Genomic DNA, 57,671 nt, shown 5'->3' on the forward strand with positions numbered 1-57,671 from the left:
AGAAATCGAGCCAAGGAGAGATTATCTCCCAGCCTAAGGTGACTACATCTGATAAAGAAAAAGCCACAATTATGAAAGGGCAAGAGGTGCCTTATCAAGAAGCAACTTCAAGTGGTGCTACATCTACTTCTTTCAAAAAAGCTGTACTATCTCTTGAAGTAACACCGCAAATTACACCCGATAATCAGGTGATGATGGAAGTTAAAGTAAATAAAGACTCTGTCGACTATTCAAGGTCAGTAGCTGGTGTTCCACCTATTGATACTAACGAAGTAACAGCAAAAGTTTTAGTAGGTGATGGGGAAACAATAGTCTTAGGTGGTGTTTTTCAAAATACACAATCTAAAACGGTTGAAAAAGTACCTTATCTTGGAGATCTTCCTGTGATGGGGCGCTTATTCCGACGTGATACAGTGGATAATAATAAACAAGAGTTGTTAATTTTTATTACTCCTCGTATTATTGATAATAAGGCATTTGCTGTATCGAGATAATATATTGAAAGGTATCACCCTAGTAGGCCCAATGGGAGCAGGTAAAACCACCATTGGGCGTTTACTTTCTAAAGAATTAGATTTCCTATTTATTGATTCTGACCGAGAAATAGAATCAAGAACGGGAGCTGCTATATCTTGGATTTTTGATGTAGAGGGTGAGGTAGGGTTTAGAGATCGAGAACAAGCTATTATTGAGGATATTTGCCAAACCAATACTAATGGCTTTGTTCTTGCTACAGGTGGCGGTGCTATTTTGAGAGAGCAGACACGCCGCATTTTGTCAGAAAAAACAACGGTGATTTATTTACATGCCTCTGTTGAGCAACAAATTGCTCGTACGGCTAAAGATAGGCATAGGCCGTTATTACAAGTTGATAATCCTGAAAAAGTTTTGCGAGAACTTATTGCAATCAGAGAACCGTTCTATCGAGAAGTAGCACATATAGAAGTGGTCACTGATGAACGACCACCGCGATTTTTAATACAATATATTTTAGAATTGCTTTCTTTATAGTAAAGTATTACTTTATTTCAATTGGAATCTACCATGCATAGGCTACAAGTTGAGTTAGGTGAACGTAGTTACCCTATTTTGATGGGCGAGTCATTATTTCAAAAAAACCTTATTACACCTTATATAAAAGGCAAACAAGTCGCTATTGTTACTAATGAAACAGTCGCTCCTCTCTATTTAGAGCAGTTACAAGCACAACTTACAGATTATCAAGTCCAGCCTATTGTGTTACCCGATGGTGAGCAATATAAAAACTGGCAAACATTACAACTTATTTTTGATGGATTGTTAAAAGCAGAATATAGCCGCAAAGTCACTATCATTGCATTAGGAGGTGGTGTTATTGGCGATATGGCAGGTTTTGCCGCAGCTTGTTATCAGCGGGGCGTTAATTTTATACAGGTACCTACGACGTTATTATCACAGGTTGACTCTTCGGTAGGTGGGAAAACGGGCATTAATCATATATTAGGTAAAAATATGATTGGTGCATTTTATCAACCGCAAGCCGTTGTGATTGATGTATCGACATTAAAGACATTACCCAAAAGGGAGTTGTCAGCAGGTCTGGCAGAAGTCATTAAGTACGGATTAATTGCCGACAGTGATTTTTTTACATGGCTAGAAGAAAACATTGAAGCGTTAAAAATACTTGATACGGCGGTATTAATTAAAGCGATAGATTGGTCATGTCGCATTAAAGCCCATGTTGTTGCATTAGACGAAACGGAAGAGGGCATTCGAGCAACTTTAAACCTAGGTCATACGTTTGGTCATGCTATAGAGTCACACCAAGGTTATGGCAATTGGCTACATGGCGAAGCGGTGGCAGTTGGTAGTGTTATGGCTATAGAAATGTCAATGCGTTTAGGGTGGATTACAGAACAAGATCGCAACCGTGCTATTCGCTTATTTATACGGGCTGGGCTTCCTGTCGCTCCACCTGAAAAGATGAGCGCAAATGACTTTTTAAAATATATGCGGGTGGATAAAAAAATAATTGATGGACAAATTCGCTTAGTGCTTTTAAGCAAGTTAGGCGAAGCAATCGTGACAAGTGATTTCTCTACCGAATTATTGAATGCTATACTATCAACCAACTATGAACAATTGCTTGACTCTTTTTGATGGATTAACTAAATGAATACTTCCCAGTTGGATGAACAATTTTTAAGCTATTACCAACTTAGTCATGACCCTTTTGCGGCGAGAGTGCCAAATTTTAAGTTTTTTTCTGCACAGCGCAAAACGATTTTAGGCCAAATGCACCATTTAGCCAGGCATAGCCAATTGATGCTGATGATTACAGGGCCAAAAGATTCAGGCAAAACACTATTAAGACAAGCGCTGATTGCAAGCTTTAATAAAGATATCGTTAAGATTGTTAATGTTTCAGCTAAAGACTGTACAAGTCCATCACAAATAATTACGATATTAGCCGATGAGTTAAAGTTAGCAGAAGCTACACCTGAAATGATAATTGGAGAGCTTAATAAATTAGCTGAAAAAGATATCAACCTCTACTTGATGATTGATGATGCTGAAGCGTTGTCAGAAGATACTTTACAACTGCTTTTAAATCTTACCAGTGAGCAGTTAAAAAGCTTCCATATATTTCTTTTTGCTAGACCCGCTTTGCTTGAAAAGTTAGAGGATTCATCACTGGGTAAAGAGGTTACATTTAATCTGCCGCTGACACCTTATACGCTTGAAGAAACTAAAGAATATTTAGCATTGCGCTTAGAGGGTGCGGGACAAAGTTTAGCACTCTTTTCTGATGAACAGTTGTTCGATATTTATACTCAATCAGGCGGGTGGCCTGGAGTTATCAACCAAGTAGCTAAAGAGCTTTTGTTGTCTAATATGGAAGATCAAGCTCAGGAACAAGAACAGCCTTTACACCCGCAACAGCAAAGCAAGTCGGAGAATATCATGAGTTTTGACGATAATAAAAAAGATGATGAACCTAGCATCGGCAGCTTATTTACAGATAAAGAAGACGATCAGCCAGATAGTTTTTTTGCGATAGATGATGAAAAGACTAAGAAAAAAGCTAAATCTAGTGGTTTTATTCCCAAGAAACACCTCGTTATTGCTGCGATTGTTGCCATTGTATTATTGGGTATTATCTTTTTTTCAGGATCATCGAAAAAAACCACTGATGATAAAGATAATAATGTACTTGCAGATCACTATGCAACACTTGCAGACAATGAGACGCAAACAACTGATCTCCCTTTAACAACAGGTACAGAAGCATTGCCAACAGGTACTACCAATGGTGCCTCTAGTTTACCGTTGACTACCAATAATGATACTGTTCCTACAACCGATATCCCTGTTGTTACGAATACGGAGCAAAACACTACGTTATCAACACCTCCGCAAAATAATAACGTAACAACGACCACTCCAGTGACTGAACCTACGGCTACTGTCACGACAGCGCCTACAGAGCAACCAGTTCAAACAAAGCCAGCAACGGTTACTAAGCCTGCTGCAGAGCCTGTTAAAACCCAAAAAACAACTCAAAGTGCAGTATTAGGTACTGCATGGTATAAAAAGCAAGCTGGCTCAAACTATACAATACAAGTGAGTGTGGCGAGTAATGAGAAGTCAGCACAAGACTTTATTAAGCGACAAGCCGCGGGTGATTATCATTACTACAAGCGTTCTCGTTCTGGGAAGGTAGATTACGTGATTACTTATGGTAGCTATTCTGGACGTACATTGGCACAAAGCGCAGTTAAGAAATTGCCTCAGTCCGTTCAGAGTAGTAAACCTTGGGTGCGTACCTTTACAAGTATCAAAGCAGAGTTAACGAAGTAATGATACAACATCCTGCTGAGCAATCACCTTTAGGTAAGGTTAACCAATATATTGACCAATACCAGCCCAGTTTACTTTTCCCAATACCAAGACAGGTGAAGTGGGAAGAGTTAGGCTTAACTGCAAATACCTTACCTTACCATGGGGTTGATATTTGGAATGGTTATGAGCTGTCATGGTTAACGCCTTCAGGTAAACCTGTTGTTAGAGTCGCACAGTTTGCTATTCCAGCAGATTCACCTGCGATTATAGAATCTAAATCATTTAAACTGTATTTAAACAGCTTTAATCAAACGATATTTGAATCAGAAACTGTTGTTAATGCATTTTTAGAAAAAGATCTATCTAAAGCAGCAGGTAAGCCTGTACGAGTCAAATTATATACGCTAGATCAAATAGCCCAAAAGGGTATTATAGAGCCACAAGGGCAGTGTATTGATGAGCTAGATATTGTAATTAATCAATATGATCATCCAACTGCTGATTTGCTTAAGGCATTACCGAAGTCCACAGAAGAGAAAATTTATAGCCATTTACTGAAGTCGAACTGTCCTGTTACGGGGCAACCTGACTGGGCTACAATAACCGTATCATACAAAGCAGATAAACAACTTGATCATGCAAGCTTTTTGGCTTACTTGGTCAGTTTTCGCCAACATGCAGATTTTCATGAACAATGCATTGAGCGCATATTTATCGATCTGAATAATTTATTAGCTGCTCAGTCATTAGTAGTGGATGGACGTTATATACGCCGCGGTGGGTTAGATATTAATCCTTGCCGTAGTTTGAATGAAATACATTATACTAATTACAGATTGGCAAGGCAGTAATTATTTACTGCCTTATGGTTAAATGCCAATATTGTGAAATGTAAGCAGAATGCTTTTTAGTGTAGCAGCTAATCGAGGATGATCTTGTTCAAACTCTCCAACAGCAAGTCCAAGCTCTTCCACCATGCTCATGTCTGGCTCGTGAGCTATTTCATCTAGTTTAAGTTGGTTATGAATGGTATCTGCCAATGCTTCAATATGTGCTTTATCTGCTTCTTTATTGTTTCTAGCATGTTTTAGCTGATATTGTAAGTCGATCAGGTTTTCATGAACTGTTTTAGACATAAGGAATTGACCTTGTATAAATGAAAGTATAACGTTCTAATTGTGCATTTACTATAATACGACAATATCGGTATGATAGGCAGTAAAAATCTTATCAATTTATAATTAATTAACAATTAAGTGAATTTTTACTTGACTCCCTTTTGTTAGTGCTGTAATATTGCCCCACTTTGACGCGGGGTGGAGCAGCTTGGTAGCTCGTCGGGCTCATAACCCGAAGGTCGTTGGTTCAAATCCAGCCCCCGCAACCAAATTTTAAAAACCCCATTATTGGGGTTTTTTATTAGCTACAAATTTAAAATTAATGATAAGAATGGGCTATATGCCCATTTTTTATTGGAGGCGTAAAGTGTCTACTAGAATAGAACAATTACAGACGCTGTTAGCTCCAATTATTGAGTCTTTAGGTTATCAATGTTGGGGTGTTGAGTTTATTTCACAGGGCAAGCATTCCTTGTTGCGCGTATTTATTGACCGTCAAAATCATGAGTGCACTGTTGATGAAAAAAGTGCAGATATTGATCATGATGATGGTACTGAGTTCATTGAGCGTGAAAGTGGCATTGGAATAGAAGACTGTCAGAAAGTTACTGAGCAGATCAGTGCTGTATTAGATGTAGAAGACCCTATTCCTTATGAGTATACGTTAGAGGTTTCTTCTCCAGGTTTGGATCGCCCTTTATATACGCTAGAACAGTTTGAACAGTTTAAAGACAACTATGTAAAAATTAAATTACGTGCTCCTTTTGAAGGTAAGCGTAATTTTACAGGACTCTTACAGGGCATTGAAGACCAACACATTGTTTTACGGGTAGATAAAGAAGAGTATTTATTACCTATAGAACTTATAGATAAGGCAAATGTTGAGCCCACATTTGACTAATTAAAGAATCGATGGTTTAAGGATAATGGTAGACGTATGAGCAAAGAAATATTATTAGTAGTTGAATCCGTATCAAATGAAAAAGGCGTACCTCCTGGTGTGATTTTTGAGGCTTTAGAAATTGCATTGGCTACAGTGACTAAAAAAAATTATGAAATGGACATTAACATTAGAGTCACTATTGATCAACGTACCGGTAATTATGAAACTTATCGCCAGTGGACAGTGGTTGATGAAATAGATCAAGTAAATCCTGATGCAGAGCTAACAGAAGAAGAGGCTCATGAGAAGGATCCTAAAGCGAAAATTGGCGATGTAGTTGAAGAAAAAATTGAGTCAATAGAGTTTGGACGTATTGCTGCGCAAACTGCAAAGCAAGTGATTGTACAAAAAGTTCGTGAAGCAGAGCGTGCTCAAATGATTGATGCTTATCGCGAATACTTAGGCACAATCATTTCTGGTATTGTCAAAAAAGTTACCAGAGAAAGTATTATTCTTGATTTAGGCAATAATGCAGAAGCGTTATTACCTCGTGATCAGGTAATGCCACGTGAGATTTTCCGTGTAGGTATGAGAGTTCGTGCATTGCTTAAAGAAATCCGCACGGAGCACAGGGGGCCTCAATTAATTCTTTCACGTACTGCACCTGAAATGATTATTGAGTTATTCCGTATTGAAGTCCCTGAGATTTCTGAAGGACTTATTGAAGTCATGGGTGCTTCTCGTGATCCTGGTTCACGTGCTAAGTTAGCCGTACGATCAAAAGATAAACGTATTGATCCGCAGGGTGCTTGTATTGGTATGCGAGGCTCAAGAGTTCAAGCAGTATCAGGTGAGTTAAATGGTGAACGTGTTGATATCGTATTATGGAACGAAAACCCTGCGCAATTCGTAATTAATGCAATGGCCCCTGCAGAAGTAGTAACGATTATTGTTGATGAAGATACTCATACAATGGATGTTGCTGTAGCGGAAGAGAGTTTAGCACAAGCGATAGGTCGCGGCGGTCAAAACGTGCGTTTAGCGACACAACTAACCGGTTGGACGCTAAATGTAATGACGGATGAGCAAATTCAAGAGAAACAACAAGCTGAAACAGGTGATATCCTACAAGCTTTTATCGATGAACTTGATGTGGATGAAGAGTTGGCCCAGCTTTTAGTAGAAGAAGGATTTACGACCTTAGAAGAGGTTGCTTATGTTCCTATGGAAGAAATGCTGAGTATTGATGGATTTGATGAAGATATCGTCAATGAGTTAAGAACACGCGCGAAAGACCGTCTCTTAACTCGAGCTATTGCTAAGGAAGAGCAATTGGCAGCTGCAAAACCTGCTGATGACCTATTGGCATTGGACGGAATGAGTGAAGAGTTGGCTAAACAGTTAGCCGTTAATGGCATTGTAACTCGTGAAGATCTTGCTGAGCAAAGTATAGATGATTTGGTTGGCGTAACAAGAATGAGTGAAGAACATGCCGGGGAATTAATCATGAAGGCGCGTGCTCATTGGTTTGAGTAGTAGCACTGAACGATTAATAAGCCTTAGGAGAAAAAGATGACACAAGCCACAGTAAAAGAATTAGCTAAAAGCGTGAATACCACAGTTGATCGACTACTTCAGCAAATGAAAGAAGCCGGGCTACCTCATAACAGTGCTGACCAAAAAGTATCTGAAGAGGAAAAACAAAAGCTATATGATCATTTAAGTCGTGATAAAGTTGAGGTGAAAGCACCTAAAAAAATTACCTTAAAACGAACCACAACTGAGAAGATCAAAACAGCAGGTAATAAAACGGTAGAGGTCAAACAACGGAAAAAGAAAACCTTTGTTAAGCGTGATCTTGCGGTAGAGGAGAGTCTAGCAGAAGATACTCTCGTAAAGGAAGAGAATGAAGCTATTGATACAAACATCAAAAAAGACAAGCCTATTCATAAAAAAACCGAATCTGCTGAAAAAGTAGAAAAAGTGGTAGAAAATGTACCTGGACAGGTAAAAGCAAAAGAAACTGTACAAGTTAAGCCAGATGAAAAAGCAAAAGAGTCTACACCTGCTGTTGATGTACCTAAAAGAAAAGAACCGATTGAAAAAGTGAAAGTAGAACCTGTTAATAGAATTCCAACAACCAATAAAGTAGCGGTTGAAGTACGACGCAAAGGTGATAGCACTCCAGTGGAACCTGAGATCACCGAAAAAGTTGAAGTGCAAGAAGTTGTAAGTGCACCTAAAGCAGTTGAAGCGAACGATGCAGACAGTGCTCCAAAAGCTAAGGCTAAAAAAGATAAACCAGTTATTCGTGAAGAACCTCGTCGTGCGTCGCGTAGTCGTGATGAGGAAGAGGAGCGTCGTGAACGTAAAGCCGCTGCTGCAAAGCCATCAAAAACAGCAGCGCCACGTAATATTCATGCTATCGTAGATGAAGAGGAAGAGGGTTATAGTAGCCGTCGTGGTGGTAGTCGTAACAGCAAATATAAACAGCAAAAGAAACGTGCGGTAGAAAATCAGCATGGTTTCCAAGCACCAGTGGGGCCTGTTGTGAGAGAAGTTAGTATTGGGGAAACGATTACCGTTGCTGAACTAGCTCAACAAATGAGTATTAAAGGTGCCGAAGTTGTTAAGCTCATGTTTAAAATGGGTACTCCAGTAACCATTAACCAAGTGCTTGATCGTGATACAGCACAAATTATTGTAGAAGACTTAGGTCATACCGTTAAGTTAATTAATGACAATGCGTTAGAAGATCAATTGGCTGAATCATTAAAATTTGAAGGTGAAGCAATTCATCGTGCACCTGTTGTAACGGTAATGGGACATGTTGACCATGGTAAAACTTCATTGCTTGACTACATCCGTCGTACCAAGGTAGCGACAGGTGAAGCCGGTGGTATTACACAGCATATTGGTGCATACCATGTTCAAACTGATAGAGGAATGATTACCTTTTTAGATACACCAGGACATGCCGCATTTACTGCGATGCGTGCGCGCGGAGCACAAGCAACGGATATCGTAATCCTCGTGGTAGCGGCTGATGATGGTGTGATGCCACAAACAGAAGAAGCTGTTCAACATGCTAAAGCGGCAGGCGTTCCTCTTGTTGTAGCTATTAATAAGATCGATAAGCCAGAAGCAGACATTGATCGGATAAAAAATGAGTTAGCAGGCCGAGATGTTATCCCAGAAGATTGGGGCGGTGATACACAATTTATACCTGTATCTGCTAAGCAAGGAACCAATGTTGATACCTTATTAGAAGCTGTGTTACTACAAGCTGAGTTGTTAGAGTTAACTGCTGTTCCAACAGCACCCGCACAAGGTATCGTGATTGAATCTCGCCTTGATAAAGGCCGCGGCCCTGTTGCGACGATACTTGTTCAGAACGGAACATTACATCAAGGTGATATGCTACTTGTCGGTGTTAACTACGGTCGTGTTCGCGCCATGTTAGATGAATCAGGTAAACCTATTAAAGAGGCGGGGCCATCTATCCCTGTTGAAGTCCTTGGACTCGATGGGACGCCAAATGCGGGTGATGATGTCAATGTAGTTGCTGATGAGAAAAAAGCGCGTGAAGTTGCTCTATTCCGTCAAGGCAAGTTCCGTGAAGTTAAACTTGCTCGCCAACAATCAACGAAGTTAGAAAATATCTTCGATAACATGGCTCAAAGTGAGAAGAAAACGCTTAATATCGTTATTAAAGCTGATGTACGTGGTTCGCTTGAAGCATTACAATCATCCTTATCTGATTTAGGTAATGATGAAGTACAAGTATGTGTTGTCGGAACTGGAGTAGGGGGAATCACCGAGAGTGATGCAAACCTTGCACTAGCTTCTCATGCGGTGATCTTTGGTTTCAACGTACGTGCTGATGCAGGTGCTCGTAAAATTATCGAGACAGAGGGCATTGACTTACGTTACTACAATGTTATTTATGACATTATTGAAGATGTGAAGAAAGCCTTATCCGGTATGTTAGGTAACGATGTTCGTGAAACGATTATCGGTATTGCCGAAGTACGTGATGTATTTCGCTCACCTAAATTTGGTGCAATTGCTGGTTGTATGGTGGTTGAGGGTATTGTTCACCGTAATCGTCCAATTCGTGTATTACGTGACGATGTTGTTATTTTTGAAGGTGAGTTAGAATCACTACGCCGTTTCAAAGATGACGTTGCTGAGGTGCGTGCTAACATGGAATGTGGTATCGGTGTGAAGAGTTATAATGATGTAAAAGTAGGCGATAAGATTGAAGTGTTCGAGAAAGTGCAAGTTGCCCGCACACTTTAATAAAATACGCTTTATTTGATGAGTTCTCCATAACTTCTCGGTTATGGAGAACTTATTTATTAAAAAATATTGAAAATGATTAGGTTAAATAAATACTATGGCTAAAGAGTATAGTCGTACCCAACGCGTAGGTGATCAAATGCAACGTGAGTTAGCACAGCTAATACAGCGTGAAATTAAAGACCCACGTCTAGGGATTGTGACCGTTACCGCCGTTGATGTGGCGCGTGATTTAGCATATGCTAAAGTGTTTATCACCGTGATGGGGAAAGATGGTCAAAAGGAAATTGAACAGTCTTTAGAGATTTTAACTAATGCAGCGGGTTATTTACGCAGTTTATTAGGAAAATCAATGAAGATAAGAACAATACCACAGTTAAAATTTATGTATGATGAAAGTATTGTTCGTGGTAGTACAATGTCTGCCTTGATTGATAAGGCATTGGCAGCAGACCGTAAACTTCACCATGGAGAAGATAACGAGTGACTCAAGTAAAGCGCAAACGTAGAAATGTTGATGGTATTCTTATTTTAAATAAACCTTTAACATTTAGTTCTAATGGCGCACTACAAAAAGTTCGCTGGTTATTTAACGCCAATAAAGCAGGACATACAGGCAGTTTAGACCCTTTAGCAACGGGGGTGTTGCCGATTTGTTTTGGTGAGGCAACGAAGTTCTCACAATACTTGCTTAATGCTGATAAGTGCTATGAAGCGGTGATGCAGTTAGGGATCATTACGACTACGGGTGATGCAGAAGGGGAAGTACTAGAGCAAAAGGCTGTTAATTGTACAGAAGCAGATCTTTTAGCCGTATTACCCCGTTTTAGAGGCGAAATCAGCCAAGTTCCTCCCATGTATTCCGCCATTAAGAAAGATGGGCAGCCACTTTATAAATTAGCAAGAGCAGGTGCGGTGGTAGAAAGAGAAGCGCGCCAAATCATGATTGATGAATTATCACTTCTTTCTTTTGAGGGTGATAAAGCACGTATTTCTGTTGCCTGCAGTAAGGGTACTTACATTCGTACGTTGGTTGAAGATATAGGGGCTGCATTAGGTTGTGGAGCCCATGTGGCTAAGCTATGCAGAACAGAGGCTGGTCCCTTTCATTTAGAGCAAGCCATTGACCTTGAAACATTGATCCAATTACATGAGCAATCCGGCTGCGAGGCATTGAATCAATTTTTGTTACCAATTGATGCAGGTTTATTGCATTGGCCCGCGATACAACTAACAGAACATACCAGTTACTATTGGCTCCATGGTCAGCCAGTGCGTGCACCAGATGCTCCTTTGGATACCTATATTCGCGTGAAGGATCATCAAAACCGATTTATTGGTGTTGGCGAGGTCGCCAGTGATGGTCGCTTAGCACCAAAACGATTAATACAAAATGCAGAATAACTGTTATAATAGTAAAGTAATATAAGGTTTTAAGAATAGGCATTAATACATTAATGTCTTAGGAGGATAGCTGTTAGCAGACACGGTTATACCTCTTTTTTTACAACACAGGGTTTCCCTGGTCTGCTTTTTTGAAAAGGTATTTAAAATGGCACTAACAGTTGAAGAAAAGGCTCAAATCATCAAGCAATATGCACGTGGTAAAGATGATACTGGTTCACCAGAAGTTCAAATTGCATTATTAACTGCTAATATTAATAAATTGAGCGGTCACTTTAAAAGCAATGCGAAAGATCATCACTCACGTCGTGGTTTAATCCGTATGGTTAACCAACGTCGTAAGCTTCAAGAATACTTAAGAAACAAAGATTCTGAACGCTATGCAGCATTAATTGCAAGTCTGGGGCTTCGTCGCTAAGCTGTACTAAGCTGGAAACCAGGTCATGCTGCTTCCAGCTTTTATTTTAACGTGCCGTAATACTATTATGTCTGATTAAGTAGGGTCCAATACCCCATTAATCAATCCATTTAGAGTCGATAGATAAGAAGGAAAATACCGTGCTAAATCCGGTTACAAAACAATTTCAATTTGGTCAGTCAACAGTTACCTTAGAAACAGGGCGTATTGCTCGCCAAGCTAATGGTGCTGTATTAGTCACAGTAGATAATGATGTCAGTGTGTTGGTAACAGTGGTTGCTGCTAAAACAGCAACGGAAGGGCAAGACTTCTTCCCATTGTCAGTTCATTACCAAGAAAAAACCTATGCGGCAGGTCGCATTCCTGGTGGTTTTACTAAGCGTGAAGGTCGCCCTTCAGAAAAAGAAACATTAACCTCTCGTTTAATCGATCGTCCGATTCGTCCTTTATTTCCCGAAGGTTTCTACAATGAAGTACAAGTAATTTGTACCGTACTTTCTACTAGCAAGAAAACAGACCCAGATGTTGCTGCGATGATTGGTACTTCAGCTGCTCTTGCTATTTCAGGGATCCCTTTCGAAGGGCCTATTGGTGCAGCACGTGTTGGTTTCCATATTGAATCAGGTTATTTATTAAACCCAACCTATGAGCAGCTAGAGGCTTCACACCTTGATATGGTGGTAGCAGGTACTGAGACAGCTGTATTAATGGTTGAGTCTGAAGCTAAAGAGCTAACAGAAGACCAAATGTTAGGTGGTGTACTTTATGCACACCAAGAATTCCAATCTGTTATTAAGGCTATCAAAGAATTTGCTGCCCAAGTAAATACGTCTAGTTTTGAATGGCAAGCAGCTCCTGAAAATACAGCACTAATTAATGAGATTAAATCAGAGTTTGGCGCTATGATTTCCCAAGCCTATACCATTACTAAAAAACAAGAGCGTTATACCACCTTAGATAACTTGCGTAATGATGCTATTGCAAGAATTGTTGGTGAAAAAGGTGAGTATTCTGAACAAGAAGTTAAAAATGCTTTTGGTTTATTAGAGTACCGTATTGTTCGTGAAAACATAGTTAATGGTAAACCTCGTATTGATGGTCGTGATACACGTACAGTGCGTCCTCTTAATATCCAAACAGGTGTGTTGAATAAAACCCATGGTTCAGCATTGTTTACCCGTGGTGAAACACAGGCTCTTGTTGTGACTACACTAGGCACCGCTCGTGATTCTCAACTGCTTGACGCACTTGAGGGAGAAAGACGTGATGCCTTCATGCTGCATTATAACTTCCCTCCATTTTCTGTTGGTGAGTGTGGACGTATGGGGAGTGTAGGGCGTCGTGAAATTGGTCATGGTCGTCTTGCTCGCCGTGGTGTACAAGCTGTATTACCAAATGAGGCAGAATTCCCTTATACCATCCGTGTGGTTTCTGAAATTACAGAATCAAATGGTTCTAGTTCTATGGCCTCTGTGTGCGGTGCCTCATTATCATTAATGGATGCCGGTGTTCCTTTACGTGCTCCTGTTGCAGGTATTGCTATGGGCTTGGTTAAAGAAGGTGAGAAATTCGCTGTATTAACCGATATTTTAGGTGACGAAGACCATTTAGGTGATATGGACTTTAAAGTAGCGGGTACTGCTCAAGGTGTGACCGCGTTACAAATGGACATCAAGATTAATGGTATTACCGAAGAGATTATGGAAATTGCGCTAAACCAAGCATTAGAAGCACGTTTACATATCCTTAAGCAAATGAATGCTGTGCTTGATAAGCCACGTGCACTATCTGCTAATGCTCCTACGATGCTAACTTTTAAGATTGATCCTGATAAGATTCGTGATGTAATTGGTAAAGGTGGTGCCGTTATTCGTGGTATCTGTGAAGAAACTAAAGCCTCTATCGATATTGATGATAATGGCGTACTTAAAATCTTTGGTGAAACTAAAGAGGCAGCAGAGCTTGCACAAAATCGTGTTTTAGCCATTACAGCAGAAGCTGAAGTAGGCAAGATCTACGAAGGTAAGGTTGAGCGCATTGTTGATTTTGGTGCCTTTGTTAATATTTTACCAGGTAAAGATGGTTTAGTTCATATTTCTCAAATCAGCGATCAACGTGTTGAAAAAGTGACTGACGTATTAAAAGAAGGTCAAATGGTGCGTGTGATGGTGGTTGATGTTGATAACCGTGGACGTATCAAGCTTTCTATTAAAGACGCAGTAGCTGCCGATGCCGCAGCAACAGGTGCTCCTGTAGTGACTTCTGTACAAGAGTAGTCTTTGTTGTTGTTAAAAAGCCCTGCTTATGCAGGGCTTTTTTTATGGCAGTTAATGTAACTTTTTAGAAAGGATGTCATTGAGTTCTTCATCTGTCATAAATTCATCACAAATTAAATCCTGTCCTGCAATGGCATGTTCTTCGGCTGCCCATGCGCCTAGATCAATTAATTTACAGCGCTCGCTACAAAATGGTCGAAAGGGATTTTTACTGCTAAACAGCACTTCTTTTTGGCATGTAGGGCATTTGATTAGTTTGTGGTTATTCATGGTATTTTTGTTGCGATAAAGTTAGGTAATGTTGATGTAAACGATCAACCTCTGTTACCAAGTTGTTGACTGAACCATCATTATAAATGATATCTTGAGCATACTGTAATCTTTCATTGCGAGGGAGTTGTGTTTGCATAATTGCTTTAACTTGCTCCTCAGTGCAATGGTCCCGCGCTATGCTTCGTTCAACTTGCAATGTTTCAGGAGCATCAATAACTAAGATATGATTCACTAGTTGGATTTGATTTGTTTCTATTAGCAAAGGAGAAACTAAAATAGCATAGGGAGAAGATACATTATTAAGGAAATTAACGATTTCTTGGCGAATCAGTGGGTGCAGTAGTTGTTCTAACCATTGACGTTGTCCTGGTGTATTGAAAATTATTTTACGAAGTGCTGCTCGGTCTAAATTGCCGTCAGGTAGTAGTATTTTAGCACCAAAGTGATCATGAATTTGATCTAATGCTGGTTTCCCTTTAGATACAACTAGACGAGCCGCAAAGTCTGCATCAATCGCTCCAATTCCTCTATTAGTGAATAGGCGTACAATAGTGCTTTTACCACTGCCAATGCCACCAGTAATGCCTAGAACCCACTTTTTCACAAAATAAGATCTCTGATGTTAAAAATAGAATTAATTAAAGTTAAACTCAGCTTATTGAATCCCTGAGAACTCAAGATAAGCGGTAACAATTTGTTGTCCCCATAAGAGGGCAATCCAGCCAGCAATAGCTAAATAGGGACCATAAGGTATTTTATTATTACCTTTAAAACATAACATGCTAATAATACCAATAATAGCACCAGCAGCGGCAGAGAAGAGGATAACAACTGGAATTATTTGGTAGCCAGCCCATGCACCGAATAAGGCTAATAGTTTAAAGTCTCCATGTCCAATGCCATCCATGCCACGAATGAGTTTAAATAAAGCATTAACGATCCATAAAGTTAGATAACCTATGACCGCACCGAGTATAGATTCAGTCAGTGTAATGTTTGGAAAATAGTCAAAAACATGTGCAAGAATGCCTAACCACAATAAAGGTAAAACAAGGCTGTCGGGTAAGAGTTGATGATCAATATCGATCATACTCATGGCGATAAGTCCCCACGTAAGGAAAATCAATAATAGTGCTTCAATCGAAAAACCTAGTTGCCAAGCAATCCAGCCTGATAATAAACACGAAAGTAGTTCGATTAAAGGATAGCGAATACTGATTGGTGACTTACAACCTCTACAACGTCCTTTTAAAAAAAGATAACTTAAAATAGGAATATTTTCTAAAGCACTGATTTTATGTCCACAGTGTGGGCAGGTTGAAGCGGGGAGGATAAGGTTAAAACGTACAGGATTTTCTGTAGGTTTAGGAATCTCTAATATTTCTCTCGCTTCTTTACGCCAACTATTCATCATCATCACAGGAAGACGATAAATCACAACATTGAGGAAACTCCCTACTAATAAACCAATAAGCAGGGAAGCAAAGATAAAAAATGCAGGATAATCAATAAATACAGACATCTAATTAAACAACTTGCCCCATTTGGAAGATAGGTAAGTACATCGCAATAATAAGCGTACCAATAATAACCCCTAATACCACCATGATAACGGGTTCCATTAATGCTGATAAGCTATCCACGATGGTATCAACAACTTCCTCATAGAAGTCTGCTGCTTTTCCAAGCATCCCATCGAGAGAACCTGACTCTTCACCAATAGCGGTTAACTGAATGGCCAGAGAGGGGAATACACCACTACTACGCATTGCAAAATTAAGTTGGCGACCTGTGGATACATCTTGTTTAATTTTTAGTACTGCATTTTTATAAACAATATTACCCGTTGCACCGGCAACTGATTCTAATGCTTCAACTAAAGGAACTCCAGCAGCAAAAGTAGTAGATAGCGTACGTGTGAAACGAGCAATAGAAGAGTTATGGATGACGGCGCCGATTACAGGGACACGCAATAACCCCCTATCAACAATATTACGAAATGACATTGATCGTTTATAAGTTTCTTTAAAAGCAAACCCAATGACGATGATAGCTATAATTACTTTCCATCCATCCGATTGAAGGTATTCAGAAGCATCCACTACTTGTTGAGTTAACCATGGTAGATCAGCACCAAAACTGGTAAAAACTTGAGCAAACTGAGGAACGACCTTGACTAATAGAATAGCTGACACAATAGCCGCTACTACAAGAATAGCAATAGGATAGATCATGGCCTTTTTGATTTTTTTCTTTAGAGACTCGCTTTTTTCTTTATAGCCTGCAACACGATCTAATAAGGTTTCTAACGTACCTGATTTTTCCCCTGACTCAATCAAACTACAATATAGTTCGTCAAAATAAAGTGGCCGTTTCCTTAATGCTGAAGTAAAACTATTACCTGAAGCAACCTCTATCTTAATATTATCTAACAGTTCCCTTATTTTTGGCTTTTCTGCCCCTTCAGCAATAATTTCTAATGCTTGAATCATAGGGACACCTGCTTTAATCATAGTGGCAAGCTGGCGGGTAATAATAGCAATATCGAGAGGTTTTATTTTACCACCAATACCTAGCTCTAGCTTACGGCTAATTTGTTTTGCGGTAATACCTTGTTTACGAAGGATTGCCTTAATAACCGTAGGGTCTGTTGCATTAAGCTCACCCTTAAGTTTTGCGCCTGACTTATCGACACCTTTCCACAAATAAGTACGCGTTTTTGCTGCTTGTGCCATGGACACCTCTATTTACCAATATTTCGTAACACGTTTTAAGTGTACTTTATTCCATTAATTTAAGGTTAAACTCATCATTATATCAAACTTATCCATCATAACTAAAAGTCTAATATTTTTCACCATCAAGGTGTGATAAGTATCAAAAAAAATTAATCTGATGTCACTCGATTGACTTCCTCAAGACTCGTTAAGCCTGCCATAACTTTTTTGAGTCCTGATGTGCGTAAGTCATCAAACCCTTCTTTTCTTGCTTCATCGGCAATCTCGATAGAGTTGCCCTCTGCCATAATAATACGTTGTAATGCAGGTGTTATTTTAACGACCTCATAAATACCTACACGACCCTTATAGCCATTATTACAGCGATCGCAGCCTTTGGGGCCGAACACGCTAAAAGTACCTATTTTCTCAGGAGGAAATCCTGCTTTTATTAATACTTCTTTAGGGAGCTCTAACTCTTCTTTACAATGACCACACAGTCTTCTAGCTAACCGCTGAGCAATGATAAGGTTTACAGACGTTGCTAAGTTAAAGGCTGCGACCCCCATATTCATTAAACGTGTTAATGTTTCAGGAGCACTGTTGGTATGCAGCGTAGACATTACCATATGACCTGTTTGTGCTGCTTTAATAGCAATTTCTGCTGTTTCAAGGTCACGAATTTCCCCCACCATGATAATGTCAGGGTCTTGACGTAAGAATGCCCGGAGTGCTGAGGAGAAGTCTAAACCCTGTCGAGGATTAACGTTAACTTGGTTGATCCCTTCAAGGTTGATTTCTACAGGGTCTTCAGCGGTTGAAATATTGATATCAGGAGTATTTAAAATATTAAGACCTGTATAAAGAGATACCGTTTTACCTGATCCTGTGGGGCCAGTTACTAGAATCATTCCTTGAGGATGACCTAAAGCATCCAAATAAAGTTGTTTTTGATCAGGTTCATAACCAAGCTGATCAATTCCTAATTGGGCACTGGAAGAGTCTAAAATACGTAATACAATCTTTTCACCCCATAGGGTAGGGCATGAGTTAACCCGAAAATCGATAGATTTTCTTTCTGAAACTTTTAATTTAATACGTCCATCTTGAGGTTTTCTACGCTCAGAAATATCCATATTTGACATGACCTTTAGGCGCGCAGAAATACGTGAAGCAAGTTCTAAAGGTGGACGTGATTTTATTTGTAAAATACCATCTGTACGAAAACGGACTCGATAACTTTTTTCATAGGGCTCGAAATGTAAGTCAGACGCGCCTGAACGAATAGCCATAAGAAGCATTTGATTGACGAAGTTAACAATTGATTCATCTTCTTTTTCCTCATCACCTGCCGCCATCGTTTTTGTTAAGTTGGTGGTAGTAACTTGCTCGGCACCCTCATCAAAAAAACGATCAAGCAACGAGGTCAGTTTGTCGTCTTCAATTAAAATTGCATCGAGAGGTAATCCAGTATTAAACTGAATATCTTTGAGACCTTGTTGATTGGCAGGGTCTGAAATACCAATGAATAGGTTATTGCCTCGTCTCCATAAAGGGATAACACGGTGTTTTCTGGCTAGCTTCTCTGTAATAATTGTTCTTAAAGCTGTATCAATGGATAGGCTTGATAAGTCAAAAAGAGGTAAACCAAACCGTTCAGAAATAATTGCGGCTAACGCTTTTGCGCTCGCTTTTTTGTTTTGAACGAGATAATTAACCAGCGATAAATGTTCTACTTTTGCTTGCTCCACAGCTTTATGGAGATCGCTTTCTGATAAAAGATTGCTGTCAGCAAATATTTTTGCAAGCCCAGTGAGGGCTTGAGGAGATGCATTCATACGATTAATATAATCCCTAAAACTAAGCTATGATTTATAAATTAATAAAAAATTATTAACTGCAAGTATACTCATTCTCTTATAAGTAATAAAGTATTTTACCGCGTCATTGTAGATAAAACTATGATTTTCATTAAGAACTAACAAAAAGGCTTCATGAAGAAGCCTTTTTTAAGTTATTTATGATGAATTTTTTCAACGATTTTTTCATGCCATAACTGAGGGCCTGTTGTATGTACAGAAATCCCTGTGCTATCGACAGCAACAGTGACTGGCATATCCTCTACATCAAACTCATAAATAGCTTCCATTCCAAGCTCGGGGAATGCAAGTACTTTTGATTTCTTAATAGCTTGTGCTACAAGATAAGCTGCACCACCTACAGCCATAAGGTAGACAGCTTTGTTATCTTTGATAGCTTCAATGGCGACAGGGCCGCGTTCAGACTTACCAATCATCCCTAATAAGCCTGTTTGTTCAAGGATTTGACGGGTAAATTTATCCATACGTGTTGCCGTTGTAGGGCCAGCTGGGCCAACTACTTCATCGCGTACAGGGTCGACAGGGCCAACATAGTAAATAAAGCGACCTTTTAAATCTACAGGAAGTTTTTCACCTTTATTAAGCATGTCGACCATGCGTTTATGGGCAGCATCACGACCCGTTAACATTTTACCGTTTAATAATAAAGTTTCACCTGACTTCCAAGTTAATACATCTTCTGGTTTTAATGTATCAAGATTTACGCGGCGTGCTGTATTTGCACCAGATTCTGTTATTTCAGGATAAGCAGATAAAGGTGGTGCTTTAAGTTCAGCAGGGCCAGAACCATCAAGCACAAAGTGTGCATGGCGGGTTGCAGCGCAGTTAGGAATCATGCAAACAGGCAAAGAGGCTGCATGCGTAGGGTAGTCTTTGATTTTGACATCAAGAACAGTGGTTAGTCCGCCCAAACCTTGTGCACCAATACCTAATTCATTTACTTTTTCAAAGAGTTCTAAGCGTAATTCTTCAGTACGGTTTTTAGCGCCACGTGCTTTTAGTTCGTGGATATCGATGTGTTCCATGAGCGATTCTTTTGCCATGAGGGCCGCTTTTTCAGCCGTACCACCAATACCAATACCTAACATGCCAGGAGGACACCAGCCTGCACCCATCGTAGGTACGGTTTTTAATACCCAGTCTACAACGGAGTCAGAAGGATTTAACATTGCCATTTTGCTCTTATTTTCAGAACCACCGCCTTTAGCAGCAATATCTATTTCGACAGTATTACCAGGTACGACAGAGTAATGAATAACTGCAGGAGTATTATCTTTAGTGTTTTTGCGTGCACCAGCAGGATCAGCTAATATTGAAGCACGTAAGACATTATCTGGACAAGTATAAGCACGGCGAACGCCTTCATTAATCATTTCGTCAAGGCTCATGGTTGTACCATTCCATTGCACATCCATACCAACTTTAACGAACACAGTTACAATCCCTGTATCTTGGCAGATAGGGCGATGCCCAGTGGCACACATTTTAGAGTTAACGAGGATTTGAGCAATGGCATCTTTTGCAGCCGGTGACTCTTCACGGTCATAAGCTTCTTTCATTGCTTCAATAAAATCAAGCGGATGATAATAAGAAATATATTGCAGTGCATCAGCTACACTTTGAATAACATCATCTTGTTTAATCACGGTCATATTATTTCTCTATTTTAGTTAGTTTATGCTAATTATTTTAAAATTATAGCGTATATTGCGTGAAGTGGGGTTAAGAAATTAGATAAAAGCATGCAAATATAGTTAACTCGTTGACTCAAGGCATAATGTTATTTTGCAAGTGCGCGAGTTAGGTGATAATAATTAATAAATGTTGATATGAAGCTATTGTTAGGTAGGGGTAAGCTAACTTTGACAGGGTGCGTTGATACTGAAGGATTAAAGGTCAAGCCGTAGTTGAATTTGAGGTGTATTATTTGGAGTTGAATAGAAAACATAGTGTCGTTTCAATGCAAATGATAGTTAATATCATTTGCATTTATGAGCAGTTGAAAATTAGAATATGCAAATTTTAACTATATTGCTATTCAAGGGTGTTTTAATGTATCAGCCAGTATCATCAACCGATTGTAAAAAAATAGGCTTAACCAAAGCAATGCTGGTTGCATTATTGACACCTTGTTTTTTGTGGGGGCAATCGATTAATGCAGAAGAAAAACAACGCGATACCCCTTCGGTTTCAGAAGTTGATCCATTACAGTTAGAAACGTTTGATATCAGTGCAGATGCTTCTGCTAATGGGCTTAGTGAAGCTTATAGTGGTGGGCAAGTGGCACGCGGGGCTCGTATTGGTATCTTGGGTAATCAAGATATGATGGATTCTTCGTTTGTCAGCACTGCTTATACCTCTAAAATGATTCAAGATACCCAAGCGCAAAGTGTTTCGGATGTTGTGCGTAATGACCCCAGTGTCCAAGTTGCTCGTGGCTTTGGAAATTTTCAAGAAGTTTATGTGATTCGTGGCTTTCCTATTTACTCGGATGATATGATGTACAACGGGTTGTACGGTATTTTACCTCGTCAATATGTGTCGACTGAGTTTTTAGAACGAGTTGAGGTTTTTCGGGGCGCTAATTCTTTTTTAAATGGAGCGGCGCCAGGTGGGAGTGGTATTGGAGGAGCAATTAATTTATTGCCAAAAAGAGCAGGTAGTGAGCCACTTACAAGGCTATCGACAGGTGTCCAGTCTGGAGGTGAATGGTATACGGCCACAGATCTCGCGCGTCGCTTTGGTGATGAGCAACAGTTTGGCGTTCGTTTGAATGCAGCACGTCATAAAGGCGATACAGCAATAAAGCGTGAGCATAGAAAGCTTGATATGTTGTCATTAGGTTTAGATTATCACACCGATACCGTGAGGTTGTCGAGTGACTTGGGGTATCAAGATCAGCGGCTTGATCAGCCTCGTCCTAGTGTTACACCTTCAGGGTCAGGCGTTCTAAGTGTTCCTAATGCTAAAGAAAATTATGGGCAACCATGGACCTACTCTATGGAGCGTCAAACTTTTGGAACATTTAGAGGTGAGTGGGATATTTTAGACAATGTAACAGGCTGGGCAGCCTTGGGTATGCGTAAAGGAACGGAGCACAGTATTCTATCAGGGCCAACAGCACAGGATGATGGTTCTTTTAAAGCAAGACGTTCTACGGTGGCAAGAGAAGATACTGTCCTTTCGGGTGATATGGGGTTCATGGGGAACTTCATGACAGGGCCTATTTCTCATCAATGGGCAATTTCCCATAACTTATATAATTTACGCTCACGTAATGCTTATGCATGGTCTGCTAACTCTATTACAGGCAATATTTACTATCCTAATTACTCACTGATGCCGACTGATAATTCACTGGTGGGTGGAGATTTGTCAGCCCCTCATGTGACGGATCGAACACAAATGCACAGTACAGCCATTGTTGATACTGTAGGCTTATTTGAAGATACCTTACTTTTAACGGCGGGGCTTCGTCGACAAAATTTGAATGTTAAGAGTTATAACTATAATACAGGTAATCGAGCCTCATCATATAATAAAGGTGTCACAACACCTATGTATGGTTTAGTTTATAAATTTAACCCTGAGTTTTCATTTTATGCCAATCATATAGAAGGGCTTGCTAAAGGGGATATAGCGCCTTCAGTGAGTGGTGGTACTCCTGTAGTCAATGCAGGTGAGGCTCTAACACCTTATCGTTCAAGGCAAACAGAGTTTGGGTTGAAGTACGATGGTGAAAATATAGGCGGTAGTTTGTCTTACTTTACCACTAAAAAACCCTTTAGTACTGTTAAAAATGGCTATTTTTCTGCTGGCGGTAAGCAACGTAATCAAGGCGTTGAGCTTATGTTCTTTGGCGAACCTGTCGAAACTGTCAGATTATTAGGTGGTATAACTTATATTCACGCGAAGCAAATTAAAGTCGCTGATCAAGCAACAAAAGATAAGTATGTAATTGGTGTTCCTAAATATCGTGCTAATTTAAATGCTGAATGGGATATTCCTTTTATAGAAAACTTAGCAGTAAATACCCAAGTGATGTATACGGCTAAGCAATATGTTAATGCTACGAATACATTGCAGGTTCCCTCATGGACGAGAGTAGATTTAGGCGCACGCTACTTGATCCATGTTGGTAAACAAAAAGTCACACTTCGAGCTAAAGTAGAAAATGTAGCCAATAGAAAGTATTGGGCATCGGTTGGAGGATATGCAGGCGCTAACTACCTAACCATGGGAGACCCAAGAACTTACTTGTTCTCCATGGACGTTGATTTCTAAGAAATGAAACCATTACAAGGACAAACCATGTTGAAGTATCGATTAGCAGTGGCTATTCGCTGCTTAATCGCCAGTGCAGGAGGTTATACGTTGTCGGTGGCGTGTAATCTCTTTCTAGCCTTTTATCTTCCTTTACCTAAAGCCGAGGCAGTGATTGCGGCTAACCTACTGTCTATTATTATTTTTTGCTGCGTGGTCTGTTGGGTGTTTAGTGTTGCTAGTAATACAAAAGCTTTTATCATAACGTTTATTCTGAGTGTATTACTTTTTTTATTGGTTTATATACACTCATGAGGCAAAACATGCACGAGGGATTTAGGCAATCACAGGCATGGTTGCATTCATGGGCAGGGCTGGTGATAAGTTGGCTCTTATACTTGATTTTTGTAACAGGCACATTGAGTGTTTTTCGGGGTGAAATCGATTATTGGATGCAGCCAGAGCTGCATGCAATAGGTAAAGTTCGCCAAGATCAGAAGATAGATACGCTGGAGACTGTTTTTAACAGCTTCAATACTGACAATCAAAAAATAGCATTTGCTTCTATTTCTTTAGGGGCTAGCTATCAACCAACCATCAGTGTCCGAAAATTTGTGGATGGTAAGCGGCAACATGAAACCTATGATCCGCGCACAGAGCGAAAAATAAACTTATCACGCACGGTGGGCGGAAATTTCTTTTATCGAATGCATTATCAGTTATGGTATCTTTCGCCTTGGACGGGGAGAGTGATAGTTGCGTTAATCACAGCAATGATGTTAGTCACAATCATCACTGGGATTATTACGCATAAAAAAATATTGACTGACTTTTTTGTTTTTCGTCCGTATAAAGGATTACGTTCTTGGCTTGATGGTCATATCATTTCTGGTGTAATTATCTTACCTTTTTTGGTGATGATTGCTTTTAGCGGTTTGGTTATTTTAATCGGTTTTTTTATGCCTTGGGGGGCAAAGGCTGTTTACGGCAATCAGCAAGGCAATTTATATCAACAGGCTTTTAATTTTCCAAATTTTAATGAGTCTGCTAGCGATATAAAGCAGAATATGCCATCCGCCAATCATTTGATTGAACAGTTTCATTCGTTATACCCCCATAAAAAAATCAGCGCAATCACCCTTTATAACCCTAGTCGTGAAAACACTAAGATAGTGGTGAGTGCAGAGGATGAAAACAGTGTTAATGCGGTGGGTGTGGTTTTTAATAGCCAAGGTGATGTGGTGAGTGAGATAGGCGCTACTAATACGGCAGCGGCTATTCAGGAATCACTTAATTCATTGCACCGAGCCCATTATGCTAATTATGCTCTTCGTTGGTTATATTTTTTAGCAGGTCTTGCAGGCTGTTTTATGATCGCTAGTGGCTTGATCTTATGGTCTAAAAAGCGCATTGTAAAAAATAAAAAGCAGACAACGCCAATGCAGCGTATTGTACAGACTCTTAATATTACTTGTATCGCTGGGCTTTGTGTAGCTGTGCCTAGCTTGTTGATTATTAATAAATTGATAGCTGGAAAGGTTAGTCAACAACCTGCATGGGAAGTGGCTGGATTTTTTATTGTTTGGGCTTTAACTTTTTTTTATAGCATTATTCGTTTGTCTTCTAAAGCATGGTATGAAATATTTTTTATGGCTGCTTTAATGTGTGTCGGTATTTTTATCGTTAATCTTTTTTATCCCTACAGTAATATGTTTTATGCGGCCATGCATGATGACTGGATATTAGCTAGCGTTGATATGCTTGCCATCGCTTTTTCTTTTATTTTCTTTTTTATAGGCTATAAGATACGTTCATCCTATAAAAAAATAGTTTAGGTTAGTCATCATGCTTTTAATTTTATTTATTGGATTATTTTTAGGCTTAAGCTACATTGCTCTTGGTATGAAAAAGCACCAAGCTACCATTGTCTCCCCTAAAGTGTTAGCTAAAAGCAATAGGCTAGCTTTTGTATTAGGGACAGGCTTATTAATGATTTGCCTTATCTATACGCTGTATACTGCGGGGGTTGGTATAGGGTTGGTTTATTATTTAGGTGTATTTACGCTTATGCACCTCTTAGTCATTTTGTTTGTGCATTATGCACCTAAGAGACTAGCTTATATGACAGGGTTTTATTTTTTGTTAGTCAAGTAGTGCATTGAAAAGCTACATCGACGGCTTATTGATCTTAGTCTTAAATGAAAGATGACTACAGTAAGAAACTGATTGTATAATAATCTCACTAATATCAATTATTCGCCTCATGCATGAGTTTATTATTTAAGGGGTGAGTATCACTAATATTTTACGTTAAGGGTAATTAAAAGTTATGTCTAACTTACAGACAGCCGTTGTGCGGAGTTTTCGAATAGAAGCAATCAATATTGTCAGTATTGAATTGGAACCTGTTAAGGGAGAACACTTTGAATCATTCACAGCAGGTTCTCATATCGATTTACACCTCCCTAATGGATTAGTACGCAGTTATTCATTAATGAACTCCCCTGAGCAGAAAGATGTTTATAAATTAGGTATTTTACTTGACCCTAATAGTCAAGGCGGTTCTGCTTATATTCATCATGAGTTAAGCGTAGGCCAAACACTTACTATTTCAAAACCGCGCAATAACTTCCCACTTGATGAGGGACAACATCACAGTGTTTTAGTTGCAGGTGGTATTGGTATTACCCCTATTTACTGTATGTTGATACGTCTATTAGCCTTAGGTCATTCTGTTGAGTTAATTTATTGTGCTCGTAGCCGTATAGAGGCAGCGTATATTCCTGAGTTAGAAGCATTAAATGTAAAAATCACATGGCATTTTGACGAAGAAGATAATGGAATGCCTAATCTAGCGTCATATCTAGCAGGGTTAGATAAAACAGCTCATTTTTACTGCTGTGGCCCCTCTAGTATGTTAGAAAGTTTTGAAGCAACCTGCCAAAAACTAGGCTATGTTAATCATCATGTCGAGTATTTTCAGGCTAAACAATCAATTACGCCAGCAGCGCAACATGAATATGTAGTGGAGCTTGCTAAGTCGGGGCTGACTTTAGATGTTCCAGCCGATACTTCATTACTTGCTGTTATTGAAAATGCCGGCGTGTTAGTGAATACTGCATGTCGTGAAGGCATCTGTGGTGCTTGTACCACAAAAGTGTTGGAGGGGATTCCAGATCATCAAGACTCGGTATTAAGTCCGAAGCAACAGGCGAAAAATGATGTGATGATGGTGTGTGTGTCTGGGTGTAAAAGTAAAAAATTAGTGCTTGATTTATAGCCAATAAAAAAGCGACCGATAAGGTCGCTTTTTTATTGTAGAAGAAGATTACTTATTAGACTCTTCTTCACTACTTGCAGGAATATCTTGTAGATTAGTTAAATTACTGGCATCAATCACAACGTTATTAGGGTCAATATTATCACCATAAAAAGGTTTTACTGTTTTATCATAAGCTTTATGGAAGAATTCTTCATTTTGTAATTTAGTAATTTCATCATCTAACCATGTTGCTAATTCTTGATTACCTTGTTTAACTGCTGGCGCAATAACATCTGCGCCTCCTACTTGGTGTAGTGCAACATCAAAGTCAGGGTTGTTTTTAGTCCATGCATAAAGCAGCGTATTGTCATGAGCTAAACCTACACCGCGACCATCTTTTAATGCTGCAAATGCTTCAGAGTTATGGTCGTATTTTTGTAACGTTACATTAGGGTAGTTTTTAGCAAAGTAAGTTTCAGCCGTTGTTCCTTTATTAACAATAAGGACCTTGCCCTCTAATTGGGATACATCTGTAATCGGTGCTCCTTTGGGGGAAACAACACCAATAGCCGTTTTCATGTAAGGTTTTGCAAAAATAACTTGGCTAGCACGCTCAGGTGTGACAGTAAAGTTAGCCAATGTAATATCAACTTTATTAGCGTTTAATACATTAATACGGTTTTGAGCTTCAGTTAATACAAACTTAGCGCGATTTTCGTCTCCTAATAAATCTTTGGCTAAGCGTTTCGCTAGCTCAATGTCATAACCTTGGCTTTTACCACTTTTATCTATATAGCCAAAAGGTGGTTTATCACTAAAAACAGCCACACGTAATTCACCACGGTCTTTAATAGCTTGTAGGCTAGAGGCAGAAGGTGCTTGTTTTTGTTCCACTTCAGGCTTATCGTTATTGCCACAGCCTGATAAAGCGAAACAAAGAATGCCTGTAACGAGTAGTCCTGTTTTTTTATTAAATAGCTTCATTGTAGTGGTCCTTTAAAAATCAAATACAGTTAAAAATTGTTTGGCGCGCTCTGTTTGTGGTGCATTAAAAAATTGTTCTGGTTCTGCGGTTTCAATTATTTTACCCTGATCCATAAAAACGATCTGATCAGCGACACGACGCGCAAAATTAAGCTCATGGGTAACAAGAATCATTGTCATCCCTTGTTTGGCTAAATCTTGAATTACTTCTAAAACTTCCCTTACCATCTCAGGATCAAGAGAAGCGGTTACTTCATCAAACAGCATAATATCAGGATTCATGCATAATGCACGCACAATTGCGATACGCTGTTTTTGTCCACCAGATAATTGTCTTGGAAAGGCTTGTTTACGATCTAATAAACCCACGCGATTCAGTAATTCATCGGCCTCTTTCATTACCTCGTCTTTATTACGCTTTTGTACCTTTAGAGGGCCTAATAAAATGTTATCAATCACATTCATATTAGGGAATAAATCATAACTTTGAAAGACCATGCCAATTTTTTGGCGAATACAAATCCACGAGGTAGAGGGGCTATTTAATTCAAATCCTTCGAAAAGGATAGAACCTTGCTGAATTGGCTCAAGGCCATTTAAACAGCGTAAAAAAGTTGATTTGCCACAGCCAGAGGGGCCTAAAATAGCAATAACCTCACCTTTGTGAACGGATAAATCAATACCTTTTAAAATTTCCCGATCACCAAAGCGCTTGTGAAGATCCGTTACTTGTAATAATACTTCTGAATTCTCTATCATATAAAACCTAACGTTACTCCTTAGACTTTGCGAGGCGCTGCGATAATTTGGAAAGGGGATAGCAAATGATAAAAAAGAGTAATAAAATAAAACCATAAATCCAAAACCGTGCCATATCATTCCCCATCATTTCAGCATACTCAATAATCTCTTTGCCAACTTTAATTAAATCTTGCACACCAATTAAGACCAATAAAGAGGTTGTCATAATAATCCGTGCGGCTAAATTAATAGCAGGGGCAAGTGCTAACTTTAACGCTTGAGGCAGTAGCACATAACGATACATTTGTACTTTATTAAGTCCAATCGCTAATGCCGATTCTTTTTGGTGTTTAGGGAGTGAAATAATCGCACTACGAATAATATCGCTCATCTCAGCCGATCCCCAAAAGCTAAATGCTAAAATACCCACTAAGCGACCATCGAGATTTAGATTTAAAACGTTGGGTAAAATATAATATAAAATATAAAGTAAAACTAACGTAGGTAATACGCGCACAACTTCTAAATAGGTACGAAAAATAAAGCGAATGGCTTTGTTGTTAGAGGTACGAATAATGCCAAATACAGTACCTAAAATAGTACTAATAAAAATAGCAATAAACGAAACCTCTAGGGTAAAGTAAAGGCCTTCTAATAATCGCTTGATTGTTATCCAGTCAAAGAGGACATCAATTCCCAAATTCTGCACGGCGTACCCTCTTTTCAACATAAGACAAAATGAAAATGAATGGCACAATGACCACTAAGTAAGACAACACAAGCAATAATAAATTATCATTGGTTGGGCCGCCATTATTGATAAAGTTAATGGCAATAGTTGTGACATCTGTTCCCGCAATAGCCGTAAAAACTGATGTTTCTTTAAATAAGAAAATACAGTTAGCCCCGAGCGCAGGCACACAATAAGAAATGGCCTGAGGTAAGATAATGTAACGTACCATTTGCCAACGGTTTAAACCAATGGCTTGTCCAGATTCAAACTGTGACTTCGCCACGGCCTCAATACCACTACGAAAAGCTTCCGCCATATAGGCACCGCCTAATAGTGATAGGCCGAGTAGGGCGGTTGTTTCAAAGCTTAAGGTAATATTAAGAGCACGAGGTAAACCATAATAAATAAAGAATAAATGCAGTAAAAGTGGTGTATTTCTAAAAAAAGCCACATAGCCTTTTGCGATTTGTGAAAAAACAGCAATTCGATAAAAAATAACAACACTGCATAATGCACCAATTAATATTGCAGCTCCAATACCGACAGCCGATATTTTTAGCGTTAGCCATAAGGCCTGCTCAAAGCTTGGTAATACTTGTTGAATATATGACCAGCTAAACACTTAAACCCCTTAGGTTATTAAATCAATCACTTAAAGGTAGCAATTAAACCGCGGTTAGCTAAAACAGTCAAACAACTTTTCTCTATATCAATATAACCGAACTTAAAATTGCTTATAATGGGTTAAGTGAAAAATAAATATTTGCTAAACTGTTAGTTATAGACTAATCACAGGAGTGTATTATGATGAAGAAGTTGGATGGTTATTTAGCAGAATGCTACCAACAATTAACCAAGCATTGTTATCATAATAATGGCGCTCCTATTTTCGACCAACAAAAAATAAATAAAGCAGTGCTTGCTTGTCAATTTGATCTGTTAGTTTTACTTAAAAATGAGTTTTCATCCCTTGAAAAAATAGCCATGCTCACAGCAAAAGAGTATTGGTTACACGAGGCGTTAGAATTAACCCCTGTTATACAACTATTGGCGCAAAAATTATCTGATGGTTTAGCCTTTAAAGCACCCGCAATAAGGGCGAAAAGAAAATGTTTATTAGCATTATTGTCTCAAGATGAAAACGATAATCTTTTTACAGGGCTTGACGACTTTTTTGAAAGCTTTGCAGTATTGGATCTTCCTTTGGTGATGGTTAAACCATTACTGGATAATCACTTTGAAGGCGCACTAAAAAAAGTAGATTACAAAACAGCGGAAAGCAGTAATAGTAGCAGTTTTTCATTTAAAATAATGGAGTAAGCTTAAGAATTATTGTGGATGGTCTTTTTTAAAACACTAGCTTCATAATAGACTCGCCCATAAAAAATTGATGTGCTCATCATGAAGATGACAAAAAAATCGTTATGGTTAGCAAGACATTTGTCAATGCTAAATCTAAACTCCATTCTAGAATAGATTTAAATGCAGTATAAGGCACTACTAATAAACGCATATTAAGGAGTCTAATCATGCACCAAGAAGCATTGGGATTAATTGAAACCAAAGGTTTGGTTGCCGCCATTGAAGCGGCTGATGCAATGGTCAAATCAGCAAACGTTACCATCGTTGGCTATGAAAAAATTGGCTCAGCATTAGTAACCGTTATGGTGCGAGGTGATGTGGGTGCAGTTAAGGCTGCGACTGATGCCGGTGCAGCAGCTGCACAAAGGTTAGGTGAGATACTTGCTGTGCATGTTATTCCACGCCCGCATTCAGACATTGAGACGCTTTTATCGCAATTATCCACTAAATAGGGCCAAGGGGTTGAGTGATGAGTACTGATCTTGTTGAAAAAGTCATGGCTGAAGTGCTTCAAAGAATAGAGACCAAAAAGCCAAAGGTTGACTCGAATCATGATCAAGGGGCTGCTACGTTACAAAAGCTATCCTCTTGTGGCCTGACAGAGTTTGTCGGAACAGCGAGAGGACACACCATAGGTTTAGTCATTGCTAATGTAGACCCTCAACTCCATGAAATGATGAAGCTAGATAAAAAGTTTCGCGCCATCGGTGTTATTGGTTCAAGAACAGGGGCGGGCCCACAAATATTTGCTGCCGATGAAGCGGTGAAAGCCACCAATACAGAAGCGTTACGTATTGAATTGCCTCGAGACACCGAGGGTGGTGCAGGGCATGGTTGCTTAATTATATTAGGTTCTGAAGATGTGTCAGATGCACGACGGGCAGTAGAAGTTACCTTGAAAGAAATAGAACGTACCATGGGCGATGTTTATGGCTCACCCGCAGGGCATCTAGAGTTTGAATATACCGCACGTGCCAGTGGTGTTATACATAAAGCCTTTGGGGCACCTTTAAACCAAGCATTTGGCATGGTAATAGGCGCGCCCGCGGCGATAGGCGTGGTACTTGCTGATGTGGCGGCTAAAGCTGCAACAATAACGCCTGTAGGGTATGCATCACCTGCTTCTGGTACTAGTTTTAGTAATGAGGTTATCTACAGTTTTACAGGTGACTCTGGCGCTGTAAGGCAAGCAGTGATTGCTGCCCGCGAAGTAGGGCTACAATTATTATCAACACTAGACCCAGCTCCTCTTGTGTCTAACACTACGCCCTATATTTGAGTATTAACGCGTTATAAACGGTAGAAATAGAAAAGAGGCTAAAGTGTTTTTAAGGTGTAAGGCACTGCGTGGAGAATGGAGTTAGCAATAAGCCACCTCATTTGCTGTTGCCTTTATTCTAAAATAATCATCTGGCTAGGTATTACTACGTTTAAGAACGATAAAGATACTCTGATTACTCAAGGGAAATAGGTAGTGAACATACTAAGTATTTTCCTTTTTTGTATATGTTATTCATGTCTAACATCAAGGTTATGACTGATAAATTTAACAATCACGGGGTTGTGTTGACTTTATGTTACGCTTGATTTTATATTAAGACGTGTAAGGATTTTATAGCGGTATTTTCTAGGAAACACCCTTGATAAAATGAGTGTTTCTCAAAAGATGTCTCCATTAACCTGTTGCAGATTGATCTATGATGAACACACTTTTCCACATGGATGATCTTTTAAGCGTAGATAGATTACAAAAGTTACAGGATAACTTTAGTGATGCTACAGGGCTTGCTTTAGTCGCGGTTAATGAACGTGGAGAACCTATCACAAAGCCTAGCGGCTTTTCATCGTTCTGTTTACTGTATCGTTCTTCTGAAAAAGGGCGGGCAAAATGTTCTGAGTGCGATAATGTCGGTGGTCGAAAGGCAATGCAAGCGGGCGAACCCATTATTTATCGCTGTGGCTGTGGGCTTGCTGAGTTTGCTGTACCTATAGAAGTTGAGGGGCATTACTTAGGTGCCATGCTTTCTGGGCAGGTGAAGCTAAGCGAACAAGAAGCGAAATCATTTGACTATATTATGGATGAGGATACTTCTTGGAAGGGCGATGAAAAACTAGTTCATTTGCATCGTGAAGTGCAGACAATTGCATTTAAAAAATTTAAAGCAGCGGCTTATTCACTCTACCATTTGACACATTATTTGGTGGAGCAAGGCTATACCAATATCATTCAATCGAAGCTCCATAAACAAACGTTAGAGTTACTCAATCATTCTAAGCATCGAGCCGAGTTAGAAAAATCATTACAAGAGGCAGAGCTACAGGCACTAACCTACCAAATTAACCCACATTTTTTATTTAATGTCTTGAGTACTATTGGTCGTTTAGCCTTATTAGAAAACGCAGAAAAAACAGAAGCGATGGTATATGGCTTCTCTGACATGATGCGCTATATACTCAGAAAAAATAACAATAAATTAATCACTATTCAAAGCGAAATTGAGCATGTGACGAACTACCTTTCACTACAAAAAGTGCGTATGGGTGATAAGTTTTCGCTAAACTTGTCGATTCCTGAAAAATATTACCATATTCCGTGCCCTTTTATGGTTATCCAGCCCCTTGTTGAAAATAGTTTTAACTATGCGATTGAACCGCGTGGTGATTTCGCCCATTTGTCGATTATCGGCTTTGATAATGGGCGTGATGTCATTATTGAAGTAACAGATGATGGCGATGGCATGACGCAAGAAATGATAACCTCTGCATTAGAAGGTAACTTAAACAACACGAAGCGAAAAGGGCTTGGTATTTTTAATGTGAGTAATCGGCTAAAGCTAAATTTTGGGGATAGTTATGGGCTTGAAATAGAAAGTGCGGGGCGTAAAGGCTTGGGAACAAAAGTACGTATTCGTTGCCCCATTGTACAATCAACGCATTAAATAGGTGCATAAAAAAATGTTTACCATTGTGATTGTTGAAGATGAAACAGTTGAGCGAGAAGCCCTAAAAGTTATTATTAATAAAGGGTTTGATCATGGTGTTGAGCTATTAGAGGCTGCTAATGGATCAGACGCTATTCAACTGATCAACAGTGAGCCCATTGACTTAATGCTGCTGGATATTAATATCCCATACCCCAATGGGGTTGATGTTTTAAAGCATTTGCGCTCAGTTAACACCACTACAAAAGTTATTGTCACAACCGCGGTGGATGATTTTGAGATTGCGCGTAATATGATCGGGTTAAAAGTTGATGAGTACTTACTTAAACCTGTGAGACCACAAGTTTTAATTAGTCATATCAAATCTTTTCTTAGTTTTGATGCAGAAAAATACCAACAAACAAAGTTAATTGCTGAGCAATTAATGACGATGTTAGATAATAATCTTTATACAAAGTGGATACAGACGGTAAGGGCGTATGTTGATTGGATTTACTCTCAACCAAATGATCCACCCCAAGAAAGTATTAATGAGTTGGCGAGGATTATTAAACAAGTAGCCGAGCGTAGGGGAAAGTATTTAGAGTTACTAAAAAAACAGATAGAACAATTAAAGAGCCTTAGTTTCTCACAGCAAAACTATTATAAAGTGCTCAGTATGGTGCTTACTGTATCAAATACCTTATTTGATGAAGCACAGCGCCAAATAGGCCAAACACATGCCCCTATGCAAAAGGCTTTTAATTATATTGAGCGTAATTTGGGTAAGAACTTATCTCTTGAAGAAGTAGCTGAAAAAGCTCATGTGACCCCCTCTTACCTAAGTAGGCTTTTCAAAAAAGACGCAGGTATTAATTTTGTTTCTTATGTGAAAAAAAGAAGAATAGACATTGCTAAAAGCCTTTTAGATCATAGTGATATGTCAATAACCAGTGTTGCCATGGAGCTTTCTTATAATGATCCTAACTATTTTGGTAGAACATTTAAAGAAGAAACAGGGTTAACCCCATCTGAATATAAAATACGATCAAAGGCTTAAATTTACTTTGATTAACTCCGTGTAACATCTTTTTATCTATACAGTCCTCAGTATTGTCCAAAGATTATTAAAGTAGGAATTTTTTGACGTGAAGTGTGTTAACGAGTCAAAAAAATCGTCCTTTCTTGCAAGATTTTTTTTCTGAGAAACTCTATATTTGTTTAAAGATAAACGGATAAAGCGCTTATAAACAAAGGTAAGCAGCAACGTTAAGTTTTTGATACTGGAATAAAGTGGTCAATCAAAATACCCATAGTTCTTTGTCTATTAAATGATGCGGATACTGGGTAGATGGTGTGTTTGTGTTGAACCTAGAAATTCAAAGGTGGTGGCTTAGATGTAATTATGGCAACGGCAATAATCACAACAAAGTTGAAGACTATTTGTGAGTTATTCTGTTTCACCAAAACCTCATACCTGCTTGATTGGATGATGATAGCGGATAAAGTTTATTGATGAAAGGACGTGAGTATGAGATCTTCTTTAATATTAGTGATTAATTGTGGTTCATCCTCTATAAAGTTTGCAGTCATGCAACCTTGTCAAGATTCCCCCGTTCTTTCTGGGCTAGCTGAGTGCATTGGTTTGCAAGATGCACGAATTACCTTTAAATCGCCTCAAACAGATAAAAAAACAGTTGCACTCACCACCGGTGATCATAAAGATGCGCTAAATGCTCTTGTGCAAGAACTTCGTGATAGAGCGTTGATTGATTCGATTGGGGCGATAGGCCATAGAGTTGCACAGGGTGGCAGTGTTTTCGCAGAGTCGGCCTTAATTACCCCCACAACCATTGCCAAAATTGAAGAGCTTGCTACGCTGGCGCCTTTGCATAACCCTGCTAATCTACAAGGAATACATTGTGCTTTAGAGGTTTTTCCAACACTACTACAAGTGGCTGTTTTTGACACCTCGTTCCATCAAACATTAACGCCAGCGGCTTATACCTATGCCGTACCTCATAAATATTTAAGAGAGCATCAGGTGAGACGTTTTGGTTTTCATGGCACCTCCCATAAATACGTCGCTAATGAAGCTGTGAAAATGTTAGGGCTTAATCCTGATGATCATGGGCTAGTAGTTGCCCATTTAGGCAATGGTTCATCGGTGTGCGCCGTTAAAAATGGTATCAGTGTTGACACCTCGATGGGAATGACCCCGTTAGAGGGATTAGTCATGGGTACTCGAAGTGGTGATATTGATTTCGCTGCTGTGGCTTACATAGGTAAAGTGACTAATAAATCAATGGCTGATTTAGAACAGATGCTCAACAAAGAGTCTGGTTTGTTGGGTATTTCCGAGTTGTCTAGTGATTGTCGTACGCTAGGAGAGGCTCGAAAAGCAGGGCATGCAGGTGCAAGCCTTGCTATTGATGTATTCGTTCATCGGCTAGCTCGCCATATTGGTGCCCATGCAATGTCATTGGATCGTTTAGATGCCATTATCTTTACAGGGGGAATTGGTGAAAACTCTACCCTAATTCGAGAGCTGACGATTAACCACCTAAAAGTATTGGGTATTGAGCTTGATTCAGATCAAAACAACCAACTTTATGGGGGGCGGTCAGGGGTTGTAAGTCGTGGTGAAGGCCCTGTTGCCGTGGTGATAAACACCAATGAAGAGAAGATGATTGCATTAGATACCGATCGAATTGTAAAAAGGGCCAAGACAGCGTAAAGTATAAGCTAATAGCTCAGCGCTTTATATTTATGCAGTAATGTTTTACAAGAATCATCGAGTAGTAAAGGAAAACCAGATTTTAGTAAATTAAATGTTGATCGGCTAGAACGAGAGGCATTATTTAAAAACATTAGTAAGCTTAAAGGATAACAACTATGAAGTCCAAGCGTTTTGAAGTGCTTGCCAACCGTCCTGTTAATCAAGATGGCTTTGTCAAGGAATGGCCAGAAGTAGGCATGATTGCCATGAATGGCCCTAACGACCCCAAACCTAGCATTCGTATTGAAAATGGCCAAGTTGTTGAGTTAGACGGCAAGCAACGCAAAGATTTCGATTTTAATGATCGCTTTATTGCTGAATATGCTATTAATTTAACGCACACTGAAGAAGCTATGGCGATTCCTTCGCAAAAGTTTGCTGGCATGCTTTGCGATATAAACGTCCCACGCTCAAAACTTATCCCCTTAACTACGTCCATGACGCCTGCCAAAATTTGCGAAATATTGGGGTATATGAATGTAGTTGAAATGATGATGGCGCTACAAAAAATGCGCGCTCGTAAAACCCCATCAAACCAGTGCCATGTTACTAATCTAAAAGATAACCCTGTACAAATTGCAGCAGACGCCGCTGAAGCTGCGTTACGTGGTTTTGATGAAGAAGAAACCACGGTTGCAATCGTACGCTATGCGCCTTTTAATGCATTAGCCTTGCTAATAGGTTCACAAACAGGGCGCGGCGGGATTTTAACGCAATGCTCTGTGGAAGAGGCCAGTGAGTTACTCTTTGGGATGCGCGGTTTAACCTCTTATGCTGAAACGGTTTCTGTATACGGTACAGAACAAGTGTTTATTGATGGTGACGATACCCCATGGTCAAAAAGCTTCCTCGCTTCTGCCTATGCTTCACGTGGTTTAAAAATGCGCTTTACTTCGGGTACGGGCTCAGAAGTACAAATGGGCTATGCTGAAGGAAAGTCCATGCTTTACTTAGAAGCACGCTGTATCTTTATTACTAAAGGTGCTGGTGTACAAGGCTTACAAAATGGTTCAATCAGTTGTATTGGTATTCCCGGTGCAGTGCCTTCTGGTATTCGTGCGGTGTTAGCTGAGAACTTAATTACCACCATGTTAGACCTTGAAGTGGCATCAGGTAATGACCAAACCTTCTCGCATTCTGATATGCGCCGTACCGCGCGTGCTTTAATGCAAATATTACCGGGTACAGACTTTATTTTCTCAGGCTACAGTTCAACCCCTAACTATGACAATATGTTTGCAGGTTCGAACTTCGATGCAGAAGATTTTGACGATTACAATATTCTACAGCGTGATTTACGTGTTGATGGAGGTTTACGCCCCGTTCAAGAACAAGAAGTTGTCAAAATTCGTAATAAAGCCGCACGTGTTATACAAGCAGTGTTTAAAGAGTTAGGTCTCCCACCTGTCACTGATGCAGAAGTCGAAGCGGCAACTTATGCGCATGGTAGTAAAGACATGCCTGATCGTAACTTAGTAGAAGACATGAAGGCCGCCGAAGACATGATGAAACGTGCGATTACCGGTGTGGATGTTGTAAAGGCACTGTCTAAAGCTGGTTTTGATGATGTGGCACAAAGTGTTTTCAATATGCTCAAGCAACGTGTTGTAGGCGACTACTTACATACATCAGCGATTATTGATAAGGACTGGCATGTACGCAGTGCTGTGAATGATCTTAATGATTATCAAGGCCCTGGTACTGGTTATCAAATGTCGGCAGAGCGTTGGGAAGAAATTAAAAATATTCCAAATGCCCGTAATCCCGAAGACTTCATATAATCATGGTGGGAGAATAGAAAATGCAAGTAAATGAACAAGAACTACGCAGGATTATTGAAGACGTTATCAAAAACTTAGGGGCTAACGCTAATCAACAAACACCTGCTACTCCAACAGCAAGATCCAACTCTTCCCCCTCAACGGTTACGATTCGTGAAGTGGGTAATGCAACAGCTGGCAAGCAACGTGATGAAGTGGTGATTGGTTTAGCGCCCGCTTTCATGACAAAACAAACACAAACCATTTGTGGTATTCCACACGATAAAGTACTTCGTGAGCTGATTGCTGGTATTGAAGAAGAAGGCATTCGTTACCGTGTAGTGAAGGTCTATAACACCTCGGATGTATCATTTATTGGTCTTATTGCCGCAAAACTAAGTGGGTCAGGAATTGGCATTGGAATACAGTCCAAGGGTACGACCATGATCCACCAAAAAGACTTATTCCCGCTGAGTAACCTAGAACTGTTTCCACAAGCACCATTATTGGATTTAAAAACCTATCGGGAGATCGGTAAAAACGCTGCGAAATATGCTAAAGGCGAAGCTCCCAATCCTGTGCCAACACGTAATGACCAAATGGCTAGGCCAAAATACCAAGCGCTTGCAGCGATACTTCATATCAGAGAAACTGAACTGGTCGATCGCAACAAAAAAACTGTGGCAGTTGAAGTAGACCTACTGGGTTAACGAGGAGATAGATCAATGAGTCAACCATTAGAAATCGATAAAATCGTACAAAGTGTTATTAATGCACTTGGCAATAAAGACAACAGTACGCCTTCTTCAACTCAAACCACAACCGGTAAGGTAGGCGTTAAAGATTATCCCCTTAGCTCTAAGCGTCAAGATCTCGTAAGAACACCAACGGGTAAAAAACTTGGTGATCTAACCTTAAAAGGGGTGATTGATGGCAGTGTAAAAGCAGAAGATTTACGGATTGCTCCAGAAACATTAGAGCTACAAGCACAAATAGCTGAAGATGCAGGGCGTGCACCTTTTGCACGCAATTTGCGCCGTGCCGCAGAGCTTATTGCGATCCCCGATGAGCGCGTATTAGAGATTTATAATGCACTACGCCCCAACCGGTCAACGCGGGAAGAGTTGATAGTGATAGCCGATGAGTTGCAAAATAAATACGGTGCAACCATTAACAGTGCTTTTGTTAGAGAAGCCGCTGAGGTTTATGCGGAGCGCGGAATTTTGCGTAAAGACTAATGACAGAGGTAACATAGGGGATTGTAATGAAATTAATCGTCGGCGTAGATATTGGTAATGCGACTACAGAAACCGCTATCGCTAGATTGGCTGATGACAACTCATTACAATTCGTTGCTGATGGTATAGTGAATACCACAGGAATTAAAGGAACACGGCAAAATATTCACGGTATTTTAGGCTCTATAAAACAAGCCCTAGATAAGGTCAATGCAACCTATCAAGACATTCAACTGATAGCTATTAACGAAGCCGCCCCAGTAATTGGTGATGTGGCGATGGAAACTATCACCGAAACTATCATCACTGAATCCACCATGATCGGCCATAATCCCGAAACTCCTGGTGGGCTGGGCTTGGGGATTGGGGAAACTGTAGGGTTTGGGCAGCTAGACTATGTGGTGTCTGGTACGGCTTATATTGTGGTTGTCCCTGCACGTTATGATTTTGCAGAAGTGGCTATTGCACTTAATCGAGCGATGGATCGCCAAGTAGATATTCAAGCTGCTATTTTACAGAATGATGATGGTGTCTTGGTTAATAATCGACTCAATAAAGTTATCCCCATTGTGGATGAAGTTGGGTTGATCGAAAAGGTCCCTTTAGGGGTAAAAGCTGCTGTTGAAGTAGCCTCACCGGGTAGAGTGGTTGAACAACTCGCTAACCCCTATGGCATTGCCACTGCCTTTGGCCTAACGCCCGATGAAACAAAAATGATCGTCCCTATTGCCCGTGCTTTGATTGGTACACGTTCAGCCGTTGTACTAAAGACCAGAGCAGGCGATGTACAAGAAAAAGTGATTCCTGCGGGAAGTATTACCTTTATAGGGGAAAGTTACACGCGTAGTGTTAACATAGATGCGGGTGCTGAAAAAATAATGGAAACCCTAGAGGTTTGTAAGCCTTTGCAAGATATCAAAGGGGAGTCAGGTTCTCATGCAGGGGGGATGCTCGAACGCGTTCGCCAAGTGATGGCTAATTTAACAGAAGCTAACCCCAACAACATTAAAATACAAGACTTACTAGCGGTTGATACTTCAGTTCCTCAAAAAGTAAAAGGGGGCTTAGCGGGTGAGTTTTCTATGGAAAATGCGGTAGGTATTGCAGCCATGGTACAGGCTGACCGCTTGCAAATGCAAAGCATAGCTGATGAACTCTCAAAAGAGCTTAATGTGCAAGTAGTCGTGGGTGGTATTGAGGCTGATATGGCGATTCAAGGAGCTCTCACCACCCCCGGTACTCAAACCCCCATTGCGATTATTGATATGGGGGCAGGTTCGACCGATGCCTCCATTATGGATAGCGCCACTAACATCCATTCAGTACACCTTGCTGGCGCGGGCAATATGGTGACTCTGATTATCGATACAGAGCTAGGTTTAGATAATTTAAGCCTTTCTGAGGATATAAAAAAATACCCTTTGGCTAAGGTGGAAAGTCTATTCCATATTCGCCATGAAGATGGAACAGTTCAATTTTTTAATAAATCATTACCCCCAGAGCTTTTTTCACGTGTCATCATTTTGCGTGAGGAGGATATGATACCTGTTCAAAGTAAACATGCCCTTGATGTGATTCGCCAAGTACGCCGTGATGCTAAACGTAAAGTGTTTGTCGTTAATGCCTTGCGTGCCCTGCGCGCAGTTAGCCCAACAGGCCAAGTACGTGGCATTGATCATGTGGTGCTTGTAGGCGGGTCAGCACTGGATTTTGAAATTCCGCAACTGGTGACAGATGCACTCTCTCATTATGGTGTAGTTGCAGGGCAAGGAAATATACGCGGCTCTAAAGGGCCTAGAAATGCGGTGGCGACGGGGTTGGTCTTAACACAGGCGCGTAAAGTATGAGTGAACTGCATAAGCCACAGATAGAAGTTTATTGGAGCAATTTGCTTGTCACTCTCGAGTTGCTGGACTACGTGTTGCAAGGTATAGAGGAAGAGGGCGTGCCTTACCATACAGTTCAACAAGAACTACCATCCGATGCTACACAGCTCTCGGCTAAGGCCGCATTGGAGTCGTCACTAGAAGTCGGTATTGGTTGGGATAACCAAGGTAATTTAGCGTTGCATCATCGCCGTTTACCTGATAATGAGTCTTTGTTTCGAGCCGATTGGCCACATACGCCTGAATCCTTAAGACTATTCGGTAGCCATGCGGCTAGACTAGTGAAAGGGCTTCCTTTTAAATTTCAGCAACCGTAGGAAATAAATAATGGCTGAATTAACAATAAAAGCGACTGATCTATTAAGCGACACAGCCATACGCTATTTACGGGTCTTATTACTTTGTGCAAAAAATACCTCAGCTTGTGCAGAGGTAAGGGCAAGGCTAGCCAGTTTTGATCTTTTTATACAAGGACAATGTAGTTTGCAACAAGCACTGCTTAAAGTCCCAGAAGATCATACGCCCACAAACTATTTAAATAGCACATTAGCCGTTGCTTTTTTGAAAGGGGCGATTAACTATCTTCAAGCACAAAGCACTCAAGTAACCCCCTTAGCTAGCTATCTCAGTAGTTTACTAGAAATAGAAAGAGCTTCTGACATGATGACAACAGATAATACAGGCTTTACCCGAAATATTACCAGCATTACCTTGGCGTGCGCACAAAAACTTGCTCAGCAGGCTGAGATTAAAGCAAGGCAGATCAATGTGCCTGTGACGGTTGCAGTGATGGATGCAAGTTGTAATTTAGTACTCCACCAACGCATGGAAGATGCTCTGCAAACCAGTATTCATGTGGCTTTAAATAAAGCCTATTCAGCCGTTTCTTTTAAAGTACCAACTTATCAATTAGCAGAGCTTGTTCAACCGGGAGCCGAGCTTTATGGCATACAACACAATGACCCTCGGTTGGTTGTTTTTGGCGGCGGTTTCCCAATATGGCTTGATGGTAAGCTAGTAGGAGGGCTAGGTGTGGCTGGTGGAACGGTTGCACAAGATATGCAAGTGGCTCGTTTTGCTTTAAAACAAGTATTGTCTATTGAGATTTAGTACTTAGAAATAACACAATAAAAAATACTAGGGTACTTGTTTAGGGTATCTCCTTAAAAAAGCTAACCGCCATAACGGAATTAGGAACAGATAACAGGCGAAGGCTATCGACATCATGGGGGCTCCTACTGTAACGAGAGGAATTGCACAAGAGATCGACCATGGAATCAGCGGTGAAACAACAACCGCAGTATCTTCTAAATCAATAGCAAGTTCTTGCTCATCAGTGGTTAAATCTTTACAAAGCATATAGGTAAGAATGATCGAAAGTGTTTGATTACATGCAATGATTGACGTACAAAATGAAACAAGCAAAATACTGCCATAAACACTGAAATAATTAGATGAAACCGCAATGGATTTTTTTAAACGCTCTAAAATACCTGTTCCACTAAATATGCCAGAGTATGAAGCAGAAATACAAATAATAGCGATAACTTTAACCATTGAAAGTATGCCCCCGCCATTAAATATACCTGCAAGTTCAGTATTATCAATATGATAGCCCCATAGCATGATATACAGTAGATTATTGATAGTGATGTGTTGAATAAAAACACACAGAACACAACTGACAGCAACACTGATCGACATTAGCCAAAGTACTTTAAGCCTAAAAAGAGCTAAAAAGATAATAAGTGCAGGGGGGAGTAACAGTATCCAATGAAGTTGGAAGTAGTGAGGGATAATATCAAATATTTCTAATGTTTTTGGTTTTGCAGAGGTGATAAAACCAACAACCAAATAAATAGCACAAGTCACTATAAAAGGCACAACACTGGTTCGTACCATGTGTCTGATATTTTGGTAGATATTGTTTTTTGTTAATGTACTAATCAGCAGCGCACTAGTGGAAACGGGGGAGCAACGATCACCAACATAAATACCTGACAAAATAGCACCACCGACCAGTACGCCATTAATGCCCATTATATTGCCAAGACTCATACAAATAATGCCCATGGTTGCTGCTGTGCCAACAGAAGTACCTGTCAGGATAGAAATAACGCAATTAAGTAAAAAGACAATGAAAATAAAAATACTGGGAATAATTAAATGTGACGAAGTATAAGTAATATAAGCAATAGTACCCGATGCTCGCCAAGTGGCGGTTATCATCCCAATAAGAACGAGCACAATTAAAATGACTTTTATTTGATAAATACCTTGTACTGAGAGTCGAAGTAACTCCTTAACCCCATGCTTTGTGATTAACCCATAGCAGAAAAAAAGGACGTACCCAATCAATAAAGCATATAAAATAGAAAGGTTAGCTAAAAGACAAAATAATAAGCTAAGACCAAAGAGGCCAATGATGATGAGTTCCATAGTATATCTTCAATCCAATCATTAAATATTAAGTTGCTTTATCATCGCTAGTAAAGAGATTGTAGACTGCATTCTAATAAAACTATTAATAAAACGAGTCCCTAGTCTATTAGAAAAGAATAGTAGCCCTCAGGAAAAATTAAAACAAGTAAGCTTGAGTATTTAAAGCCAGAAAAGCTCTTTATTTTGCTTTTGTTTAGCTTAAAACTAATAAAAACTATATGAGTAGTTTAAGTATTTGGAGTTTACCTGAAGAGGGAAGAAACAATACTTTTAGTAAAGATATTAAACACTCTTTTTAAATTGTCATTTCTCATGACACAATATTGGTAATTTATTAGTTACTTTTTAAGGTTAGATTGTAATTTTTTTGTATTAGGTGTTTATAAAAGATTATTTTTTATGTTAAGAAATTCCTTTTTAATAGGTATATTTTTTATTTAATGCACTGATTATTATGGATATATTATTATAAATAATGCTTTAGTCTATATTGATGTATTTTTGATGTAACAGTATCATTTAAAAGCTTTGTGGAATTTGTTACAAAGCATTTATCATCAATTATGGAGATTTACGATGAAAAAAACTATTATTGCTGCTGCAATTGCAGTATGTGGAGTTATGTCAGTTCCTGCGCAAGCTCAACAAGTAGATTTATCTAATCAACCTTGGCATCTTGTTGGAATGACTTTAGCACCTACAGGACATATATTTAACCCTCTAATGAAGATTTGCTATTGGAAAAGAGGTATTTATTCAGCAGGTGTTTTCACTTCTGAAACAACAGTTACTTATGGTCCTTTAATCGGTTACTGTCCAGCTCCAACTAACGGACCTAGCATAAACTAATAGCTAGAGAGTTATCTTTGCCGTATTGCTTAGGATAAGATGTATTGGCAATAAAGATGGCTCTAAATTTTTAGAAAAGATTTTTATTGTTTTGTAAAAAATGTATTATTTACAAAATGAACCAGTGTTATAAATACAGGGAAATTTAGTGAAAAAAGGAATAAAATTAATCTTTTTCCTCTTATTATTGTTTGTACTGGTTTACTGGTGTTATTTTGCTTTTTTTTCTGTAAGTTATCAGACATTCTATATTTCAGAGCCTGTTCGTTTTGGTAATATAAAAAGAACAGTTAATGCCTCTGGTGAGATTGGTGCAGCACAGTTGGTGACGGTGGGTGCTCAAGTCTCTGGTCAAATCACAAAGTTATATGTCAAATTAGGTCAGCATGTCAAAAAAGGCGATAAAATTGCAGACATTGACTCCGTTCCTCAAATAAATGCACTTAATATAAGTAAGGCAAAGTTAGAAACTTATAAGGCGCAGTTGGTTTCAAAAGAAGTGTCTTTGCACGTGGCAAGAAAAAAATATATTAGAGAGAGAAACTTAAGAAAATATAATGCCACATCAATTGAAAACTTTGAAACAGCAGAAGATACTTTAGCGACTGCCCAAGCAAGTGTTTCTGATATGAAGTCGCAGATTATTCAAACAGAAATAGAAGTGAATAATGCTGAAACAGATTTGAGTTACACTAAAATTATTGCACCGCTAGATGGAACAGTTGTTTCGACCCCCATTGAGGCAGGGCAAACAGTTAACTCAAATCAAACAACACCGACGATTGTAAAGATTGCTGATTTATCAAAAATGGAAATAAAAATGCAGATTTCCGAGGGTGATATAACAAAAATAAAGCCCGATATGGATGTCAGTTACTATATCCTATCAGAGCCACAAGTGGTTTATCATGCTAAATTGCAGAGTATTGATCCTGGGCTTTTGTCACTTACTAAGGGTGACTATAATGGAACAGGTGACACAAGTTCGGCTGTTTATTATTACGCAAATTTAATTGTACCCAATAAAAATAACAAATTTCGTATTGGAATGACGACTCAAAATACCATTACCATTGCTAGTGCCGATAATGTTTTAATTGTGCCTAAGGTTGCGTTAAAAGAAGGATTCGATGGTGTTTATGTTGATGTATTAAATACCGATGGTTTAACGGTAACCCCTAAAAAGATAACCATAGGACTAACAGATAATATTAATGCAGAAGTTCTGTCTGGTCTACAAGAGGGGGAGCGTGTTGTGACGATGATGATGGCTCCTCCTACAATGCAAACCAATGCTTTGCCTGAGTAGTTGAGATTAACGCCATGCCGATGATAGAGGTGTCTAATCTAACCAAATATTTTGGGGAGGCGGCTAATCGCGTTGCTGTTTTAAACGAAGTTAATTTATCTATCGAGTCTGGAGAGTTTATCGCGATTATTGGACAATCAGGCTCAGGAAAAACAACCTTAATGAATACATTAGGTTGTTTAGATACGCCTTCATCAGGTTCTTATAAGATTGATGGACGAGAAGTCAGTTCTCTATCTTCTAATGAATTAGCAAAAATAAGGGGCGAGAAGTTTGGTTTTATTTTTCAGCGCTATAACTTATTATCGAGTTTATCTGCTCTAGATAATGTCGCATTGCCTGCTATCTATTTAGGTATTGGCCACGCCCAGCGTGTGAGTAGGGCTAAAAAATTACTGACAGATTTAGGCCTAGGCGATAAGCTAAAAAATAAACCTCATGAGTTATCAGGTGGACAACAACAACGGGTAAGTATTGCTCGAGCCCTGATGAACGGTGGTCAGATTATTTTAGCAGATGAACCGACAGGGGCTTTAGATTCTCAAAGTGGTAAGATGGTCATGCAGGTTTTAACAGAGCTACATCGGTTAAACCATACCATTATTTTAGTGACACATGACCCGCAAATTGCTAAGTATGCACATCGTGTAATAGAAATAAAAGACGGTAATATCATCTCAGATATAAGAAAGCATCCTTTAGAAGAAAACAATGTAAAAGAAAAACCAGCCAAACGAAAATATAACTCCTTTATTTTTTACAAAGATCAGTTAGTCGAGTCATTTAAAATGTCTATTCAAGCCATTTTAGCGCATAAACTACGTTCTATACTGACAATGCTTGGTATTATTATTGGTATTGCCTCTGTTGTTTCAGTTGTGGCTTTAGGGCGAGGGTCCCAAGAAAAAATACTTGCAGATATTAGCTCGTTAGGCACGGATACGATTACGATTTACCCAGGTAGTGGCGCTGGGGATATTTATTCAGGTAAAGTAACTTCCTTGAGCGTTGATGATGCGCAAGAGCTTGCAAAGCTAAATTACTTAGGGGGCGTAAGCCCAACTGCTTCAGCCTCTGGCGTTTTAGTGTTTAATAATGTCTCTGTTAATGCACAGGTAGCCGGTGTTAATGAACAATATGCAAATATCAAGGGGCTGAAAATAGCCACAGGGCGTTTTTTTAATAAAGAAGATGTTATCAACAATAATGCGGTTGTAGTGATCGATAATAATACAAAAAAACGCCTATTTCCGTCATCTAATGCCATAGGTAAAGTGGTTTTGTTTAATAAACAACCGCTAGAGATTATTGGAGTTACCGCACCTAGTTCTGGCTTTATGGCGGGAAGTAATAATTTAGAGTTGTGGATTCCATATACGACTGTAATGACTAGGGTTTCAGGGAATCAGAATATTACTTCGATCATAGTAAAAGTTAAAGAGAGTTTAAGTGCGCAAATAGCCGATCAAGGCCTTAAAAAGTTTTTGGCCGTTAAACATGGGACAGAAGATTTTTATACAGCAAGTATGGATTCGATAAAACAGACAATACAGAGTACGACAAATACTATGACCTTGCTCATATCTTGTATTGCTTTGATCTCTCTAGTGGTGGGTGGGATTGGTGTAATGAATATCATGCTAGTATCTGTCACGGAGAGAACTAAAGAAATTGGTGTAAGAATGGCTATCGGGGCTAGAGAGTATAGTATCTTAGAGCAATTCTTAATTGAGGCCGTTTTAATTTGTTTAATCGGTGGTGGTTTAGGTATTGGTCTTTCTTATTTGATTGGCTTTATCTTTAGCTACTTACTCGAGGGTTTCCCCTTTTTATTTTCATTAGACTCCATTATTGTAGCGCTTTGTTGTTCTAGCGTAATTGGCATTGTTTTCGGTTTTATGCCCGCACGTAATGCCTCAAGATTAAATCCCATCGTTGCTCTTTCTCGAGAGTAAGCTTTGCTATCGTTTAACTTATGACTTTAAGGAAATTAACGGCTTAATTGTATGGAGAACAATAATTTTTCCTAAAAGAATTACGTTAAGTAAATTTAACGCAATCAATAAGGGTAAGTAAGAACTCGATTAAACACACATAAGAACTGAGAGTTAGATGACACTAAATCTAATTTATTGTTTGATAAATATCATTGTAAGGCTGATTTTACCAAGCTATCATACGGCAGTTTAATTTAAACGGTTATACAATAATACACAGTAAGCTACATCGTGAGTTTACTGATATTTTTTTAAGAAGTTTGTAATCAAAGGGGTTGGTTGTTACATGAGTTGGTTTAGTAATTTGTTTAAGTCATCCTCTGCAACAGAGGCGACGGATAGTCAGAAGGATAACCTTCCTCCTATTTTAAAAAAACTACGAATAAAAAATACTGTTTCAATTACTGCTTCCTGTGAAGCTGAGTTGAAAGGTTTTCGTGAGTTTACTTATAGCCCGCTGCCACAGCGTATTTTTAGTATCGGTAGTCTTTCAATTGCACAACAAACAGTGTACCGCTATTACTTGTGGGATGACGAGACGTGGTTACAAGTCAGCTATGATAAAAATGCTCCAGAAAAATCAATAGAAATTATTTTATTTTATTGGCTTAGATCAAAAACATTGACATCCAGTGAATTAACGGATGAAGTAAAGCTACCACTGTCTAAACAGCAATGGGAACATCAAGGCAAAGTCTTTGAGCGATGCTGGAATACGGCTATAAAAAATGATATTCCTACCGTAGAACATGTTGTAAATAAAGACGAGTCATACAGTGTACATTTTGAGCAAATGATTTTTAGTCGCAAGTTAACACCAGCGAGAAAAGAGTACTGGTTTTACTCTTTAGAGAAGGGTGAAACAGATAATACGTATTTACAAATGATTGCTCAAGGTTTTTCGTTAGATCTTGCAGAGCTTTGTGTTAATTGAATTAAGGAAAATTATGAAACGCAGTAAAGCAGTCCAATTACTTTTAATCAGTGCAACTCCTTTTTATTTAACAGCCTGTAATCAGCAAGAACATAACCTTAAAACCGTAACTGAGGTTAAAAACTATAAAGATTTACAAGACTGTTTAGATGATAAACAAAATCCTTTAGTTTGCTCAAAAGCGTATACAGCTGTTAAAGATCTAGAGAAGAAAAATCCATTAATTTACGATAGTAAAGAAAATTGTCTGAAAGATTTTGATGATGATTTATGTGTTGATGATACGAACTCTACATCCTCCGGTTCAACAACGCATAGAACCTATGCTCGCTCCTCTGGTTTCCAACTCTCCAGCACCCGAGAAATTGTTGTGGATAAGCAAGGTAATACCATTGACCCAGTGGTGGATGACTATGCTCGCTCAATTGCTCAAAAAGAATCGCAATATATAGTAGAACCGCTCTATAAACCGAGAGAAGGGCGTAGTCCTACTAACCTGAGTGCAGCAACAGAAAGTAGTGGGATTCACGCTTCATCAACAGGCTCAACCTCACATGTCGTTGGCGCTGCTGTCACAGGGGCTGCTGCTGGCTATATGGCCAACAAAATGATGGCTAATAAAGACAGCTCCTTTTCTTTTACAGAAAGGGCACAAAACCAGCCAAGTGTTAAGCGTTATGGTTCTGGTGGAGCTTATAAGAACTCAAGCTCTTCTTCAAAAACTTATCGTAGTAGCTCATCAAGTTATCGTAGTGGCTTTTCAAGGTCATACAGCCGTAGTTACTTTGGGGGCTAAATGAAGCGAGTTATAAGTTCACCGAGAGAAAATTGGCAAGGTATTGCTGAGTCATTAGGTTTTTCTTTTCACAGTATTGGCGGTGCACCTTATTGGGATGAAACAGCCTACTACCAATTTACACTTCAGCAAATTGAGCAGGATTTAGAGAAGCCTACTGAAGAGCTTCATGAAATGTGCATGAGCTTGGTGGCTGATGCTGTTAAAGATGAGCTGTTATTAAAACGCTTAGCTATTCCCGAGGATTATTGGCAATATATTGCGGATACTTGGAAAAATGGAAGCCCACATCTTTATGGGCGTATGGACTTTTCGTATGATGGACGCTCTGCTGCTAAATTGTTAGAGCTAAATTATGATACGCCAACCTCGTTATATGAAAGTGCTTTTTTTCAACTGGTTTGGTTAGAGCAGCAAATTGCTGCGGATCAACTACCCCACCATTCAGATCAGTTTAATTCGATCCAGGAAAAGTTGACGTTAGCTTTTCAATTAAATAACTTTGCACAACCATTTTATTTCTCCGCAGTAGGCGATTCAGAAGAGGATCAAGGCACTATTGCCTATTTTAGAGACATTGCTGAGGGGGTAGGATTAGTTACCCGTAATATCAATGTTGAAGATATTGGGTTGAACAAGCAGGGGCTTTTTGTTGACTTAGACGATGAACCAATAAAAACATTGTTCAAACTATATCCTTGGGAGTTTATGTTTGAAGATGATTTTGGTAAAGCCATTATGAGTAGTCAAACTTGTTTTGTTGAGCCTGCGTGGAAAGCGATTTTATCTAATAAAGGTATTCTCGCATTGTTATGGGAGAAGTTTCCTAATCATCCTAATTTACTCCCTTGTTTTATGGATCAAGATCCTACCTCAAAGCTTCCGTCTGGTTGGGTTCGTAAACCCTTTTTATCAAGAGAGGGAGCTAATGTAGAAATTTGCACTCATGATGCGCAACGTATTGAGGAAGATGGGCCTTATATAAACTCACCTTTTGTGCGGCAGGCTTTTTGTCCGTTACCTTGTTTTGAAAAAAATTATACGCTAGTGGGTAGTTGGGTTGTAGGCGATCTTGCAGCCGGAATAGGTATTCGCGAAGACGATACGCTAATTACTAAAGATACTAGCCGTTTTTTACCCCATATTATTTTAGATTAATGATAATGAAAAAATTAGTTATTTTAATGGCCTATACTGTAACCAGTATCTTCTCCTTATTAGCGTTATCTGGCTGCGGAGATGGTGAAAAAACAGTTGATCAAGATGATAAAATTTCATTGGTATTCGATTATAAGGTATCCAGCGGTTTGCTTGATAGAGTTCATCGTGATATGGATACATTACTAACCAGTCAAAATATCAAGTTAGGAAATAACCATCAGTTTTTAATCAGTGAAAAAACAGGGGATAATATAGTTACCTTTTATCTTCCCGCAAACAGTATAGATCAATCAAAGAAAAATATATTAACTGAAAAATTCAAAAAAATTCAGCAAGAGTATAATCAATATCTTTATGATAAAGCACATAATATAGGCGATATTTATAAACTAAGTTTTGATACGTCTTTTTCATCAAATTATAGTAGCATGATTGACATGCTAGTAGCTAAAAATGGACAAAAAGAGGCCTATGAAGCAGCGGCTAAACCATATATTAAGCACTATGAATCGATAGTGACAATGGGGAGCCAGCATGAGTTAGTATCAAGTTTTCAAGGTTTAGTGTTAGCTAAAGCTTGTGCCGTAGAAATCAACGGACTGCCTAAGATTAATTATACAACATTAGATCTTTCAAGGTTCATACAAAAACAACGTGTATTACCTAACAACAGCTTTTATGAGGCACGCTTGGTGCTTAAAAATGCTGTGTTAACAGATGCTAGTGGTCAGTTTGATAAATTTATAAGTGAGCAGCCAGACGTCCGCAGGATTGTTCTTGTTCCTTATTTTACAAGCTCTTCTTATTATCAACAAAAACCTGTAGCAAATAGCGCTAAGGTTTATATTGTGTATGAGATGATAAAATCCGAAAAATTTAATGATACAAAAACAATGAAGTCCTGTAGTCAACCTCCTGAACTACTGCGTGCAAAACCTACGTATGAGGATAAGCAACTACACCATTTAATAGGCTATCAATTTGATCTGTATGCTGATCATAAAAAATGAAGTATTAACTTTTAAATGAGCTAGTTAGATTCGTCTTGCTGCCTGTTACAAATAGGTAAAGGGCTCCAAGCAAAATAGGAAGATCCTATATCATCTTCTTATCCACCTGAGTACTACATATCCAACTAACTGCATTAATTAAAATGTCATAGTAGTTAGTGCCTTTCTTATAGAACCATATCGAAGAAAGTAAAGTAAAACGTATTTATCAATGGTATAACTACTGTGAGAATTTGAAAGACGTCTGGGAACAGTGGAAATATATTAAAGGACTACTATAACTTTACTTTTATTAGTCGCCTCCACTAAAATTATAGTGGGCTCAATAGTTAAAAAACTGGGCTAATGTTGTGGGCGATCATGACTTGACAACGAGTTGCTTTTTTATAAACGAATATATCTGACCACTTTAAAACAAGTGAAATAATCTATCTTAATGGTATTCTTCATTTTTGTGCAGCCATGTCTTAAAAATGAAAAAAACATTAAATAGCTAAGCATAGGAATTGTTTTATGAAAGTACAAAGAGTTATTTTAGACCTATTACTTGTCTCCAGCATTGCAACCATGAGTTATGGGGCATTTGCTAAATCAACTATCTACCATCCTTATTTAACTAAAGACAGCGTAGCTGATAGCCTAGCTCTACTTCCCAAACCACCTGCCGTTGACAGTATAAGTTTTTTACGAGACAAAGAAGCCTATGAGGAAGGGCAGAGTTTAAAAAATACACCACGTTGGGTGGTAGCCAGCGAAGATGCTAACTCATCAGCCGATAACGTAGGTGAACCATTCGCCAAAGCCCTTGGTATCAATATTACAGAAAAAAATACCCCCGATACCTACCGCTTATTGCGTAATTTACGACTAGACTCAAAGCAGGGTACGCGTGCGGCTAAACTATACTATAACCGAGAAAGACCTTATGTCATGTTTAAAAGCGCTACTTGTTACCCACCTTCAGAAAAACGTCTCAGCAAAGAAGGTTCTTACCCATCAGGCCATACTACCTATGGTTGGGCTACCGCTTTAATATTGGCTGAAATTATGCCAGAACGTCAAAATGAAATCCTAAAACGAGGCTACGATTTTGGACAAAGTCGTGTTATTTGTGGTTACCATTGGCAAAGTGATGTTGATGCAGGCCGCATTATTGGGTCAGAAATAGTCGCTAGGTTACATGCAGAGCCCGCGTTTCAAAAAGACCTAGATAAAGCCAAGCAAGAACTACATGTAGGTTTAAATTATTCATCACATACTCAATTTAAAAATAAGTAGGTTGATAACTTGAAGAAAGCTCTCTATTAAAGGTGGGGCAGATCAAAACCTACAGCAATATTTTAGTGATTCATTTGTGCTAAATGATATCGTGTTGTAAGTAAAATTTTATATTCCACGTAAATGCTTACTTGGTCTATTGGTATTGATATCTTCTAGTAAGGTTATTGTGTCCGTAATAATTTGCTGATAGATATCTTCCTCATCTTTGAATGTAGAGTCTAGCCATGGAGCGTAATGATGTAGTGTGCGGTTAGTAATTAAGCCGTTTTTTTGTAATGTTTTCGCTAATTGAAAAAACATTTTTCCTGAATCGGTTTGTTCACCTAAGTGGTATTTATGAGTTATTTTTATTGCATTCACTTGGTCAAATCCTAGCTCTTTATAAAACTGTATAATTTTCTCTGGTGCAAAAGTTGACTGCCAGAATTGGTCAAAACAATACCATGCCCAGTCTTCAGCCTCATTACGATCACTTTTATTGAGTGTATCTAATTGCTGTAGCCAGTCAATGCCAAATTTATGATGAGAGGCTTCGTCAGACATGACGAGTCGGCAAAGTCTTTGTAATGCGGGGTCTTTAGATTTTCTTGTGAAATAAGAGAGGCTCGACATACCCAAACCTTCTAAAATGACTTGTACACCAACAATCTGCAAGTGTATACGTGGTGCATTAATTATTTTGCTTAGTAAATTTTTATAAACTGATCTGATGGGAACAGGAGCTTGAAAGCGATGTGTTATGTATTGATTAAAACCAGAAATATGCCGCGCCTCTTCTCGAGCTTGGTTAAGGGCATATTCAACAGCACTAAAATTAGCGAGCATCTTTGATAAGTTAACGCAGGCAAAAGTAGCTGCTTGCTCCGCATAGAGCATGCCCGTTACCATTTTTGCAGCATAAGTATTTATGTAGAGCAGTTTTTGCTCGGTATTTAAAATATTGCCTAAAGGCCCTTGTAACTCAGGAAAGTTTGATTCATCTAAAAGAGCTTGCTTGTGGCAGTCAAAGCCATCAGTAAAGTCTAAATAGGCGCTATCCTTAGGGTTCCAATACCGTTTATGAGTATTAATTAAGTAGTTATCAAATGCATTAAGTGCTTGGCTAAAATGAGGATTTTCAATAATATCAGGTGAGTCTGTTGTTTGCGCTTTTTCAAAAAAAATAGTCATGTTTAGAACCTTAATGCCTTGCAAAGAGAGACGATAACTATACTATAGAATACTTTGGTGTTCACTGTTAATCCTTTAACTGTGTCACAAAGTGTCTATATTGTTACCATTTATACTTTAAACCCACACTTACCCCATAACTTTCTGTGGACTTATTGCCTACAATGCCATTCACTTGGCCAAATACTTGGAGTTGTTTTGTAAGGTTTTGCTCTACACCTGTTTTTAGTTCAAATAGGTTTTTGGCCCGGTTATTATTGACTTTACCGTCATCCATTGTCACTGAAGCATATTTGTTTTGGTTCCAGTAGTTGGTTGTTAGGAATAGTTGTGTTTGGTCTGTTTGAACTTGGAAACGAACCCCCAGTCTTGAGCGCCACTGACCTTTTTGGTCTTTTATGTGTACACGGGTTCCATTTTTTTCAGTGTAGTTAAGCGCACTGTTACTGCCATAGATAAATTGTACTTGTGGCTCAATACTCCATACTTTTTGTTTTTCCTTACTAAGAATTAATCCATAACCTGTTTCAAGAGATATGGTATTTCCTTCAGTATTAAATACTTCTTTCTCTAGCTCTTCACCTTTTACTTTGTTACGAAACCAGTTGTATTGGGCGTAGCTATCTATATATAGACCACCATTTTCTGGTGTTTGGTCGTACCATGTAGCGTAGATACCAGCTGAGTAGCCATCTGCATTGCCTGTTGAGTGATAGTTGGTCAGGTCTGATTTTGTTCTGACTTCTGCTCGTGAGTAGCCTATCATGACGCCTAGGTGAAGTTTATCTTTCTGGTAGAGGTCTGTACCTAGGTGGAGCAATTTACGAGTTGTTTTATTTTCTAGTTGGTTGTTTTTTCCTACTAGATATTTATCATGACTGTATTGTACCCGCATCCATGATGATTCATAGTGTTGATTTAATGTTTGTTGTCTATCGTGAAAACTGTGGTTGAATGCTGTTAAGTTGCTTTCAACAAGGCCTATGTAAGAGGCTGCCTCTGGCCTTAGGTAGTTAATTGTGTTGCCACTCCCAGATTGTTCGGAAGTTAGATACCAGTTATTAGGATTAGTATTTAAAGTATCACTACCTCTAACTAGGTAGTAATCATAAGCACCAGCAGCAATACGGCCTTGCTGTTTAAATATGCCATTGGAGTTACCTTGAATATTGATAAGCTCAATACCTTGTATAGTTTTATCACCAAGCCCTCCAAGGTTATTGACTTTAACGTTGGTTGTACCTGCGGTGTCGCCTGTTATTATTAGTTTGTCAGTTGGTGAGCTGTCACCTGCTAGCTCTGTGTCGAATACGATAGTTCCACCATTTCCTTGATAGTTACCATCGATAGTTAGTGTTGATGGTTGAGTATCTTTATAATGGCCAATATTAATAGTTCCACCCGTATTGAGTACGGTATCACCTACGGTACCTGTGCCTGTGAGTGTACCACTATTATTAACTTCTAATTGACCACCTAATATACCATTGACTTCTAAAACGCCACCATTTACTAAAGTTTGCCCATTAAATTGACTATTGTCTCGGTTAAGCACAGTAACTCCTGATTGCGTTACTAAGAAGCTATGATCTGCGCCACCACCTTTTAGCTCATATGTAAACTCATAGTTAGCTGAGTAGTCATTATGGTTGAAAATTATTGAGCCTTGGCCTTCTCCAAAATCAATTTCAGAAGCATTTAGTACGCCAACTTTACCTTCGTCACCCTTGAAGATTAATGAACCTTTACTATCTGTTGAGTCCGTGAGATGTAAAGCACCTGTTCCTTCTGTAATATTAACCTGAGTTTCATCTGCTAAATAACCTGACCAATAACCAATATTAACGACAGCACCATCATCAATGGTTAAACTCCCAGTTCCACCTTGAGAACCCAGCGTCAATTCACCGATACCAACTTCATCCACTTCATTGGCCGAAGTCATATTGTTTTTATTGCCAAGAACATTGAAGCGACTGTTTTCACCTGAGATTAAGACATGTCCTTCTCCGCCATTTTTACCTATGACAGTTTCATTAAATGATCTTAATTCACCACCATCAGATACATTAATATATCCTTTGCTACTAGTGTCTGTGCCAACTATTAAGCCATTATAAAAATTGGCACGGCTACTATAGGTAATTGGATCACCATTAGCATCAACTCCTTGTTTTTGCCCGGATATATTTAAATTACCTACTCCTCCGTCTTGACCGATGACTCCTTTTCCATCAATGTTAGGATCATATGTTAAGGGATAAGATACAACAAGTTTACCACCACCCAATATATTAGCTGTTCCAGTACTATTTGTACCACTTCCTAAGAGAAAAACAGGCTCACTAGTGTCATAATTTTTTGCAGTGCCATTAACGTTTACATCAGAACCATCAATATTAAGCAGTCCTGAACCTCCATTACTACCAAGTGTTAACGAACCTGTATCAAAACTAGCTTGAGATAATGATCCTGTAGATGGAGCTTTACCAGTTCCTAGTATATTGATTGTTCCTTGGCTTTGCAGGCCATCACCAACAAGAGTAGATTTATTAGCATAGCTAATGTAATTCTTATAATCTGGGTTAGCCCCTCGCTTATCAAAAGTAAAAGTACCTTGCCCACCATTTTTACCAACAACTAGCGATGATTCCTGATCATTTTGTATGCTGTACAACTCATCACTTACAGTAATATTTAGTGATCCTGCTTCACCCTGGGCACTACCAATAATAATTTGATTATGATCATTACTTTGCCACTGAGTAAACCCATTGAAATTATTATCAAGTTCAACGTTGGCTTGCCCTTTATTAATGACAATATTTTCCATTGAAAGATCAGGGACTTTGCCTATACTCCAATTACTATCATCTTTGTAGTTTCCATCATTACCAATCCAATAAGCATCGGCTAACGAATGAGTTGAAATCAAAGAAAGTATTGTGGCAACAAGAGGTTTTAAAACAAAGATAGATTTTTTCATCATTAGGACTAAATAAAAATTATTTCTCTATACTAGAATTGCAATCAATTCTCTTTGAATGGGCATAAAAATACAAGTATACTTAGGTGTTTTTTTCTAAAATTTTTGCTATTTGGTGAACTGTGTCTATAGTTAATAGATCCTCGACGGGTATGGGGGTTTTGGTATATTTTTCTATTGCTGCAACAAGGGTTGCGAACTCAACACTATCTATATCTTTTAGATCGTTTATTGTGTGGGTTGATTTTATATCGTTTTCTGGAATATTTAACGATTTAGCCAAAATTGACTTTGCTAGTTGCTCGTAATTCATGTTATTTACTCTGGCGGTCTTTTACTTTAGTGTATAGCTCAACAAATCTATCGCTTATGATTTTACCTGATGGGGTCAATGGTAATTCATTAACAAAAACAATATCCGCGGATAGATTAAATTGCTGACTAATTTGTTTTTTTAATTGCTTTTTAATAACTTGAAAAGTTGATGATTGATTGTGTTGAATCATTACAACGAGCCTATCTTCTTGTTCAACTTCAATGCTAGAGACTACAATGTTATCAGCGGTTAATTCATTGTTATTGCTAGCGATAAATGTTTTAATATCTTCTGTCCAAATATTACGACCACGAATTAGAATAACATCTTTTTGGCGGCCTAAAATAAATAAATTATCTTCATGTAAATATCCAATATCACCGGTATCTATGATTCCA

At 38.9% G+C, this 57,671-nt stretch carries 53 protein-coding genes and 1 tRNA gene (2 of these 54 running past the window's edge); 38 read left to right on the plus strand and 16 right to left on the minus strand.

Going from position 1 to position 57,671, the window contains the following annotated elements:
• The 5 genes in view from pilQ to queF are tightly spaced (at most 33 nt apart) and all read left to right on the plus strand, a layout consistent with a single transcriptional unit that may run on beyond the window.
• Window positions 1-494, plus strand: partial view of a type IV pilus secretin PilQ gene (gene pilQ / locus DM558_RS02250; RefSeq protein WP_127161863.1) — the 3' end only. Its footprint begins 1,765 nt before the window's first position; the window shows 494 of its 2,259 coding nt (coding positions 1,766-2,259); the start codon falls outside the window, past its left edge; it ends in the stop codon at window positions 492-494.
• 4 nt (window positions 495-498) lie between these two features.
• On the plus strand, window positions 499-1,011 hold the full coding sequence (gene aroK / locus DM558_RS02255; RefSeq protein ID WP_127161864.1) for a shikimate kinase AroK: 513 nt from the start codon (window positions 499-501) through the stop codon (window positions 1,009-1,011).
• Between the two features lie 33 nt (window positions 1,012-1,044).
• Window positions 1,045-2,139, plus strand: a complete 1,095-nt coding sequence (aroB, locus tag DM558_RS02260) for a 3-dehydroquinate synthase (protein WP_127161865.1) — start codon at window positions 1,045-1,047, stop codon at window positions 2,137-2,139.
• A 12-nt stretch (window positions 2,140-2,151) separates the two neighbouring features.
• Window positions 2,152-3,840, plus strand: a complete 1,689-nt coding sequence (locus DM558_RS02265) for an AAA family ATPase (RefSeq protein ID WP_127161866.1) — start codon at window positions 2,152-2,154, stop codon at window positions 3,838-3,840.
• A 2-nt stretch (window positions 3,841-3,842) separates the two neighbouring features.
• Window positions 3,843-4,673, plus strand: coding sequence for an NADPH-dependent 7-cyano-7-deazaguanine reductase QueF (gene queF, locus DM558_RS02270; RefSeq protein WP_127164789.1), 831 nt, complete (start codon window positions 3,843-3,845; stop codon window positions 4,671-4,673).
• Window positions 4,674-4,691: 18 nt separating this feature from the next.
• Here queF and DM558_RS02275 read toward each other — a convergent pair whose 3' ends face one another.
• Complete coding sequence (locus DM558_RS02275; RefSeq protein WP_127161867.1) at window positions 4,692-4,958, minus strand: DUF4404 family protein; 267 nt, start codon at window positions 4,956-4,958, stop codon at window positions 4,692-4,694.
• A 174-nt stretch (window positions 4,959-5,132) separates the two neighbouring features.
• Here DM558_RS02275 and DM558_RS02280 point away from each other — a divergent pair.
• The 8 genes from DM558_RS02280 to pnp all read left to right on the plus strand — a co-directional run bounded on the left by DM558_RS02280 (window position 5,133) and on the right by pnp (window position 14,223).
• Window positions 5,133-5,209, plus strand: a tRNA-Met gene (locus DM558_RS02280).
• Between the two features lie 98 nt (window positions 5,210-5,307).
• On the plus strand, window positions 5,308-5,841 hold the full coding sequence (locus DM558_RS02285) for a ribosome maturation factor RimP (RefSeq protein ID WP_127161868.1): 534 nt from the start codon (window positions 5,308-5,310) through the stop codon (window positions 5,839-5,841).
• 36 nt (window positions 5,842-5,877) lie between these two features.
• Window positions 5,878-7,359: a transcription termination factor NusA gene (nusA, locus tag DM558_RS02290; protein ID WP_127161869.1), complete on the plus strand. Its 1,482-nt coding sequence runs from the start codon at window positions 5,878-5,880 to the stop codon at window positions 7,357-7,359.
• A 36-nt stretch (window positions 7,360-7,395) separates the two neighbouring features.
• Window positions 7,396-10,125 (plus strand): translation initiation factor IF-2, encoded by a 2,730-nt coding sequence (gene infB, locus DM558_RS02295; protein WP_127161870.1) that lies wholly within the window; start codon window positions 7,396-7,398, stop codon window positions 10,123-10,125.
• A gap of 97 nt (window positions 10,126-10,222) precedes the next feature.
• Window positions 10,223-10,612 (plus strand): 30S ribosome-binding factor RbfA, encoded by a 390-nt coding sequence (gene rbfA, locus DM558_RS02300; RefSeq protein ID WP_109703240.1) that lies wholly within the window; start codon window positions 10,223-10,225, stop codon window positions 10,610-10,612.
• Window positions 10,609-11,529 (plus strand): tRNA pseudouridine(55) synthase TruB, encoded by a 921-nt coding sequence (truB, locus tag DM558_RS02305; RefSeq protein ID WP_127161871.1) that lies wholly within the window; start codon window positions 10,609-10,611, stop codon window positions 11,527-11,529. Before rbfA ends, truB begins: the two co-directional genes overlap by 4 nt.
• A gap of 148 nt (window positions 11,530-11,677) precedes the next feature.
• Window positions 11,678-11,947: a 30S ribosomal protein S15 gene (gene rpsO / locus DM558_RS02310; protein WP_109703238.1), complete on the plus strand. Its 270-nt coding sequence runs from the start codon at window positions 11,678-11,680 to the stop codon at window positions 11,945-11,947.
• Between the two features lie 140 nt (window positions 11,948-12,087).
• On the plus strand, window positions 12,088-14,223 hold the full coding sequence (pnp, locus tag DM558_RS02315) for a polyribonucleotide nucleotidyltransferase (RefSeq protein WP_127161872.1): 2,136 nt from the start codon (window positions 12,088-12,090) through the stop codon (window positions 14,221-14,223).
• Window positions 14,224-14,274: 51 nt separating this feature from the next.
• On the opposite strand, the gene yacG is transcribed toward pnp, so the two are convergent.
• The 6 genes from yacG to DM558_RS02345 all read right to left on the minus strand — a co-directional run bounded on the left by yacG (window position 14,275) and on the right by DM558_RS02345 (window position 20,745).
• Entirely contained in the window at window positions 14,275-14,493 is a 219-nt protein-coding gene (gene yacG, locus DM558_RS02320) for a DNA gyrase inhibitor YacG (RefSeq protein WP_127161873.1), read from the minus strand.
• On the minus strand, window positions 14,486-15,100 hold the full coding sequence (gene coaE, locus DM558_RS02325) for a dephospho-CoA kinase (protein ID WP_127161874.1): 615 nt from the start codon (window positions 15,098-15,100) through the stop codon (window positions 14,486-14,488). Before coaE ends, yacG begins: the two co-directional genes overlap by 8 nt.
• A 51-nt stretch (window positions 15,101-15,151) precedes the next feature.
• A complete protein-coding gene (locus DM558_RS02330) occupies window positions 15,152-16,018 on the minus strand; it encodes a prepilin peptidase (protein WP_127161875.1) in 867 nt (288 codons plus the stop codon).
• Between the two features lie 4 nt (window positions 16,019-16,022).
• A complete protein-coding gene (locus DM558_RS02335) occupies window positions 16,023-17,231 on the minus strand; it encodes a type II secretion system F family protein (RefSeq protein ID WP_127161876.1) in 1,209 nt (402 codons plus the stop codon).
• Window positions 17,232-17,383: 152 nt separating this feature from the next.
• Entirely contained in the window at window positions 17,384-19,051 is a 1,668-nt protein-coding gene (gene pilB, locus DM558_RS02340) for a type IV-A pilus assembly ATPase PilB (RefSeq protein ID WP_127161877.1), read from the minus strand.
• Window positions 19,052-19,227: 176 nt separating this feature from the next.
• Window positions 19,228-20,745, minus strand: a complete 1,518-nt coding sequence (locus DM558_RS02345; protein WP_127161878.1) for a fumarate hydratase — start codon at window positions 20,743-20,745, stop codon at window positions 19,228-19,230.
• 400 nt (window positions 20,746-21,145) lie between these two features.
• Here DM558_RS02345 and DM558_RS02350 point away from each other — a divergent pair, with 400 nt between their 5' ends.
• The 5 genes from DM558_RS02350 to DM558_RS02370 all read left to right on the plus strand — a co-directional run bounded on the left by DM558_RS02350 (window position 21,146) and on the right by DM558_RS02370 (window position 26,636).
• Complete coding sequence (locus DM558_RS02350) at window positions 21,146-23,377, plus strand: TonB-dependent receptor (protein ID WP_228411792.1); 2,232 nt, start codon at window positions 21,146-21,148, stop codon at window positions 23,375-23,377.
• A gap of 3 nt (window positions 23,378-23,380) precedes the next feature.
• On the plus strand, window positions 23,381-23,671 hold the full coding sequence (locus DM558_RS02355; protein ID WP_109703230.1) for an iron transporter: 291 nt from the start codon (window positions 23,381-23,383) through the stop codon (window positions 23,669-23,671).
• A gap of 8 nt (window positions 23,672-23,679) precedes the next feature.
• Entirely contained in the window at window positions 23,680-25,191 is a 1,512-nt protein-coding gene (locus tag DM558_RS02360; protein ID WP_164731224.1) for a PepSY-associated TM helix domain-containing protein, read from the plus strand.
• Between the two features lie 10 nt (window positions 25,192-25,201).
• On the plus strand, window positions 25,202-25,510 hold the full coding sequence (locus DM558_RS02365) for a DUF3325 domain-containing protein (protein WP_127161880.1): 309 nt from the start codon (window positions 25,202-25,204) through the stop codon (window positions 25,508-25,510).
• Between the two features lie 175 nt (window positions 25,511-25,685).
• Window positions 25,686-26,636: a PDR/VanB family oxidoreductase gene (locus DM558_RS02370; protein WP_109703226.1), complete on the plus strand. Its 951-nt coding sequence runs from the start codon at window positions 25,686-25,688 to the stop codon at window positions 26,634-26,636.
• Window positions 26,637-26,684: 48 nt separating this feature from the next.
• Here the strand turns inward: DM558_RS02370 and DM558_RS02375 are convergent, their stop codons facing one another.
• The 4 genes from DM558_RS02375 to DM558_RS02390 are packed head-to-tail and all read right to left on the minus strand — an operon-like array spanning window position 26,685 to window position 29,698.
• Window positions 26,685-27,602 carry a cysteine ABC transporter substrate-binding protein gene (locus DM558_RS02375; protein ID WP_127161881.1) on the minus strand — a complete coding sequence of 306 codons (918 nt, stop codon included), beginning with the start codon at window positions 27,600-27,602 and terminating at the stop codon, window positions 26,685-26,687.
• A gap of 12 nt (window positions 27,603-27,614) precedes the next feature.
• A complete protein-coding gene (locus DM558_RS02380; RefSeq protein ID WP_109703224.1) occupies window positions 27,615-28,361 on the minus strand; it encodes an amino acid ABC transporter ATP-binding protein in 747 nt (248 codons plus the stop codon).
• 13 nt (window positions 28,362-28,374) lie between these two features.
• Entirely contained in the window at window positions 28,375-29,052 is a 678-nt protein-coding gene (locus DM558_RS02385; protein ID WP_127161882.1) for an amino acid ABC transporter permease, read from the minus strand.
• Window positions 29,033-29,698, minus strand: coding sequence for an amino acid ABC transporter permease (locus DM558_RS02390; protein ID WP_109703222.1), 666 nt, complete (start codon window positions 29,696-29,698; stop codon window positions 29,033-29,035). The genes DM558_RS02385 and DM558_RS02390 overlap by 20 nt, the downstream gene beginning before the upstream one ends.
• A gap of 182 nt (window positions 29,699-29,880) precedes the next feature.
• Between DM558_RS02390 and DM558_RS02395 the strand changes: the two genes are divergently transcribed.
• The 12 genes from DM558_RS02395 (at window position 29,881) to DM558_RS15735 (ending at window position 42,132) form a co-directional block, all read left to right on the plus strand.
• Complete coding sequence (locus tag DM558_RS02395) at window positions 29,881-30,396, plus strand: hypothetical protein (protein WP_127161883.1); 516 nt, start codon at window positions 29,881-29,883, stop codon at window positions 30,394-30,396.
• 209 nt (window positions 30,397-30,605) lie between these two features.
• Window positions 30,606-30,890: a propanediol utilization microcompartment protein PduA gene (gene pduA, locus DM558_RS02400; RefSeq protein ID WP_127161884.1), complete on the plus strand. Its 285-nt coding sequence runs from the start codon at window positions 30,606-30,608 to the stop codon at window positions 30,888-30,890.
• Between the two features lie 17 nt (window positions 30,891-30,907).
• The gene (gene pduB / locus DM558_RS02405) at window positions 30,908-31,717 is read left to right on the plus strand and encodes a propanediol utilization microcompartment protein PduB (protein WP_127161885.1); all 810 of its coding nucleotides are present in this window, start codon (window positions 30,908-30,910) and stop codon (window positions 31,715-31,717) included.
• Between the two features lie 418 nt (window positions 31,718-32,135).
• Window positions 32,136-33,377 carry a sensor histidine kinase gene (locus DM558_RS02410; RefSeq protein WP_228411793.1) on the plus strand — a complete coding sequence of 414 codons (1,242 nt, stop codon included), beginning with the start codon at window positions 32,136-32,138 and terminating at the stop codon, window positions 33,375-33,377.
• A gap of 16 nt (window positions 33,378-33,393) precedes the next feature.
• Window positions 33,394-34,419, plus strand: coding sequence for a response regulator (locus DM558_RS02415; RefSeq protein ID WP_127161886.1), 1,026 nt, complete (start codon window positions 33,394-33,396; stop codon window positions 34,417-34,419).
• Between the two features lie 471 nt (window positions 34,420-34,890).
• Window positions 34,891-36,096 carry a propionate kinase gene (gene tdcD / locus DM558_RS02420; RefSeq protein WP_127161887.1) on the plus strand — a complete coding sequence of 402 codons (1,206 nt, stop codon included), beginning with the start codon at window positions 34,891-34,893 and terminating at the stop codon, window positions 36,094-36,096.
• Window positions 36,097-36,254: 158 nt separating this feature from the next.
• Window positions 36,255-37,919 carry a propanediol/glycerol family dehydratase large subunit gene (locus DM558_RS02425; RefSeq protein WP_109703216.1) on the plus strand — a complete coding sequence of 555 codons (1,665 nt, stop codon included), beginning with the start codon at window positions 36,255-36,257 and terminating at the stop codon, window positions 37,917-37,919.
• 20 nt (window positions 37,920-37,939) lie between these two features.
• Window positions 37,940-38,608: a propanediol/glycerol family dehydratase medium subunit gene (locus DM558_RS02430; RefSeq protein WP_109703215.1), complete on the plus strand. Its 669-nt coding sequence runs from the start codon at window positions 37,940-37,942 to the stop codon at window positions 38,606-38,608.
• A 15-nt stretch (window positions 38,609-38,623) separates the two neighbouring features.
• A complete protein-coding gene (locus DM558_RS02435) occupies window positions 38,624-39,136 on the plus strand; it encodes a diol dehydratase small subunit (RefSeq protein WP_127161888.1) in 513 nt (170 codons plus the stop codon).
• Between the two features lie 26 nt (window positions 39,137-39,162).
• Window positions 39,163-40,983 carry a diol dehydratase reactivase subunit alpha gene (locus DM558_RS02440; RefSeq protein WP_127161889.1) on the plus strand — a complete coding sequence of 607 codons (1,821 nt, stop codon included), beginning with the start codon at window positions 39,163-39,165 and terminating at the stop codon, window positions 40,981-40,983.
• Window positions 40,980-41,339 (plus strand): glycerol dehydratase reactivase beta/small subunit family protein, encoded by a 360-nt coding sequence (locus tag DM558_RS02445; RefSeq protein WP_127161890.1) that lies wholly within the window; start codon window positions 40,980-40,982, stop codon window positions 41,337-41,339. The genes DM558_RS02440 and DM558_RS02445 overlap by 4 nt, the downstream gene beginning before the upstream one ends.
• A gap of 10 nt (window positions 41,340-41,349) precedes the next feature.
• Window positions 41,350-42,132, plus strand: coding sequence for a GlcG/HbpS family heme-binding protein (locus DM558_RS15735; RefSeq protein WP_228411794.1), 783 nt, complete (start codon window positions 41,350-41,352; stop codon window positions 42,130-42,132).
• Between the two features lie 27 nt (window positions 42,133-42,159).
• On the opposite strand, the gene DM558_RS02455 is transcribed toward DM558_RS15735, so the two are convergent.
• Window positions 42,160-43,461 (minus strand): Na+/H+ antiporter NhaC family protein, encoded by a 1,302-nt coding sequence (locus tag DM558_RS02455; protein WP_127161891.1) that lies wholly within the window; start codon window positions 43,459-43,461, stop codon window positions 42,160-42,162.
• A gap of 579 nt (window positions 43,462-44,040) precedes the next feature.
• Here DM558_RS02455 and DM558_RS02460 point away from each other — a divergent pair.
• The 8 genes from DM558_RS02460 to DM558_RS02495 all read left to right on the plus strand — a co-directional run bounded on the left by DM558_RS02460 (window position 44,041) and on the right by DM558_RS02495 (window position 52,798).
• Window positions 44,041-44,313, plus strand: coding sequence for a hypothetical protein (locus DM558_RS02460; RefSeq protein ID WP_127161892.1), 273 nt, complete (start codon window positions 44,041-44,043; stop codon window positions 44,311-44,313).
• Window positions 44,314-44,461: 148 nt separating this feature from the next.
• Window positions 44,462-45,622, plus strand: coding sequence for an efflux RND transporter periplasmic adaptor subunit (locus DM558_RS02465; RefSeq protein ID WP_127161893.1), 1,161 nt, complete (start codon window positions 44,462-44,464; stop codon window positions 45,620-45,622).
• Window positions 45,623-45,636: 14 nt separating this feature from the next.
• Window positions 45,637-47,577 carry a MacB family efflux pump subunit gene (locus DM558_RS02470; RefSeq protein ID WP_127161894.1) on the plus strand — a complete coding sequence of 647 codons (1,941 nt, stop codon included), beginning with the start codon at window positions 45,637-45,639 and terminating at the stop codon, window positions 47,575-47,577.
• Window positions 47,578-47,905: 328 nt separating this feature from the next.
• Complete coding sequence (locus tag DM558_RS02475) at window positions 47,906-48,553, plus strand: DUF2491 family protein (protein WP_127161895.1); 648 nt, start codon at window positions 47,906-47,908, stop codon at window positions 48,551-48,553.
• A gap of 13 nt (window positions 48,554-48,566) precedes the next feature.
• Entirely contained in the window at window positions 48,567-49,349 is a 783-nt protein-coding gene (locus DM558_RS02480) for a DUF1190 domain-containing protein (RefSeq protein ID WP_127161896.1), read from the plus strand.
• Window positions 49,350-50,507, plus strand: coding sequence for a glutathionylspermidine synthase family protein (locus DM558_RS02485; RefSeq protein WP_127161897.1), 1,158 nt, complete (start codon window positions 49,350-49,352; stop codon window positions 50,505-50,507). It abuts the gene before it with no gap.
• A 5-nt stretch (window positions 50,508-50,512) separates the two neighbouring features.
• Window positions 50,513-51,520 carry a hypothetical protein gene (locus DM558_RS02490; protein ID WP_127161898.1) on the plus strand — a complete coding sequence of 336 codons (1,008 nt, stop codon included), beginning with the start codon at window positions 50,513-50,515 and terminating at the stop codon, window positions 51,518-51,520.
• 513 nt (window positions 51,521-52,033) lie between these two features.
• On the plus strand, window positions 52,034-52,798 hold the full coding sequence (locus DM558_RS02495) for an acid phosphatase (protein WP_127161899.1): 765 nt from the start codon (window positions 52,034-52,036) through the stop codon (window positions 52,796-52,798).
• 108 nt (window positions 52,799-52,906) lie between these two features.
• On the opposite strand, the gene DM558_RS02500 is transcribed toward DM558_RS02495, so the two are convergent.
• The 4 genes from DM558_RS02500 to DM558_RS02515 form a co-directional block, all read right to left on the minus strand.
• Entirely contained in the window at window positions 52,907-53,971 is a 1,065-nt protein-coding gene (locus tag DM558_RS02500) for a ferritin-like domain-containing protein (protein WP_127161900.1), read from the minus strand.
• A 103-nt stretch (window positions 53,972-54,074) separates the two neighbouring features.
• Entirely contained in the window at window positions 54,075-56,960 is a 2,886-nt protein-coding gene (locus tag DM558_RS02505) for an autotransporter family protein (protein WP_127161901.1), read from the minus strand.
• 79 nt (window positions 56,961-57,039) lie between these two features.
• Entirely contained in the window at window positions 57,040-57,270 is a 231-nt protein-coding gene (locus tag DM558_RS02510; RefSeq protein ID WP_109702487.1) for an acyl carrier protein, read from the minus strand.
• A 1-nt stretch (window position 57,271) separates the two neighbouring features.
• Window positions 57,272-57,671: the 3' portion of an AMP-binding protein gene (locus DM558_RS02515; RefSeq protein WP_164731225.1), read on the minus strand. Its footprint extends 1,250 nt past the window's final position; only the last 400 of its 1,650 coding nucleotides appear in the window; the start codon falls outside the window, past its right edge — the gene reads right to left on this strand; its stop codon occupies window positions 57,272-57,274.

Origin of the sequence: Entomomonas moraniae (genome assembly GCF_003991975.1) — a bacterium.
Lineage (GTDB): Bacteria > Pseudomonadota > Gammaproteobacteria > Pseudomonadales > Pseudomonadaceae > Entomomonas > Entomomonas moraniae.

What these genes read in the sequence shown, in the direction of transcription:
- DM558_RS02275 (WP_127161867.1), bottom strand. Translation starts at nt 4,958, where the DNA reads ATGTCTAAAACAGTTCATGAAAACCTGATCGACTTACAATATCAGCTA.
- DM558_RS02460 (WP_127161892.1), top strand. Translation starts at nt 44,041, where the DNA reads ATGAAAAAAACTATTATTGCTGCTGCAATTGCAGTATGTGGAGTTATG.
- DM558_RS02410 (WP_228411793.1), top strand. Translation starts at nt 32,136, where the DNA reads ATGATGAACACACTTTTCCACATGGATGATCTTTTAAGCGTAGATAGA.
- DM558_RS02370 (WP_109703226.1), top strand. Translation starts at nt 25,686, where the DNA reads ATGTCTAACTTACAGACAGCCGTTGTGCGGAGTTTTCGAATAGAAGCA.
- DM558_RS02430 (WP_109703215.1), top strand. Translation starts at nt 37,940, where the DNA reads ATGCAAGTAAATGAACAAGAACTACGCAGGATTATTGAAGACGTTATC.
- rpsO (WP_109703238.1), top strand. Translation starts at nt 11,678, where the DNA reads ATGGCACTAACAGTTGAAGAAAAGGCTCAAATCATCAAGCAATATGCA.
- DM558_RS02415 (WP_127161886.1), top strand. Translation starts at nt 33,394, where the DNA reads ATGTTTACCATTGTGATTGTTGAAGATGAAACAGTTGAGCGAGAAGCC.
- DM558_RS02425 (WP_109703216.1), top strand. Translation starts at nt 36,255, where the DNA reads ATGAAGTCCAAGCGTTTTGAAGTGCTTGCCAACCGTCCTGTTAATCAA.
- DM558_RS02440 (WP_127161889.1), top strand. Translation starts at nt 39,163, where the DNA reads ATGAAATTAATCGTCGGCGTAGATATTGGTAATGCGACTACAGAAACC.
- DM558_RS02265 (WP_127161866.1), top strand. Translation starts at nt 2,152, where the DNA reads ATGAATACTTCCCAGTTGGATGAACAATTTTTAAGCTATTACCAACTT.
- DM558_RS02365 (WP_127161880.1), top strand. Translation starts at nt 25,202, where the DNA reads ATGCTTTTAATTTTATTTATTGGATTATTTTTAGGCTTAAGCTACATT.
- pduA (WP_127161884.1), top strand. Translation starts at nt 30,606, where the DNA reads ATGCACCAAGAAGCATTGGGATTAATTGAAACCAAAGGTTTGGTTGCC.
- aroB (WP_127161865.1), top strand. Translation starts at nt 1,045, where the DNA reads ATGCATAGGCTACAAGTTGAGTTAGGTGAACGTAGTTACCCTATTTTG.
- DM558_RS02355 (WP_109703230.1), top strand. Translation starts at nt 23,381, where the DNA reads ATGAAACCATTACAAGGACAAACCATGTTGAAGTATCGATTAGCAGTG.
- DM558_RS02375 (WP_127161881.1), bottom strand. Translation starts at nt 27,602, where the DNA reads ATGAAGCTATTTAATAAAAAAACAGGACTACTCGTTACAGGCATTCTT.
- DM558_RS02395 (WP_127161883.1), top strand. Translation starts at nt 29,881, where the DNA reads ATGATGAAGAAGTTGGATGGTTATTTAGCAGAATGCTACCAACAATTA.
- DM558_RS02380 (WP_109703224.1), bottom strand. Translation starts at nt 28,361, where the DNA reads ATGATAGAGAATTCAGAAGTATTATTACAAGTAACGGATCTTCACAAG.
- DM558_RS02490 (WP_127161898.1), top strand. Translation starts at nt 50,513, where the DNA reads ATGAAAAAATTAGTTATTTTAATGGCCTATACTGTAACCAGTATCTTC.
- DM558_RS02485 (WP_127161897.1), top strand. Translation starts at nt 49,350, where the DNA reads ATGAAGCGAGTTATAAGTTCACCGAGAGAAAATTGGCAAGGTATTGCT.
- DM558_RS02505 (WP_127161901.1), bottom strand. Translation starts at nt 56,960, where the DNA reads ATGATGAAAAAATCTATCTTTGTTTTAAAACCTCTTGTTGCCACAATA.
- DM558_RS02475 (WP_127161895.1), top strand. Translation starts at nt 47,906, where the DNA reads ATGAGTTGGTTTAGTAATTTGTTTAAGTCATCCTCTGCAACAGAGGCG.
- rbfA (WP_109703240.1), top strand. Translation starts at nt 10,223, where the DNA reads ATGGCTAAAGAGTATAGTCGTACCCAACGCGTAGGTGATCAAATGCAA.
- tdcD (WP_127161887.1), top strand. Translation starts at nt 34,891, where the DNA reads ATGAGATCTTCTTTAATATTAGTGATTAATTGTGGTTCATCCTCTATA.
- DM558_RS02360 (WP_164731224.1), top strand. Translation starts at nt 23,680, where the DNA reads ATGCACGAGGGATTTAGGCAATCACAGGCATGGTTGCATTCATGGGCA.
- DM558_RS02350 (WP_228411792.1), top strand. Translation starts at nt 21,146, where the DNA reads ATGTATCAGCCAGTATCATCAACCGATTGTAAAAAAATAGGCTTAACC.
- DM558_RS02335 (WP_127161876.1), bottom strand. Translation starts at nt 17,231, where the DNA reads ATGGCACAAGCAGCAAAAACGCGTACTTATTTGTGGAAAGGTGTCGAT.
- nusA (WP_127161869.1), top strand. Translation starts at nt 5,878, where the DNA reads ATGAGCAAAGAAATATTATTAGTAGTTGAATCCGTATCAAATGAAAAA.
- pilB (WP_127161877.1), bottom strand. Translation starts at nt 19,051, where the DNA reads ATGAATGCATCTCCTCAAGCCCTCACTGGGCTTGCAAAAATATTTGCT.
- DM558_RS02330 (WP_127161875.1), bottom strand. Translation starts at nt 16,018, where the DNA reads ATGTCTGTATTTATTGATTATCCTGCATTTTTTATCTTTGCTTCCCTG.
- pduB (WP_127161885.1), top strand. Translation starts at nt 30,908, where the DNA reads ATGAGTACTGATCTTGTTGAAAAAGTCATGGCTGAAGTGCTTCAAAGA.
- DM558_RS02495 (WP_127161899.1), top strand. Translation starts at nt 52,034, where the DNA reads ATGAAAGTACAAAGAGTTATTTTAGACCTATTACTTGTCTCCAGCATT.
- infB (WP_127161870.1), top strand. Translation starts at nt 7,396, where the DNA reads ATGACACAAGCCACAGTAAAAGAATTAGCTAAAAGCGTGAATACCACA.
- DM558_RS02445 (WP_127161890.1), top strand. Translation starts at nt 40,980, where the DNA reads ATGAGTGAACTGCATAAGCCACAGATAGAAGTTTATTGGAGCAATTTG.
- yacG (WP_127161873.1), bottom strand. Translation starts at nt 14,493, where the DNA reads ATGAATAACCACAAACTAATCAAATGCCCTACATGCCAAAAAGAAGTG.
- DM558_RS02455 (WP_127161891.1), bottom strand. Translation starts at nt 43,461, where the DNA reads ATGGAACTCATCATCATTGGCCTCTTTGGTCTTAGCTTATTATTTTGT.
- DM558_RS15735 (WP_228411794.1), top strand. Translation starts at nt 41,350, where the DNA reads ATGGCTGAATTAACAATAAAAGCGACTGATCTATTAAGCGACACAGCC.
- DM558_RS02345 (WP_127161878.1), bottom strand. Translation starts at nt 20,745, where the DNA reads ATGACCGTGATTAAACAAGATGATGTTATTCAAAGTGTAGCTGATGCA.
- DM558_RS02510 (WP_109702487.1), bottom strand. Translation starts at nt 57,270, where the DNA reads ATGAATTACGAGCAACTAGCAAAGTCAATTTTGGCTAAATCGTTAAAT.
- DM558_RS02470 (WP_127161894.1), top strand. Translation starts at nt 45,637, where the DNA reads ATGCCGATGATAGAGGTGTCTAATCTAACCAAATATTTTGGGGAGGCG.
- DM558_RS02480 (WP_127161896.1), top strand. Translation starts at nt 48,567, where the DNA reads ATGAAACGCAGTAAAGCAGTCCAATTACTTTTAATCAGTGCAACTCCT.
- DM558_RS02435 (WP_127161888.1), top strand. Translation starts at nt 38,624, where the DNA reads ATGAGTCAACCATTAGAAATCGATAAAATCGTACAAAGTGTTATTAAT.
- DM558_RS02500 (WP_127161900.1), bottom strand. Translation starts at nt 53,971, where the DNA reads ATGACTATTTTTTTTGAAAAAGCGCAAACAACAGACTCACCTGATATT.